The sequence below is a fragment of the uncultured Imperialibacter sp. genome, assembly GCF_963974565.1.
GTDB lineage: Bacteria > Bacteroidota > Bacteroidia > Cytophagales > Cyclobacteriaceae > Imperialibacter > Imperialibacter roseus.
The window spans coordinates 57672-100851 of sequence record NZ_CAXBCJ010000024.1; the positions used below are offsets into that span (position 1 = coordinate 57672).

General features: G+C 46.5%; 46 protein-coding genes and 1 rRNA gene (1 of these 47 running past the window's edge). 29 read left to right on the plus strand and 18 right to left on the minus strand.

All coding sequences use genetic code 11. From position 1 onward, the window contains the following. The 4 genes from AAC052_RS24375 to AAC052_RS24390 all read left to right on the plus strand — a co-directional run. On the plus strand, positions 1 to 50 hold the end of the coding sequence (locus AAC052_RS24375) for an FAD-dependent oxidoreductase (RefSeq protein ID WP_339815833.1). It extends 1279 nt beyond the left edge of the window; the window shows 50 of its 1329 coding nt (coding positions 1280-1329); its start codon lies off the left edge, out of view; it ends in the stop codon at positions 48 to 50. Between the two features lie 18 nt (positions 51 to 68). Further along, positions 69 to 1865 (plus strand): 4Fe-4S binding protein, encoded by a 1797-nt coding sequence (locus AAC052_RS24380; RefSeq protein ID WP_339815834.1) that lies wholly within the window; start codon positions 69 to 71, stop codon positions 1863 to 1865. A gap of 98 nt (positions 1866 to 1963) precedes the next feature. Continuing rightward, a complete protein-coding gene (locus AAC052_RS24385) occupies positions 1964 to 2554 on the plus strand; it encodes a hypothetical protein (RefSeq protein ID WP_317489675.1) in 591 nt (196 codons plus the stop codon). A 2-nt stretch (positions 2555 to 2556) separates the two neighbouring features. Beyond that, the gene (locus AAC052_RS24390) at positions 2557 to 4212 is read left to right on the plus strand and encodes an SPFH domain-containing protein (protein WP_317489674.1); all 1656 of its coding nucleotides are present in this window, start codon (positions 2557 to 2559) and stop codon (positions 4210 to 4212) included. Between the two features lie 54 nt (positions 4213 to 4266). Here the strand turns inward: AAC052_RS24390 and AAC052_RS24395 are convergent, their stop codons facing one another. The 6 genes from AAC052_RS24395 to AAC052_RS24420 form a co-directional block, all read right to left on the minus strand. Then, entirely contained in the window at positions 4267 to 5631 is a 1365-nt protein-coding gene (locus tag AAC052_RS24395) for a sodium-dependent transporter (protein WP_317489673.1), read from the minus strand. A 296-nt stretch (positions 5632 to 5927) separates the two neighbouring features. Further along, positions 5928 to 6953, minus strand: coding sequence for a hypothetical protein (locus AAC052_RS24400; protein ID WP_339815835.1), 1026 nt, complete (start codon positions 6951 to 6953; stop codon positions 5928 to 5930). A gap of 96 nt (positions 6954 to 7049) precedes the next feature. After that, positions 7050 to 7640, minus strand: coding sequence for a hypothetical protein (locus AAC052_RS24405; protein ID WP_317489671.1), 591 nt, complete (start codon positions 7638 to 7640; stop codon positions 7050 to 7052). A gap of 62 nt (positions 7641 to 7702) precedes the next feature. After that, positions 7703 to 8983: a hypothetical protein gene (locus AAC052_RS24410; protein WP_317489670.1), complete on the minus strand. Its 1281-nt coding sequence runs from the start codon at positions 8981 to 8983 to the stop codon at positions 7703 to 7705. 26 nt (positions 8984 to 9009) lie between these two features. After that, positions 9010 to 9558 (minus strand): YceI family protein, encoded by a 549-nt coding sequence (locus AAC052_RS24415; protein WP_339815837.1) that lies wholly within the window; start codon positions 9556 to 9558, stop codon positions 9010 to 9012. A 214-nt stretch (positions 9559 to 9772) separates the two neighbouring features. Beyond that, on the minus strand, positions 9773 to 11440 hold the full coding sequence (locus AAC052_RS24420) for an amidase (protein ID WP_339815838.1): 1668 nt from the start codon (positions 11438 to 11440) through the stop codon (positions 9773 to 9775). Between the two features lie 45 nt (positions 11441 to 11485). Between AAC052_RS24420 and AAC052_RS24425 the strand changes: the two genes are divergently transcribed. The 4 genes from AAC052_RS24425 to AAC052_RS24440 all read left to right on the plus strand — a co-directional run bounded on the left by AAC052_RS24425 (position 11486) and on the right by AAC052_RS24440 (position 15792). Further along, a complete protein-coding gene (locus tag AAC052_RS24425) occupies positions 11486 to 13048 on the plus strand; it encodes a sulfatase-like hydrolase/transferase (protein ID WP_339815839.1) in 1563 nt (520 codons plus the stop codon). Further along, positions 13045 to 14565, plus strand: a complete 1521-nt coding sequence (locus tag AAC052_RS24430; protein WP_339815840.1) for an arylsulfatase — start codon at positions 13045 to 13047, stop codon at positions 14563 to 14565. The genes AAC052_RS24425 and AAC052_RS24430 overlap by 4 nt, the downstream gene beginning before the upstream one ends. Before the next feature lie 187 nt (positions 14566 to 14752). Then, positions 14753 to 15301, plus strand: coding sequence for a dihydrofolate reductase family protein (locus AAC052_RS24435; RefSeq protein WP_339815841.1), 549 nt, complete (start codon positions 14753 to 14755; stop codon positions 15299 to 15301). 68 nt (positions 15302 to 15369) lie between these two features. After that, positions 15370 to 15792, plus strand: a complete 423-nt coding sequence (locus AAC052_RS24440; protein ID WP_317489664.1) for a DUF1801 domain-containing protein — start codon at positions 15370 to 15372, stop codon at positions 15790 to 15792. Between the two features lie 110 nt (positions 15793 to 15902). Here AAC052_RS24440 and AAC052_RS24445 read toward each other — a convergent pair whose 3' ends face one another. Then, the gene (locus AAC052_RS24445; RefSeq protein WP_339815842.1) at positions 15903 to 16055 is read right to left on the minus strand and encodes a hypothetical protein; all 153 of its coding nucleotides are present in this window, start codon (positions 16053 to 16055) and stop codon (positions 15903 to 15905) included. A gap of 63 nt (positions 16056 to 16118) precedes the next feature. Here AAC052_RS24445 and AAC052_RS24450 point away from each other — a divergent pair, with 63 nt between their 5' ends. The 9 genes from AAC052_RS24450 (at position 16119) to AAC052_RS24490 (ending at position 23008) form a co-directional block, all read left to right on the plus strand. Further along, on the plus strand, positions 16119 to 16442 hold the full coding sequence (locus AAC052_RS24450; RefSeq protein ID WP_339815843.1) for a nucleotidyltransferase domain-containing protein: 324 nt from the start codon (positions 16119 to 16121) through the stop codon (positions 16440 to 16442). Next, on the plus strand, positions 16411 to 16761 hold the full coding sequence (locus AAC052_RS24455; RefSeq protein WP_317489661.1) for a HepT-like ribonuclease domain-containing protein: 351 nt from the start codon (positions 16411 to 16413) through the stop codon (positions 16759 to 16761). The genes AAC052_RS24450 and AAC052_RS24455 overlap by 32 nt, the downstream gene beginning before the upstream one ends. A 73-nt stretch (positions 16762 to 16834) precedes the next feature. Then, on the plus strand, positions 16835 to 17530 hold the full coding sequence (locus AAC052_RS24460; RefSeq protein WP_339815844.1) for a glycosyltransferase family 2 protein: 696 nt from the start codon (positions 16835 to 16837) through the stop codon (positions 17528 to 17530). Continuing rightward, positions 17527 to 18999, plus strand: coding sequence for a glycosyltransferase (locus AAC052_RS24465; protein WP_339815846.1), 1473 nt, complete (start codon positions 17527 to 17529; stop codon positions 18997 to 18999). Before AAC052_RS24460 ends, AAC052_RS24465 begins: the two co-directional genes overlap by 4 nt. Beyond that, the gene (locus AAC052_RS24470) at positions 18974 to 20305 is read left to right on the plus strand and encodes a hypothetical protein (protein WP_339815847.1); all 1332 of its coding nucleotides are present in this window, start codon (positions 18974 to 18976) and stop codon (positions 20303 to 20305) included. The genes AAC052_RS24465 and AAC052_RS24470 overlap by 26 nt, the downstream gene beginning before the upstream one ends. Then, on the plus strand, positions 20302 to 20808 hold the full coding sequence (locus AAC052_RS24475; RefSeq protein WP_339815849.1) for a rhodanese-like domain-containing protein: 507 nt from the start codon (positions 20302 to 20304) through the stop codon (positions 20806 to 20808). Before AAC052_RS24470 ends, AAC052_RS24475 begins: the two co-directional genes overlap by 4 nt. After that, positions 20801 to 21403: a TIGR04282 family arsenosugar biosynthesis glycosyltransferase gene (locus AAC052_RS24480; protein WP_339815850.1), complete on the plus strand. Its 603-nt coding sequence runs from the start codon at positions 20801 to 20803 to the stop codon at positions 21401 to 21403. Before AAC052_RS24475 ends, AAC052_RS24480 begins: the two co-directional genes overlap by 8 nt. Continuing rightward, positions 21400 to 22275, plus strand: coding sequence for a hypothetical protein (locus AAC052_RS24485; protein WP_317489655.1), 876 nt, complete (start codon positions 21400 to 21402; stop codon positions 22273 to 22275). Before AAC052_RS24480 ends, AAC052_RS24485 begins: the two co-directional genes overlap by 4 nt. A gap of 25 nt (positions 22276 to 22300) precedes the next feature. Further along, positions 22301 to 23008, plus strand: coding sequence for a DUF3784 domain-containing protein (locus tag AAC052_RS24490; RefSeq protein ID WP_339815851.1), 708 nt, complete (start codon positions 22301 to 22303; stop codon positions 23006 to 23008). A gap of 31 nt (positions 23009 to 23039) precedes the next feature. On the opposite strand, the gene AAC052_RS24495 is transcribed toward AAC052_RS24490, so the two are convergent. Continuing rightward, a complete protein-coding gene (locus AAC052_RS24495; protein ID WP_317489653.1) occupies positions 23040 to 23720 on the minus strand; it encodes a Crp/Fnr family transcriptional regulator in 681 nt (226 codons plus the stop codon). Between the two features lie 80 nt (positions 23721 to 23800). Between AAC052_RS24495 and AAC052_RS24500 the strand changes: the two genes are divergently transcribed. The 4 genes from AAC052_RS24500 to AAC052_RS24515 all read left to right on the plus strand — a co-directional run bounded on the left by AAC052_RS24500 (position 23801) and on the right by AAC052_RS24515 (position 26419). Then, entirely contained in the window at positions 23801 to 24595 is a 795-nt protein-coding gene (locus tag AAC052_RS24500; protein WP_339815852.1) for an MOSC N-terminal beta barrel domain-containing protein, read from the plus strand. Positions 24596 to 24726: 131 nt separating this feature from the next. Continuing rightward, positions 24727 to 25278 carry a CopD family protein gene (locus AAC052_RS24505; RefSeq protein WP_317489651.1) on the plus strand — a complete coding sequence of 184 codons (552 nt, stop codon included), beginning with the start codon at positions 24727 to 24729 and terminating at the stop codon, positions 25276 to 25278. A gap of 2 nt (positions 25279 to 25280) precedes the next feature. Further along, a complete protein-coding gene (locus AAC052_RS24510) occupies positions 25281 to 25934 on the plus strand; it encodes an SCO family protein (protein ID WP_317489650.1) in 654 nt (217 codons plus the stop codon). Then, complete coding sequence (locus tag AAC052_RS24515) at positions 25931 to 26419, plus strand: cytochrome c (protein WP_339815853.1); 489 nt, start codon at positions 25931 to 25933, stop codon at positions 26417 to 26419. Before AAC052_RS24510 ends, AAC052_RS24515 begins: the two co-directional genes overlap by 4 nt. 113 nt (positions 26420 to 26532) lie before the next feature. Here the strand turns inward: AAC052_RS24515 and AAC052_RS24520 are convergent, their stop codons facing one another. From AAC052_RS24520 to AAC052_RS24535, 4 genes are read right to left on the minus strand one after another with little or no spacing between them, the layout of a single operon-like run. After that, positions 26533 to 26952 (minus strand): hypothetical protein, encoded by a 420-nt coding sequence (locus tag AAC052_RS24520; RefSeq protein WP_339815854.1) that lies wholly within the window; start codon positions 26950 to 26952, stop codon positions 26533 to 26535. A gap of 32 nt (positions 26953 to 26984) precedes the next feature. Beyond that, positions 26985 to 27446, minus strand: a complete 462-nt coding sequence (locus AAC052_RS24525; RefSeq protein WP_317489647.1) for a hypothetical protein — start codon at positions 27444 to 27446, stop codon at positions 26985 to 26987. A gap of 3 nt (positions 27447 to 27449) precedes the next feature. Further along, positions 27450 to 28700 (minus strand): FtsX-like permease family protein, encoded by a 1251-nt coding sequence (locus tag AAC052_RS24530; protein ID WP_339815855.1) that lies wholly within the window; start codon positions 28698 to 28700, stop codon positions 27450 to 27452. An 8-nt stretch (positions 28701 to 28708) separates the two neighbouring features. Beyond that, positions 28709 to 29335: an ATP-binding cassette domain-containing protein gene (locus AAC052_RS24535; RefSeq protein WP_317489645.1), complete on the minus strand. Its 627-nt coding sequence runs from the start codon at positions 29333 to 29335 to the stop codon at positions 28709 to 28711. A gap of 299 nt (positions 29336 to 29634) precedes the next feature. Between AAC052_RS24535 and AAC052_RS24540 the strand changes: the two genes are divergently transcribed. After that, positions 29635 to 29985 carry a hypothetical protein gene (locus AAC052_RS24540; protein WP_339815856.1) on the plus strand — a complete coding sequence of 117 codons (351 nt, stop codon included), beginning with the start codon at positions 29635 to 29637 and terminating at the stop codon, positions 29983 to 29985. An 82-nt stretch (positions 29986 to 30067) separates the two neighbouring features. Here AAC052_RS24540 and AAC052_RS24545 read toward each other — a convergent pair whose 3' ends face one another. After that, positions 30068 to 30595 (minus strand): DinB family protein, encoded by a 528-nt coding sequence (locus AAC052_RS24545; RefSeq protein ID WP_317489643.1) that lies wholly within the window; start codon positions 30593 to 30595, stop codon positions 30068 to 30070. 214 nt (positions 30596 to 30809) lie between these two features. Between AAC052_RS24545 and AAC052_RS24550 the strand changes: the two genes are divergently transcribed. After that, on the plus strand, positions 30810 to 32096 hold the full coding sequence (locus AAC052_RS24550; protein WP_317489642.1) for a sodium:proton antiporter: 1287 nt from the start codon (positions 30810 to 30812) through the stop codon (positions 32094 to 32096). Here AAC052_RS24550 and cdaA read toward each other — a convergent pair. Then, a complete protein-coding gene (cdaA, locus tag AAC052_RS24555) occupies positions 32093 to 32980 on the minus strand; it encodes a diadenylate cyclase CdaA (protein WP_151999629.1) in 888 nt (295 codons plus the stop codon). The genes AAC052_RS24550 and cdaA overlap by 4 nt on opposite strands. Continuing rightward, positions 32977 to 33834, minus strand: a complete 858-nt coding sequence (gene folP, locus AAC052_RS24560; RefSeq protein ID WP_339815857.1) for a dihydropteroate synthase — start codon at positions 33832 to 33834, stop codon at positions 32977 to 32979. The genes cdaA and folP overlap by 4 nt, the downstream gene beginning before the upstream one ends. Positions 33835 to 33880: 46 nt before the next feature. Between folP and AAC052_RS24565 the strand changes: the two genes are divergently transcribed. From AAC052_RS24565 to AAC052_RS24575, 3 genes are read left to right on the plus strand one after another with little or no spacing between them, the layout of a single operon-like run. Further along, complete coding sequence (locus AAC052_RS24565; RefSeq protein ID WP_317489640.1) at positions 33881 to 34429, plus strand: nucleotide modification associated domain-containing protein; 549 nt, start codon at positions 33881 to 33883, stop codon at positions 34427 to 34429. Beyond that, the gene (locus AAC052_RS24570; protein WP_339815858.1) at positions 34426 to 35520 is read left to right on the plus strand and encodes a BT_3928 family protein; all 1095 of its coding nucleotides are present in this window, start codon (positions 34426 to 34428) and stop codon (positions 35518 to 35520) included. The genes AAC052_RS24565 and AAC052_RS24570 overlap by 4 nt, the downstream gene beginning before the upstream one ends. Continuing rightward, positions 35521 to 36045, plus strand: a complete 525-nt coding sequence (locus AAC052_RS24575; protein WP_339815859.1) for a shikimate kinase — start codon at positions 35521 to 35523, stop codon at positions 36043 to 36045. Here the strand turns inward: AAC052_RS24575 and AAC052_RS24580 are convergent. Then, positions 36042 to 37568: a long-chain fatty acid transporter gene (locus AAC052_RS24580; protein ID WP_339815861.1), complete on the minus strand. Its 1527-nt coding sequence runs from the start codon at positions 37566 to 37568 to the stop codon at positions 36042 to 36044. The two genes, AAC052_RS24575 and AAC052_RS24580, sit on opposite strands and share 4 nt — an antisense overlap. Positions 37569 to 37594: 26 nt before the next feature. After that, positions 37595 to 39223: a hypothetical protein gene (locus tag AAC052_RS24585; protein ID WP_339815862.1), complete on the minus strand. Its 1629-nt coding sequence runs from the start codon at positions 39221 to 39223 to the stop codon at positions 37595 to 37597. A gap of 146 nt (positions 39224 to 39369) precedes the next feature. Here AAC052_RS24585 and proS point away from each other — a divergent pair, with 146 nt between their 5' ends. From proS to floA, 3 genes are read left to right on the plus strand one after another with little or no spacing between them, the layout of a single operon-like run. Further along, complete coding sequence (proS, locus tag AAC052_RS24590) at positions 39370 to 40848, plus strand: proline--tRNA ligase (protein ID WP_339815863.1); 1479 nt, start codon at positions 39370 to 39372, stop codon at positions 40846 to 40848. Between the two features lie 60 nt (positions 40849 to 40908). Beyond that, entirely contained in the window at positions 40909 to 41382 is a 474-nt protein-coding gene (locus AAC052_RS24595) for a hypothetical protein (protein ID WP_317489634.1), read from the plus strand. Positions 41383 to 41388: 6 nt separating this feature from the next. Beyond that, positions 41389 to 42411, plus strand: a complete 1023-nt coding sequence (gene floA, locus AAC052_RS24600) for a flotillin-like protein FloA (RefSeq protein ID WP_317489633.1) — start codon at positions 41389 to 41391, stop codon at positions 42409 to 42411. Between the two features lie 628 nt (positions 42412 to 43039). Here the strand turns inward: floA and rrf are convergent. Beyond that, a 5S ribosomal RNA gene (rrf, locus tag AAC052_RS24605) occupies positions 43040 to 43151 on the minus strand. Between the last annotated feature and the right edge of the window lie 29 nt (positions 43152 to 43180).

Consider the following 43180-nt stretch of genomic DNA (forward strand, 5'->3'; position numbering starts at 1 on the left):
ATTTCGAAATCGAAAAGAAAAGAAAGAAAAAGCTGTTTGGTATTTTCTAAAGCAAGAGGAAGAAAGAGATGAGAGCAATACAACTAACCGGGCTGGCACTTTTTATACTTGGCTTTGGCCTTTTTCTGGCCAGCTTCTTCATGGCCGACTACAAAATTGCAAGGAGTGGCTTTGACAAAATTGTTGGTCACGAAGGGAAAGTTGAAGGTATCCTCACTTTCACGCCCGAGATAGTCGACACAGAATACAGCACAAATTTTGGGTTTGTCGGCACCATCCAAAAAGGCATCAACACCTTCAACAGACAGCAAATGATGCTGTTTGCTCTCAAGGAATCGGAGATAAATCTATTAATTAGTGAGCTGGGCCCTCCTCCCTACACTTTCTCCCTTGAAATGCTGAACTACATCTACCCGAAGATCAACACCAGCACTATATTCAAGAGACGAAAAATGGAGGAGTACGGCAGCTGGCTGGCAGGGAGAAAATATGACTCCAGAGAAGCGCTGAAGAAAGATCTGATGTCAGTGGCCAACACGATCAACGATTATGGCATCATCAGCGAGGTAGGTATCGACCGTTACAAAGCCAGAGACATCCGATATGAAGCGACCAAACTGGCTTCCCACGGGCCAATCAAGTCAAGTCCGGGCCTCTTTCTTGCTCTATGCTACCTGCTTCCCATCATCGGAGCTATGATGTACTTGCTACCCAAAGCCAAACTTGACGGCCCGGCTGGCATTAAGAACAGTGGCATTTTCCATAGCGTTTTGAAAAACAAAGGCTGGCTTGGCATCATGCTTGGCAGCTTTCTTATTGTCTTCTATATCATTTTGTATTTCTTCCCCGAGTACATGACCGAATGGATCATCATGGTTGATCCTGTGAGTCAGCTACTGAAGAACAGTGATGCCAGCCGTTTTTTCCTTTATGGCTTCATTTACACGCTTTGCATCCTTGTAATGGGGGTGCGAATGTTCATTAAATACCGCCATAGCAAATATCAGATCATGAGGACGATTTCCGTGATGTTCTTTCAAACGGCTTTCGCTTTCCTCATTCCAGAAATACTCCTCAGGCTTAACCAACCCTATTTCGACTTTAAAAATATCTGGCCGCTCGACTACGACTTCTTCTTCGACAATGAGCTCAACCAGCTTATTTCTTCAGGCAGTCTGGGCATCTTTATGCTGGGCTGGGGCATTGCATTGATCATCATTGCTGTGCCGGTTTTTGTTTACTTCTTTGGCAAAAGATGGTACTGTTCCTGGGTGTGTGGCTGTGGAGGGTTGGCAGAAACGCTGGGCGACCCCTTCCGTCAGCTTTCCGATAAGTCGCTGAAGGCCTGGAAAATTGAGCGGTGGATGATCCATGCAGTGCTGGCCTTTTCTGTTATGATGACAGGCGGCGTGCTGTACACCTATTGGTCGGGCAACTCCTGGCTGGGTGTGATCGACAGCTATACACTCAGAGAAGTGTATGGTGTTTATATCGGCGCAGGCTTCGCTGGCGTGGTGGGCACTGGCTTTTATCCTTTGATGGGTAATAGGGTCTGGTGCCGGTTCGGCTGTCCGTTGGCAGCTTACCTGGGCATTGTGCAGCGCTTCAAAAGCCGCTTCCGCATTACTACCAACGGTGGTCAGTGCATTAGCTGTGGAAACTGTTCCACCTATTGCGAAATGGGCATCGATGTACGTTGGTATGCTCAGCGGGGACAGAACATTGTGCGCTCCTCGTGTGTTGGCTGCGGTGTTTGCTCCTCAGTTTGCCCCCGTGGCGTACTCAACCTTGAGAACAGGGACGAAGAAGGCAGGTTTGGTCAACCCATACTGATTGGCAACGACAGCATCAAAGTGGAAGCATAAATCTTGCTTCCAATGCTTTCTTTATTCTCTTTTCATAATAGGAAATTTCTCAACACTTCGTATTTTACTGAACCTTTCAACCTTAAGGTTCAAAAAGAATGATTGAGCAATACACCAATTGGTGGGAAACCCTTACCCTGCTTCAAAAAATATACTGGTCGCTGGCAGTTCCATTCACTCTTTTTTTCCTGTTGCAGATGCTGATGACCCTCATCGGAGGTGGTGACATGGGCGACGATCTGTCTACCGATGCAGAAATAGACGCCGACACTGGCATTCCTTTTCAGTTCCTTACGTTGAAAAACCTTGTGGCCTTCTTCTCCATTTTTTCCTGGACGGGTATAGCCTGCCTGGATAGCGGCATGTCGGATGGCTGGTCGTTGGTGGCCTCCTCGGTCGCCGGGCTGGCTATGATGTTAATTATGGCCAGCATCTTTTACTTTCTTTCGAAGGCTGACGAGAGCGGCAATCTAAAAATGAGCAATGCAAAAGGAAAATTGGGTGAGGTGTACCTTACTATTGCCTCAAAGCGAAACAGCATAGGCCAAATCCAGATAAAAGTACAGGGTTCGCTGAGAACGCTGGAGGCCATCACCGACGATGAGACCGATATTAAAACGGGCAAAGTGGTGAAGGTCAGTGATGTTATAGACAATAATCTACTCTTAGTTACCGCAAACTTTAGCTGAATATGAGCGTATTCGCATTACCCGTAGTGGCCATTGTGGCCCTCTTTATTTTTATCATCCTTATCACATTTTTTAGTCGCTACAAGCGCTGCCCCTCCGACAGGGTAATGGTTGTCTACGGAAAAGTGGGCGGCGGTACCGACGGCCATAGCTCCTCCAAGTGTATCCACGGTGGCGCTGCGTTTGTGTGGCCTGTGTTTCAGGACTACGCCTTTCTCGACCTCACCCCTAATTCGATAGAGGTGAACCTTACCAATGCTCTCAGCAAGCAGAACATCCGGGTTGACGTGCCTTCCCGCTTTACTGTGGGTATCTCTACAGAAACCGGCGTGATGGAAAATGCAGCTGAAAGGCTGCTCGGGTTAACCAAAGACCATATTCATGACCTTGCCAAAGACATCATTTTTGGTCAGCTGAGGCTTGTAGTGGCCATGATGGACATTGAAGAGATCAATAGCAACCGTGACAAGTTCCTGGCGAACGTGGCCAGCAATGTGGAAGCAGAACTAAAGAAAATTGGCCTTAAGCTTATCAACGTAAACGTAACCGATATCAAGGATGAGTCGGGCTACATAGAGGCGCTTGGAAAAGAAGCAGCTGCCAAGGCTATTAACGACGCCCGCAAGAGCGTGGCTGAAAAAACCAGAGACGGATCTATCGGTGAGGCAATGGCGCACCAGGACCAGCGGGTGCAGGTGGCCGATGCCAACGCCCTTGCAAAAATTGGTGAGGCCAATGCAGCACAGAAAGAACGGATCCAAATTGCCAATGCCGACTCCAGCGCTAAAGTGGGCGAGTCGGAAGCTTTGGCAAAAGCCAATATTGGCGAAGCCGAAGCGCAAAAGACCGAAAGAATCCAGACTTCGGAAGCCAATGCAAGGGCAGTTGAAGGAGAAAACAAGGCCAAAATCGACATAGCCAACTCTGAAGCCGATAGAAGAGAAAAAGAAGCTGAGGCGCTCAGAAAAGCCATGGCGGCTGAAAAGGTGAAGCAAGCCAAAGCGCTGGAGGAGTCGTATGCAGCCGAGCAAGCAGCGGAAAATGCCAGAGCCCAACGAGACAAAGCCAGCCAAACGGCCAATATTGTGGTGCCAGCAGAAATCGACAAGCTCAAAGTAGAGATTGCCGCCGAGGCTGAAGCCGAAATGATCAGACGACGTGCCAAAGGTGAGGCCGATTCGATCATAATGAAGAGAGAGGCAGAAGCCAGGGGTATTTATGAGGTGCTGACCAAGCAGGCCGAAGGTTTGAAGCAAATAGTGAATGCTGCCGGCAACAGCTCGAAAGATGCAGCGATGCTTATTATTGCTGAAAAGCTACCGGAGCTGGTAAGGCTGCAGTCGGAGGCCATCAAGAATATCCAAATCGAGAAAATCACCGTTTGGGATTCGGGCACTGGCAAAGACGGCAAAACGTCGACAGCCAACTTCCTTTCTGGCATGTACCAGTCTGTGCCTCCACTGAAAGAAATCTTTGAGATGGCCGGCCTTGAGCTGCCAGCCTATTTGGGCGAAACTGCCAAAAAAGTAGCCGCAACGGAAGTAAAGGAAACGACCTCAGAGAAGAAGGACGAAAAACCTGCTGAAACAAAGCCGTCGCAACCAGCAAAGGGGAAAGATGATCCGAAGAAAGGATTAGGCCCTGCGCCTAAGAAGTAGAAATCTAGCGCTCCGAGAAGGCTGTTGAGGCACGTCCCGGGTCGCTTTTTCGTATTAGAATATCCCCATCATATTAATCAGCACCAGTCCGATAACTGCCGGGCACACAAAGCGAATGAAGAATCGCCAAATGGCTGCCGGAGTGATGCCCACCACAAGCTCTTTCTTGAAAAATGGAGCTCCCTCAGCTATTTCATCTGATATTTTGGTGACATCCATGACCCAACCAGTGTAAAGACAGGTCATCAGCGCCACGATCACAATGAAGAACGTGCCGAAGAAGAAGTCCATGATGTCCATTACACCCCCATAGGTGTTGCCAAATACTGTGATAGAAACATTGGTAAATATGTCGGCCCCGCCGCTGGAGAGTGCAGATGGCAGTCCCACTACTGTGGCGGCAATCCCCACCACCCAGGCAGCCTTTTTTCGGCTCCAGTTTTTGTTGTCGATGAAAAAGGAAGCCGGCACTTCAATCATTGCTATGGAAGAAGTAAGAGCAGCCAGGCAAAGCAGAAGAAAGAAAAAAGCCCCTATGATATTGCCACCTGCAGGTAACGATTCGAAAATGACTGGTAATATCTTAAAAACCAAAGTAGGACCCTGGTCTGGCTGCATGCCAAAGGCAAACACGGCAGGGAAAATCATTAATCCACCCAGCAATGCCACACCGGTATCCATAATACCTACCCAAAGACCTGAGCTTACGATGTTACTGTCCTTTGGCAGGTAAGAGCCATAGGTGATCATCATTCCCCAGCCGATACTCATAGAGAAAAAGGCCTGACCGAGAGCGGCTAGAATAGTTCCTGCTCCGATTTTGCTAAAGTCCGGAACAAGGTAGTACTCAATGCCAGCCATGGCCCCAGGAAGGGTTACACTCCTGATAATTACAACAATCAACAAAATAAACAGCACAGGCATCATGATCTTGGCTGCCTTTTCGATGCCTCCACTTATGCCCCCCAAAACGATAAGTGTAGAAGCCGCCATGAAAATGCCGAAGAGTGGTAAAATTGCGACCGGATTAGCCCGGAAAACATCAAAATCCAGAGGTATGTCGAACAGGGCGGTATACATATATCCGATTGTCCAGCCCGCAATAACGCCGTAATAAGAGAGCACAAAGAAGCTCACACAAAGCGATAATATACCCCCGCCAAATACCCAAAACTTACTTCCTCCAGTATCCTTAAATGCGCCCACAGGGTTCTTCCTGGAAAAACGACCAAGCCCCATTTCATTAAAAAGCAAGGGAGCTCCTACCAGAAGGATGCAGATAAAGTAGACAAATACAAAAGCACCGCCACCGTTCTCTCCTGTCAGGTAAGGAAATCTCCAAATGTTACCTAAGCCCACAGCAGAGCCTGCAGCGGCCATTACAAAACCAAACTTACTTCCCCAGTTATCTCTAGCCATAGTTGTTTATTTGACCTTCGAAAATAAAGGGAAAATTACAGGCCTCCATATATGGCTTGTCATATTCCACTAGCGGCAGTGAAAAAATTGACAAAGGGTGTAACCTCCGGGCCATTAAATGAAGCCAAAACGATAACAAAGAAATTGTGTTAAATGTCTGTACAGCTAAAGTTTCAGCATCCTTTTCACAAAAACCACGTAATTAGCATTATGATTACTCTACTACTACTTTTTCTGTTTAGCATTATACTCGGCTGGCTCGGTACTTTTTTCAACGTTTTCTAAGATAAACCGCTTTACCGCCAAGGTGGTTTCTGGTAAAAGGTTACATACGTTCGGCCGTTAAGTACAATCATTGGATCACCATTTTTGGGATGGTTCCGTTTTTCAAACGTAAATGACTGGTTGCCGCCCGATCTGGAACTAGCCACCAACACACTTCCCTGTAAGCTCCATGTGCCTGCATCGGACGTCTGCGAACTTGTGCCGCCTGTGGCTATCTGCGTGCCATATTGATTGGTCACGGTTGCACTGCCCGAATTTTCACTGTAGTATTCGTAGGTGCCGTTTGCATTTAAAATGATGCACTCGTCGGTGCTCCAACCTCCCGAACCGGTGCTTGCTACATTGACGTAGCACCATTTCCCTGCGAGTTCGGCCGGAGCGGAACCCGAGTTTGACGAGACTCCAGTCGGCCCGGCCGGCGGCACACTCCCGTTAAATTTGTTGTAGACAAGGCTTCCTCCAGGGCCTGTCAATGTCAAAGTATTTCCTCCCAGTTGGTACTGAAACTGCACTGCACCTTGTGGAGTGGAAAGTATCACTGTGGTGCCCTGTGTTTGGTAGTCAAAGGAATTACCGTCGATCACTACCTTGCCGTTGGCCATAAAGTCGAGCACCTGCCCCTGGCTTTCCCACTTGCCAACGATTGAGCGGGTTGGAGAATCAGCAGTCTGGGTCGGCAGTGCATTAGCAGTGGCCTGCCTTTCGGCCCCACTTTTCCCGAATGTGATGGCAGAATCCAAATCGCCTCCGGAAAGCGTTAACTGATCGCCCGCCAGGTTATACTGGTAGGTCACTACTTCGGTGGCAAATTTGATCGCTAGACTGTTGTCACCTGCGGTATAGGTAATAGATTCACCATCAAACTCTCCCGAACCATTGCTAAGGAGTAGCAAAGTCATAGTGTAACCAAATTCGGTGTTGACCCAGGTGCCTGGCAGCCCCTGACTTGTCTGTTCTTTTACTTTCGAACCAATTTGTGCCAATGCGGCCTGGTGAAAAATCAAACCGACGATAAAAATTGCCCTTTTCGTTTTCATAGGACTCGCTTTTCCATGAAAATAGTCAAAAGCGGTTGAAAATCAATGCATGCAAGGCTGATAAATTACTGAAGATCAGGTCATAAGAAGTTATGGCTAGAGCGGCCTGATCACCAAATTAAAATCTATGGTAAGCTCGTCGGCTACTTTTACGAGCCCCATCATCTTTGACGGAGGCACCATCTCGAAGTCAGTAAAACGCAGAGTTTTTGACCCTACCAGATTATAGAGGCTGTAGCTTTTTTCCCAAAAATCGAAATGGATACTCACCTCTCTTTTTCTTCCTGAGAGTTCTATGAGCATTACGGCGTCGTAGCTTGTAACGCCCGGCACTGTAGATGAAACGGCGTTCAGCGACAAAAAGCTCACTCCGATTTCAGGATATATATCAGCCTGGAGGGTTTCCTGGAAGTCGCTGGTGATCATGTTGTGCGCACAATCAAAATCGACAACAGGGAGCGATAGTTTGTTAGGGGAAAATTTGATGTATGAGGCCGTACGTTCAGACAGCTCCAGCGTGTCGGCATACTGGTACGACGACATTCCACAAGTAAATTGATTAACATTGGAAGCTCCATTAATAATCAGGGTGCTGGAGGGTTCAATCACCCACGCCACCATCCTTTTTTCGTCTCCATTGCTGAAGAAGAGAGAGTAAAAGCCAATTACTATGAGAAGAAGCTTCATATCAAAAAGAGAAAGGAATGCCCACTAAGCGGGCATTCCATAACTAACTTACCAAAAACCAACTAGAAACTAATAGCTGCTTCGATCATGATGCCTTTGAACTCGGCGTCATTGTATTTGCCAGTCCAGCCTTCAGTATATTGCTGATTAACATACTCTAGCTTGGCAACCACATTGTCGGTCATAAACCATCCGCCACCAAGGTTGATTCGGCTGATCTTTTGGGTAGTGGCCGCATCTGTGGCTTTACCGTTCACTGAGTTATATCTACCTCCAAGGAACACCTTCTCAGCAGCGCCAATTCTGTAGATGGCTTCAACCGCAGTCTGGGTGTAAGAACCGCTGCCCTGGTCTTTGCTGTTGGACACTATTTCATAGATACCGAACAACTCAAGTCCCTGATACTTAAGGAAAGGATTGATCTGAATAGCGGTCATTTGTTTGAATCTTGGGTTAAAGCGAGCGTTGGCAAAAGCACTTGTGGCGTTCACTCCGCTAGCTGCTTCAGCAAGAGAAATCAAAGTGTTGTAGTACCTGTCACCTGCCCTGTCGCCACCGTAAAGATAGGATCCGGTAGACAACCCGCTGTTCATGTACCAGCTACCTGTAATTCTGAAGCGCAGGTCATCGTTAAACTGCTTGTCGTAACCCACTTTTCCGTAGAAGGAAATTTTATTGTCGGTGGTAGGTGTAACTACCACGCTCTGGTTCAGCTTACCATTAGATATACCCAACACTCCAATGAAACCGTTGGTTTGGGCATTTGCCTCAATAAAAGCCTCAGTGGTGAAAGAGTCCATGATATAGTTACCAACAAAAGGGTTAAATATTGCCCTGGCGTTGTCAGTTCTTCTAAAGTGTGCATCACCAAAGTTGATCTCGTCTAAACCCACTCTAAAAGTAACTACCTTCATTAGTTCGGCTGCAAAACCTGGCTTAATAAAGTCAAGCTTGTCGATTTGAATATAACCACCCTTTACCCAGGATTCGTTGTGGTGCCTGGCAGAAAGGTAAGTTCTCAAGTGCATTCTCATACCATCAGACAACTGAACATCGAGGTTCAGGTTGGCTGTGGGGAGGTTTAAGTTGGTACCCAAGTCCAAAAGGCTGTCGAGCGAGTTTGTTTGGTTAATTCCCTGAAATTCGATGGCAAAGTCACCACCCACTCTCACTTTTAAGCCGTCAAAAGGTATGGTATCTGCTTTTGTAGTCTCAAAAACATTGCGGCCTTTTACGTCATTTGTTCTGTAAAATTGAAGGTCAGGTTGCTGAGCCATCAATGTGCTGGTTGCGGAAAGTCCTAAGACAATCAGTATCCCAAGAAATTTATTTAGCGTTTTCATGATAAGGGACATTTATTGGTTTTTATTTATTTAGTCAGAATAATTTCGTAGGTAATCGTTACTTCCTTTCCTGTTGAAACAGTGCCGAACATAAAAGAAGGTGGTTCCACACTGTATACTTCCATGTCAAGTGTGTAAGAACCTGTGAGTTTGTATTTGCCATCAGCCAGCGGCTCCAGCTTTCCGTCAAGACTTATGTCTTTAGTCACACCTGCGATAGTTAATTTCCCAGCCCCCTGAACAAGCGATGATCCTTTGGCTTGCGAAGTTTTCAGGTTAAATGTGATCTGTGGATTTTTGTCTGATTTAAGCGCTTTGTAGGCATTGTCATCCATCCCACTTTTATGACTCTTGAGGGTGTTAACTGGCAAACTTAGTTTCAGCCCTTCAATCGTCGCCCCTCCGTCGGCTATGCTTGCGTCCACCTTAACATCTTCTGAAACCATGGTCCAGTCATGCATGGTAGAGGTGCCAGAAACAGTAATTTTTGATCCCTTTTCAGCCTTGAAGGGCTGTCCGGCTATAGCTGCTACAGTCAGAAATACAAGGGCGGTAATTGCGAATAATCTTTTCATCTTTCTGAATAGTTTTGTGAACCATTTGATGATGCTAAGGTATAGGAGGGAGCAAGCGGAGGGTATGACACTACAAAGCAGAAAAGGTGACTTTCGTCACCCTGGGAAGGATTGATTCCAGAAATTAAATGTAAGTATGTTGCGAAAAATTCAGCTAAACAGGTATGAGTCGTCTATTTTCACACCCTGGACAAAATAATATATTGAAGTATCGTCACTTAAGTTCTGGATGTTTCTTATGCCAGCCTGTAGCCTCCTGGTAGGCTTTTGCAACCGCCAGCAAAGTCCCTTCATCAAATAGCCGGCCGGTGAAGGTAATGCTGGTGGGAGTGCCGTCATCAGAAAAGCCATTGGGCAGCACTACGGATGGGTGGCCGCTCAGGTTGGTGACTCGTAGATTGCTGCCTCCTCTGGAAGGAGCCAGGTACACATCCACTTTTTCAAAAACATCGGTCATATCTCGAATAAGTTGAGTCCTAAGCCTGTTTGCCTGGATATATTCTACAGCCGGAATTAGCCGGGATTCCCTGAAGCTGTTAGGCCAGGCCCACTTTAGCTGGTTAACCAACTGATCGTCCCGGCCGCTTAATGTCAATTCCTCAAAAGCGGCTGCAGCCTCTGCCGAAAGTATAATGGTCATATTCCCTACCGGCTGGTTAGGCAATTCAATTGGTATAAGTTGTGCTCCGAGTTCCTTCAAGACCTGCAGCGCTACGCTGTCTTGACTATGAAAGGCGTATTCTTTGTCAAAGTCACTTTTTACATAACCGATCCTGAGTGCCTTCAGATCGACAGTAGGCTCATAGTAGAACGGAAAGTCCAAAACCATAGCGTCTTTTCCGTCAGGTCCGCCAATCGCAGCCAACACAATGGCGCAGTCTTCCACATTGCGACACAATGGGCCTAGCTTGTCCATGCTCCAGCTTAGGGCCATGGCTCCGTAGCGACTTACCCGGCCATAAGTAGGCCTCAGTCCGGTTACGCCACAAACGGTGGATGGTGACACAATCGATCCCAACGTCTCCGAACCAATAGCAAACGGCAGCAAACCCGCCGAAACGGTGGATGCCGAACCCGCCGATGAACCACTGCTTCCCTTCTCGGAATTCCAGGGGTTCCGTGTTTTGCCTCCAAACCAAATATCGCCCATGGCAAGAGCGCCAAGTGTGGTTTTTGCCATCAAAACTGCCCCAGCGTTTTCCAGCCGCTCGACAACAGTCGCATCCACGTCAAACTCCTGGTCTTTGTAAGGCATGGCCCCCCAGGTCGTCTTGAAGCCTTTCTTGGACAGCAAGTCTTTGGCTCCAAAAGGAATCCCATGCAAAAGACCTTTGTGGTTACCCTGTGAAATTTCCTTGTCAGCATTTGCAGCTTTTTCAAGTGCATAGTCTTCCATGAGGGTCACGATGGCGTGCAGCTGTGGATCAAGCTTCTTAATTCTGTCTATATAAAACTGCGTAAGCTCAAGTGAGGAAATTTGTTTGGTTCGGATGAGCTCCGCCAACTCTCCGATACTCATATAAGCCAGCTCCTCGTCAGCGGCAGGTCGCAAGGTTCCACTGTAATCGCCAAATTTCAACCCTTTATAATGGCTCTGGTGGCGAAAGCCCAACGGGAGCGGATTGAACTGCATGGCAGGCACCACGTCGTCAGTTAATGGGCTCCTGCGCATGGAAAGATAGCTCTCCCTTTGCGAGGCAATGCCATCAAGCATGGAGTCAGCCTCGGCACGGGTAAGTGGCACTCCAATCAGTTCACCTGCTTTGATAATATTGTCGCAGCTAATCGTTTCCTCCTGTGTTAGCGACACGTAATGGCCCAGACAAAAAAAGACAACTGCCACGAGAGTGAATAGAGCGACCTTACCAAATACTGCTTTCATACCTAAGGATTATAGCACAGTTTAATGAATAAAATAGAATTAGGCATGTCAAATATTAGCAAGAAGCCATTTATAAATGTGGATGGTTTTCTATTTTTAGCCATGAGGAAAGAATATTGCGCCATTTTTAATGTCGGTTCTCTGGCCGTCGTACTTTTTTGTCAAGTCCTGATGGGGTGCTCACAAAAGAAAGAGGAGCCTAAAAAACCCAACATTGTTTTCATTTTCACCGACGACCAGCGAGCTGATGCACTGGGGGCAGCTGGTAACCAAATTATTAAAACGCCTAATCTGGATGCGCTTGCGGCAAGCGGTGTGCGCTTCACTAACAACTACTGCATGGGCTCTATTCATGGGGCCGTTTGCGCCCCGAGCCGAGCCATGCTCATGAGTGGCAAAAGCCTTTACCATGTATACGACAAGCTGGACACGGTCACCACCATGCCGCAGGTATTGGCCGCCAATGGTTACACTACTTTTGGAACCGGCAAATGGCACAATGGTGGCAACAGTTTTCTGGCTTCGTTTCAGCAGGGAAAGAATGTGTTTCTGGGTGGAATGGATGATCATTTCAACACAACCGTTCGTGACAAAGTGAATGACTCCACTTTTACCGAACCTATCGAAAAAGGCTTCTCCACCGACCTTTTTGCTGATGCGATGATAGACTTCATTACCTCACAAAAAGGAGCCGACAAGCCCTTCTTTGCTTACATAGCCTTCACAGCCCCTCACGACCCTAGAAGTCCATTGCCACAATACCTGGAGCAATATACGGGAGACACCGTTCCGTTACCGGCCAACTTTAAGCCCTGGCATCCTTTCAATTTTGGGGAACTAAATGAAATGCAGGTAAGAGATGAGCACCTGGCACCGTGGCCGAGAGACCCTGGAATGATTCAGGATCAACTCAGGGAATATTACGCTATGATTACCCACGCCGACAAAAGAATAGGCGACATTATCGCTTCGATTGAAGCCAGCGGTTTTGCCGACAACACGATAATAGTCTACGCTGCCGACCATGGGCTTGCCCTGGGAAGCCATGGCCTTGTGGGGAAGCAAAGCCTGTATGAGCACAGCATGAAGGCACCACTGGTATTCGCAGGCCCCGGCTTGCCAGCCAATGAAACAAGAGATGCACTGGTTTACCTCTACGACATTTTCCCTACACTTTGCAACCTTACAGGCGTAGAACCACCTGAGGGTGTGGACGGGAAAGACCTCTCGAAGGTAATTATGGGCAAAGAAGGAGGTGTTCGTACCTCGCTATTCACCACCTACAGGGGCACGCACCGGGCAGTGCGGGACAAGAAATGGAAATTGATACGATACCCTATGATCGACCACACACAACTCTTCGACCTTGAAAACGACCCTGATGAACTAGTCAACCTGGCTGGTGAAAAGGAGCACGAGGTAAAAGTGAGGGAAATGATGGGCTTGTTAGGCAGCTGGCAAAGGAGAACCGACGATACGCTGCAGCTTACAGCCAAAACAATTGTGCCAATGGAGTACGACCCAACTACTTTCGAAAGGAAACCGGACGTGCACCAACCTCCTTTTGTACTTGAAAAGTACTTCAAAGAATACAAAGCGCAACCATGATAAATAGCTCCTCAATAAAGGCACTTTCGCTGGTCACATTGGCGGCAGCACTTGGCTGCAAAATGGAACCAGCTGAGGAAACTACGCCTAAACCCAACATCATCGTTATACTGGCCGACGACCTGGGCTATGGCGATGTGAGCGCTTATGGCTCCAACACCATAAGCACTCCCAATATTGACCAACTTGCTGCCGCTGGCCTCCGCTTTACGCAAGGCTATTGTACTTCAGCCACCTGCACACCCTCGAGGTATGGGTTGCTGACAGGTGTTTATCCATGGCGAAATAAGGATGCGAGAGTATTGCCTGGCGATGCACCTGCACTGATACGGCCTGGGATGGCAACACTCCCCTCCCTTTTAAAGAAAGCTGGCTACAAAACAGCGGTGGTTGGCAAATGGCACCTTGGTCTTGGCGACGGCAATGTCAACTGGAACGAGCGCATTAGCCCAGGCCCAAACGATATCGGCTTTGACTACAGCTACATGATGGCTGCCACTAACGACAGGGTGCCAACAGTTTTTGTAGAAAACCAAAGGGTGGTTGGCCTTGAAGCACACGACCCATTGATGATCAACTATAAGGAGAATTTTCCGGGAGAGCCCACCGGCAAAGACAACCCTGAGTTGCTAAAAATGCATCCCAGCCATGGTCATGACATGAGCATTCACAACGGCATCTCCAGAATAGGCTTTATGAAAGGCGGAAAAGCTGCCCTATGGCGGGATGAAGACATGGCTGATGTATTTGTCGATAAGGCCAGGGAATTTATGACGGAGCAAAAGGATGGCCCTTTCTTCCTGTACTTTGCACTGCACCAGCCCCATGTTCCCCGCACGCCTAACGAAAGATTTGTTGGTCAATCGGGCATGGGGCCACGAGGTGATGCCATTGTGGAAGCCGACTGGTGTGTGGGCGAAATCACAAAACACCTCGAAAGCCTGGGGTTGTCAAAAAATACTTTGATCGTCTTTTCGAGCGACAACGGGCCTGTGATAGACGACGGGTATCAGGATCAGGCTGTAGAACTTCTCGGCGATCACCAGCCATTGGGCCCGCTTAGAGGCGGGAAATACAGCCTGTTCGATGGTGGTACAAGGGTTCCTTTTATTGTCAGCTGGCCTGGAAAGGTTAAAGCGGGTGTTTCGGATGCTTTGGTTTGCCAGGTCGACCTGCCAGCCTCCCTTTCATCTTTGGTAGGTGTAACGGCGGATTCCGGCACCATCGCCGACAGCAAAAACGTGATAGATGCGTTGCTTGGGAAATCTGACATCGGCCGAAGCTCGCTGGTTCTGCATGCATCGGGCACGCAAGCAATTCGCAACCTGAAGTGGTACCTTATTCCTCCAAATGATGGCCCGGCAATTTACCAGTATACCAACACAGAGTCAGGGCGTGACACAGCTATGCAACTCTATCAGATATCAGACCCTGGCCAAAAGATAAATATAGCTGCCGAAAATCCTGAGGCGGTGGCCGAATTGGAGGCACTGCTGCTGGCGGAAAAGAAGAAATAAAAAAGCCCGGCGCTCTAAAAGACCGCCGGGCTACCAAACCTAATCAACCGTGCAACGTTAAACGTTGCTGCCCCCGAAAGGGCATTACCAAACTTGGCTTGCAAAGTAGTTAATAGCAAAAATGTGTCTGCTATACACATTGTAAAAAATTGTCATGGGATTATTTACACTACTTATTAATTGATAAATGGTGACTACTAACAGGGGAGTAAATCTCTACATCGCTATGAGTCTCGATGGCTATATCGCTAAAGAAGACGACAATATTGATTTTCTGTCACAAGTACAGGTGCCTGGCGAAGACTATGGCTATGCGGAATTCACCGCTGGCATCGACACGGTCATTTGGGGCAGGAAGACCTACGACAAAGTGTTGTCATTTGGAGGAGAGTTTCACCACAAAGACAAAAAAGTGTGGGTGCTCTCCAATAGCAGAACAGGCAGGGATGAAAACGTTGAGTACTTTAATGACTTGCCGGCTCTTATTAAGAAACTCAAAAAGGAAAAGGGCAAGAACATCTACTGCGATGGTGGTGGCGACCTGGTGTTTGAGCTTTTCAAATATTCTCTGATTGACAGAGTAATCGTTTCAGTCATTCCTCATTTGCTGGGTAGCGGCATTAGATTGTTTAAAGACGGCCGCCCAGAGCAAAACCTGACCTTCAAAAAAAGCCTGACTTTCCCCTCGGGGCTGGTGCAGCTATGGTACGATAAAAAGGAAAACAAAAAGGTGTAGTGCTTTGGGCTGTAGTCCCTTGCATTTAAAGTAGATTTTTCTTAATTCCTGAGTCAAAATACATCACTATGGCCTACGAACTAAAAACAAAAGTCAACGATGTAAGCGTGGAAGGCTTTCTCGACAAAGTGGAGGATGAGAAAAAACGAAATGACGCCTTTGAGGTGCTGAAGCTGATGAAGGAGGTGACTGGCGAAAAACCAAAGATGTGGGGCTCATCTATAGTTGGTTTTGGCACCTATCGCTACAAATATGCCAGCGGACAGGAAGGTGATTGGATGATAACCGGCTTTTCGCCAAGAAAAACGAGCCTTACGCTCTATATCATGCCAGGCTTCGGCCGGTACGAAGAGCTGATGCAGAAGCTCGGAAAGTACAAAACCGGGAAGTCTTGTCTCTATATTAACAAATTGACAGACGTGGATCTTGGTATTCTTAAAACACTGGTCAAAGAGTCGGTGGATTATATGAATAAGAAGTACAATAGCTAGCGTGGAGTCACTCCACCAAGCTCACTTCCTCAGCAGGCATTGCGCCTTCTTCTTTTGAGCCTCTTTACCAGCGCCGCCTCACCAGAAGAATCATACTAAACCGCAAATTGTCAGTGCTCTTCACTGACAATCGAATTGGTGTGAAATCTAACAACGTTGATGGATGTGCTGGCCCATCCGGGGCCAAGAGTGGTTTCAATGATGTGGGGCTGGCAAGCAACTATCAATAGAGTTATTTCTACGCCTGGAAATACGTGCTGCATATCGGGAGTCATTACTGGACTAAATTATGAGAGAAAAATATTTGTTATATTTACATACGACGGATGAAAATCATCAAGGATCATATTAACGAAATATCGACCCTATGCAAAAAGCATAAGGTAATTGAGCTGTTCGCCTTTGGTTCCATACTGTCAGACTCTTTTGATGCTGACAGTGATGTCGATTTTCTGGTGAAGTTTGGTGATGTGAATTTGGCCGACTATTTCGACAACTATATGAACCTGAAAGAATCTTTGGAATCTCTACTCAACAGAAAAGTGGATCTTTTAGAAGTCCAAACCCTTCGGAATCCTATTCTAATTAAATCTATCAATAGAACCAAGGCGCTGGTTTATGGACGAAAAGGTACTGAAGTGGCTATATGACATTGATGGCTCCATCAATGAAATTGAAAGCTATTTCGACGGGCAAGCACATGACTTTGTCAGCTACCAAAGAAATCTTCTTTTGAAGAGAGGCGTCGAGAGAAATCTGGAAATTATCGGCGAAGCCGTTCGAAGGATTCTTGACAAAGAACCAGAATTCCCGATCACAAATGCTATCAGAATCGTCGGGTTGAGAAATCAAATCATTCATTCCTACGATAATATTTCTGATGAAAACATTTGGGCTATTCTGACCAAACACCTCCCCTTGCTAAAGTCCGAAATCAACCGCCTGATAAAAGATGCGGATATGGGCTAATGCTAACCTTTTGTCCCACCCCCGACCTCCTAATCCAATGCATTCCCTATTTTTGCATGTAAATCAACCGTAAGTGCGCCAACCCAACATCAAAGTCATCATCCCTGCCTTCAATGAGCAGAACGCCGTAGGTATGGTGATTGACGAGATCCCCAAAGAACTGGTATCCGAAATCATCGTCATCGACAATGGTTCGACTGACAACACCTTTGCTCAGGCACAGTCGAGAGGAGCAACGGCGCTCAGAGAAGAAAAAAGAGGCTATGGCAACGCCTGCCTTTGCGGTATGCAGCACATCGCCGGCCAGGTCGACGACCTGCCAGATATCGTGGTGTTTCTCGATGGAGACCACTCCGATTATCCTGAAGAAATGTACGAGCTGGTACAACCGATTATAGACGGCAAAGCCGATCTCGTGATCGGCTCCAGGGCTCTTGGCAAAAAAGAAAAGGGCTCCATGACACCACAGCAAATATTTGGCAACTGGTTAGCCACCACCCTCCTCCGCTGGTTTTACGGAGTGCAGTTTACTGACCTTGGGCCTTTCAGGGCTGTGAAATATGAAAGCCTGCTGCGCATTAACATGCAGGACAAAACCTATGGCTGGACTGTAGAAATGCAGCTAAAAGCGGCTAAATTGGGAATGCAAACCACCGAAGTGCCGGTAAACTATCGGCAGCGCATTGGTGTTTCCAAAGTGTCGGGCACGGTGAAAGGCACCTTCGGCGCAGGCTACAAAATACTTTGGACAATCTTCAGGTACTTATGATCGACTGGCTGGTAATAATTGGGTACGGACTCTCCTTGTCGCTGATCTTTCTGTTCAGCCTGGGACAGCTGCACCTGGCTATTCGCTACCGAAAAAACAAGAAGTTAACGCCAGCGAAAATTGCTCCACTTACAGAGTTCCCGCTGGTGACCGTACAGCTGCCTATTTATAACGAGCTGTACGTGGTGGAAAGACTGATCAGACAAGTATGCCTGCTCGACTACCCAAAAGACAAACTGGAAATTCAGGTGCTTGACGACAGTGATGATGAGACTTGCGTTGTTGTAGACAACCTGGTTGAAGAATACAAAAAGATGGGCTTCGACATTAAAGCGCTGCGTCGGCAAGAAAGAACAGGTTTCAAAGCGGGAGCCTTGCAGAATGGGCTTGAACAGGCCCGTGCTGAGTTTATTGCTATTTTCGATGCCGACTTCCTGCCAGACCCTCAATTCCTGAAGGAAACATTACCCCACTTTACCACCCCAAAAGTGGGCATGGTGCAAACCCGCTGGGGTCACCTCAATCGCAACTACTCGTGGCTGACCAAACTACAAGCCTTCGGCCTCGACGCCCATTTTTCAGTAGAGCAAACAGGCCGTAGTGCATCGGGTAGCTTCATTAACTTCAACGGCACGGGCGGTGTCTGGCGAAAGAAGTGCATTGTAGACGGCGGCGGATGGACAGCAGACACCCTCACCGAAGACCTCGACCTTAGCTACAGAGCTCAGCTGAAAGGCTGGCATTTCACGTTCCTTGAAAATGTTGAGTCTCCCGCAGAGCTGCCCATCCTTATGCCGGCAGTAAAATCACAACAGTACCGCTGGAACAAAGGCGCCGCCGAAACAGCCAGAAAAAACCTGGGGGCTGTGCTCACATCGACCTTGCCGCTGAAAAACAAGCTTCACGCCGTCCAGCATTTGCTCAACAGCTCGCTTTTCTTTTTCCTTTTCACGGCCTCACTACTCAGCCTACCCCTGCTCTACACAATGAACCATTTGCCGACATACAGCGCACTGTTCAATGCGGCCAGTGTATTTGTATTAGGTTTTCTCTTTGTTAGCTATTTCTACTGGGTTGCCAGCGGCTCTTCATTTCCCAAAAAGCCGCTAAAATACTTTCTTATTCACTTCCCCATGTTCATCACCTTCTCGATGGGCATGTCACTACACAATGCCATTGCGGTGCTTGAAGGCTGGCTCGGCATTAAGACGCCATTTTTGCGCACACCCAAATTCAACGTTCTCAAAGACAAAATATCCTGGAAAACCAACAAGTACATCAAATGGAAGCTAACACCGGCGATTGTGCTCGAAGGCCTTCTTTCCGTTTACTTTGCCTTTGGCCTTTGGTCGGCCTTCTACCTGTCCGACTTTGGGCTGATATTTTTCCATCTCATGCTTACCATAGGCTTCGGAGGCATCTTCCTACTCTCAATTAAACCTTATGGGTTTCTCGCCTCCAAAGCTTAAATGGGCCGTTGCGGGAGCGCTCTCCTGCTTGATCTATTTTTTGCTTGCCTACAAGCTTCAAAGAACAGACGCCTGGATTCTTCAGGGCTCATTCGCTTTACTTTTTCTCGCCTTCCTGGCTTTACAAAAAGCTGAATTGAAATGGATTCTTGGCCTTGCCGTCCTGTTCCGCCTGATTTTCCTATTCGCCCTCCCGGCGCTTTCTGATGACTTCTACCGATTCATATGGGATGGCTTGCTGTGGCATCAGGGCATCCATCCATTCAGCCACCCGCCATCATTTTACATGGAAGCGGGTAATGCTATTCCCACACTGACGGCCGAGCTCTACGATGGGCTCAATTCAAAAGAATACTTCACAGTGTACCCGCCATTCCATCAACTGGTATTTTGGCTGAGCACACTCACTTATAATGGTTCTTTGCTCAGCGCTATCGTCCCGATGCGGCTTTTACTCATAGCAACAGAGATCGTGTTTCTGTTTTTTATCGCCCACTATCTAAAGAAAAGTGGCAAGCCCTCCTCTTTGTTGGCCGTTTACGCCCTTAATCCGCTGGTCATCATGGAAGTGTCTGGCAACCTTCACTTTGAAGGGATGATGGCGCTGTTTCTCATTCTATCTGTCGTGTTAATTGCCGATAAGAAATTGCTTGCAGGCCCATTTGCACTAGCGGCCGCTATTGCCACCAAACTAACTCCCGTCATCGCTGGCCCCGCACTGATGTTCGCAGGCGACAAGAAAAACTGGTGGAAGGTGGTGCTGGTCACTCTGCTAGGTTCTCTGCTCTTCTTTCTGCCACTGATCGACCTTGCCTGGCTAAGCGGGCAGGGAGAAAGCCTCGATCTGTATTTTCGGAAGTTCGAATTCAACGCATCTTTTTACTACCTGCTCAGGGAAATAGGTTTTTGGTGGAAAGGGTATAATATCATCGCCACCCTCGGGCCACAATTGGCTGTTTCCGGTGGCATACTCATACTAGTCGTCAGCTGGGTCAACTGGCCAAACGGCCGGAGCCCGTTCCAGGCGCTCAGCATTGTTTTTTTCATCTACTACATGGCGGCCACCACGGTTCATCCATGGTATGTGGTGCCATTGGTAGCCCTGTCCGTGTTCTCAGGCTATAAATTCCCCATTGTGTGGTCTTATGCCATTCTATGGACATATATTGGTTACACAGCGACTGGCTACGAAATTCCCTGGTGGGCCATCATCACAGAATATTTGTTGGTTATTGGAGTTTTTGTGTGGGAAGTGGTGTTACCCCAGAGAACAAAACAGGAGGCAATAAGCTTATTAAAGAGATGACAACACCAGGAAAATTACTCTTGCTCGTTTTCGCCATTGCCTTGCCGCAGTTTACGCAAGCGCAAAGTGCTTACGACGTGCTCCTTTCTACGCTTTACAGCAAGTCGGTGCCTACCATCTCGGCTGATTCGCTGGCAAGTATCCAACAGGCAAAAAAGCCAATCTTACTTGACACAAGAGCCAAAGCTGAGTTTGATATTAGCCATCTTTCTGGCGCCAAATGGGTAGACTACGAAACGTTCAAGCCTGAAATGGTCAAAGACATTGCCAAAGACCAGCCAATTGTGGTGTACTGCTCCGTCGGCTATCGAAGCGAAAAAATTGGAGAAAAGCTGAAAGCCCTGGGCTATACCGATGTAGAAAACCTGTACGGCGGTATTTTTGAATGGAAAAACGAAGGGTACACAGTGGTCAATTCGAAAAACCAGGCAACCGACAGTGTGCATTGCTACAACAAGCTTTGGTCAGTATGGCTGAAGGAAGGGATAAAAGTATATGACTAAAGAAGCTCTCATTATTTTTGTGAAAAATGCCGAGCTGGGCAAGGTAAAGACCCGCCTGGCCAAAGACATTGGTGATGAAAAAGCGCTTGAGGTTTATCTTGAGCTGTTACAGCACACTAAAGACATCACCGCTGATCTCGTGCAAGACAAATACGTTTTCTACTCCAGCTTCATTCCCGAAAACGATATTTTCTCTAACGCCGGATACATATTGAAACAGCAAAAGGGCGATGACCTTGGCGAGCGCATGTCCAATGCATTCGAAGAAGTGGTCGGGCTTGGCTATGAAAGGGCAGCCATCATTGGCAGCGATTGTCTGGAACTGGAAGCCCCCTATATCGAAAAGGGTTTTGAGTGTCTTGCTTTTCGTGATTTCATTATTGGCCCTGCCCGTGATGGAGGTTACTACTTGCTGGGAATGAAAACTTTTGACAGCGGTATCTTCAAGGGCATTGAGTGGAGCACCAGCTCGGTGTACAAAAAGACAACTGACTATATTGAAAGCCAGAACAAAGACTTCCACAAGCTCCCGCCTCTGAGCGATGTGGACACCATCGATGATTTGGGGAGGCTCAAAACACTAATAATAGAATGAAGACCTACAACCCATTCCTTTTTGCTTTAGTCGTTCTGCTATTGGCAACAGCCTGCGATCAAGTATTTGACTCACCTGACGATCGGGGGCTCAATGAGTATTTCGACACAAGTTGGGCAAAAAACGATCTTTGGGATGATGGGCAGGCTGAAGTGGCCATTTACAATGCCGCCCGGACCATCTACAACAAACCCCGCTATTTTGATTATGTCTATATCCTGGTAAAAGAGGACTTCAATATTGAGTTCGGCGTAAAAACAGATGACTACGAAAGAACCGACCTCTATGAAGTAATGAAGGTGAACCAGTTTGCTGACATCCCTACAGACAATTATCCCTACCACTTTCTTACAAGCATCTTCTTTCACAGAAACAACCCGGTGCAAATCCATAAATTCACCAACTCCAGCCAGGAATGGTGCGGCAACACCTTCAAGATGCTGAAGGAAAAAGGCAGTCAGCTGGAGTACACCTACCACAGCTACTGGGACGGGCAGGGAGACGACACCAAAATGCTGGATGCTACCCCGCTTTGGGAAGATCAGCTGCCTTACACCCTGCGAACCCTGAAATTCAAAGACAAGCTATGGTTCCGCATGCCGGTGTATGCCACACAAATCAACAGCCGGGCCGACATGCCCCGGGTGTACGATGCGGAGTTTAGTGTGGCGCCACTTGAAGCCATCGATTCACTACCCGGTGGATTGCCACAGCAAGATACCTGGCGAGTGACGGTACAGCTGGACGAAGAAAAAATTAACCAATACATCTTCACCCAAACCTATCCAAACATCCTCGTGGAAATGGTCGCCTGGGATGGCCGTAAGCTTCGGTTGAAGGATTATAAGAGGAGCAAATACTGGGAGAGGTAAGAAAAAAAATCGCTATTTTTAGTAGATGGGACAGCTGGTTCATTTGATCATTGGCACATTTCTTATCGGCACGGGATTTCTTGTTAAATCCTATCCTATGCTCATTGCAGGCTACAACACCATGCCGGAAGACAAGAGAAAAAATGTAGACGTTGACGGGCTCTCCTCGATGATACGTAATCATTTCATCACCATGGGACTAGTCCTTGTCGTTGGTGCTTACCTTTTTCTATGGCTGGGGTGGAAGAATGTAGCCGATTCATGGCCAATTGTCTCAATCATGTGCATACTACCATTTACACTCATTCAAGCACAACGATTCGACCACAACAAGACCTCCCCTACCAAGCTACTTTCTATCGCAGCATTTGTCGTCATCTTCACTTTTGGTACTTTTTTCTTTTTACATCTCTCCATCCAGCCCCCAGAGTTTGCTATTGATGGTAATCAGCTACAGATATCAGGTTTGTTTGGAACAACAGTCACCATTGAAAATGCAAACCTGAATGATGCAATTGGAAAGATCGAACTTAAAACCAACGGTTTTCATATGGGAGAAGTGTACAAGGGGCACTTTCAAGTGCAGGGAATGGGTGAGTGCCTCCTTTTTTTGCAATCAACAGAAGGGCCGTTTATTTTGATCCATGACGGTGGAAAAGAAACGATTGTTTTAAACCAAGCTTCCGGCGATGCCACGAGGAATCTGTTCGATAAGCTCAATAAAGGCATGTAGCAAGTTTCGCAGTTCTCCCGAATGAATTCTCTTACTTCAACTTCGCCATATCCCTGACCAGTATCCTCCTGCGATCAAAGTTAATGATGTTCTGCGCTTTAAGGTCGTTTAGGATGGTCGTCACCGTCTGCCGACTGGTGCCTGTGAGGCTGGCAATGTCCTTGTGGGTAAATTTTGTCTTGATCAGCATTTCGTAGCCAACCTTCTGCCCTCTTTCTTCTGCCATTTCTCTGATGAAATCAATCACCCTGCTGCGGGCGTCCTTAAATACCAACGATTCCAGTTTGCGCTCCACCCTCTTGAGGCGAAGGCCCATCAACTTAAAAATTCGCAAACTTAAGGCCTGGTTCTCCTTCATCAACTCCTGCATATCGTCGATGGTCATCGGGCAAACCGTCGTGTTAGGATCCAGCGCCTGCGCAAAGTCTGTCCGCCGCTCTTCGCCTGCAATCGATAGCTCGCCAAAAATTTCCCCGGCACCAAGAATGGCCTTCAGGATTTCTTTTCCGTCCTCGGTATAGGAACCTATTTTAACCCGCCCTTCGGCGATAAGGTAAATATGACTCGATGGTTCGTTGGGAAAATAAATGAACTGATCCTTCTGGAAATGATTGAACGTGTGTCGCTCTTTCATGTCCGGTACTTTGTGAGGGCAGAGCACGTTGTAAAGATCTACCTCCTCAAAATACCATAAACTGGTGCGTTCACTCATAATTGGCAGGAAATCAAGGTTGAAACAAAAGCAATTTCAGCAAAAGGAACCATATTTACCATCTAAAAAGTTCATTGCCCATGGCGTTGCAGATTAGCGAATTGAATATTTACCCTGTGAAGGGATTGAAGGGGATAAGCGTAAAAGAGGCGGAGGCGCTTGAAAAAGGCTTCAGGTATGACAGGCGCTGGATGCTGACCGACACAACAGGCAAATTCATTTCGCAAAGGGAAACGCCAATGCTGGCCCTTATTCATACGGCGATCATTGGAGAATCGCTGGTCATCACCTACGAGGATAGCTCCATTATGGTACCGCTCAATAGCGAACATTATTCCGGAAGCAAAGAGAAAGTAACTATTTGGGACGATGAAGTGGAAGCACGGATCGTGGGAAAAAACTTCAACGACTGGTTTTCCGACGTACTCGGCGAAAAAGTATGGTTCTGCTTTCAGCACGAAAGCAAGAAAAGAGAAGTGGAAAAAAAATACGGAGCCAATTCCATGGTGAGCTTTGCCGATGGCTATCCCTATCTTTTCATATCCGACGCCTCGTTGAAAGACCTGAACAACAAGCTTGATCAGCCAATTCCTATGAACAGGTTTCGTCCCAATATTGTAGTGGCAAATTCAAAATCGTTTGAAGAAGACACATGGAGGAAACTCTCCGCCGGAGATGCCATTTTCCATTGCCTGAAGCGCTGCGCCAGATGTCAGGTGCCCACTATCGATCAGGAAACCGGCAAAATGGGCAAAGAGCCCACAAAAACGCTGGCAACATTCAGAAAATACGAGCACAAGGTGCTTTTTGGCATGAATGCCGTCGTGGAAAAACAGGGACTGGTGAAAGTGGGGGACGTGGTAACACTTTTGTAAACACTTGCCACACCGGTACCTCAATTGGCCTTTTCTTTTGATTTCCCCGGAGTAAGAAATACACGCTTTTATTCCGACCAAAGCAAGGACATTCGCCTTTCAGCCACTATTTTTGAGGCAAAAGGACAAGCATGTCTTATCTGTATCTCAAGGCGCTTCATATCATCTTTATTGTCACCTGGTTTGCAGGCCTGTTTTATATGGTTCGCTTGTTTATCTATCAAACCGAAACCCAGGAAAAACCTCAGCCTGAGCGCAGCATTCTCACCAAAGAATACAAGCGCATTTCGAAGCTGCTTTGGTTTGGCATTACCTGGCCATCAGCCATTTTAACGCTGATATTCGGCCCGCTTGTGCTCAACTCCCTGGGGTGGGCGCTGGCCGCCCAGCCATGGATGATCGCCAAACTGGTGTTTGTGTTCTTTCTTTATGTTTATCAGTGGGTTTGTCATGTAAAATTCAGGAACCTGCAGAAGGATGTCTATAAAGACTCCGGCTACTACCTCCGCATTTTCAATGAAGTGGCCACCATTCTTCTCGTAGCCACTGTTTTCCTTGTGGTGCTCAAAAACATTGTAAGCCTGGCATGGGGCATGGCCGGTTTGATCGCTTTTACAGGGGCACTTATGCTGGCCATCAGGAGCTATAAAAAGTGGAGAGAGAAAACTAATTCAAAGGATTGAAAATGAAAAAACTGATATTCTCGGTGATAGCGGTAGCAAGCCTTAGTGCCTGCACCAATTTCGGAGGCGAAAAAAAACTACCTATCCTTGGCCGAAGAGAAGTAACGACGGTAGAAACTGATGGTGTCGCAAAAGCCGACACTATCTACCACACCATTGCCGATTTCAGGTTTCTTGATCAGGATAGCACCTGGGTAACCAACGAAACCTACAACGACAAAATCTATGTGGCCGACTTCTTTTTCACAAGCTGCCCTACCATTTGCCCGATCATGAAAACACAAATGATCCGCATTTATGAAACGTTTGAAAACAATCCTGAAGTTGGCCTGCTAAGCTACTCCATTGACCCGGAGCATGACACCGTGGCCGTATTGCATGATTTTGCTGAACGACTGGGTGTGAAAAGCGATAAGTGGCACTTCGTTACGGGCGACAAAGATGCTATTTATGACCTGGGAGAAACGAGCTACATGGTGGTGGCGGGTGAAGACCCTGGCGCACCTGGTGGATATATCCATAGTGGTGCTTTTCTTTTGGTCGACAAAAACCGTCGCATAAGAGGTGTATATGATGGCACGGTAGAAGAAGACGTCAACACACTGATGGAAGACATGAAAATTTTACTTAAAGAATACAACAAAGAAAAATCATGAGTAGAAAGAGAATTTTAGCATTGGCACTGGTTTCGTTCATGGCTGCCAGCATTTCAATGACAAGCTGTTCTTCAGGCGACAAAAAGCAAGAAGCAAAATCGGACGATATCTACGAGGGGCTCGATGAGAGAACGAGCATCAGACTACGTCAGTACATGAGCGAGGGGGCACAACTATATAAGCAAAACTGCTCTGCTTGCCATCAAACTGAAGGCCAGGGACTTGCTGCCCTCATCCCACCCCTGGCTGGCTCCGACTTTCTGATGGCCGATGCCAAAAAAGCCGCCTGCATCATTAAAAATGGCCAAAGCGGTAAAATTACGGTAAACGGCGTGGAGTACGACGGTGTCATGCCCATGCTCAGCCTGAAAGACCTGGAGATAGCGGAAATACTGACCTATGTGTCCAACTCCTGGGGCAACAAAAAAGGCCTGATTGACGTGAATGACGTAGCGGCGTTTTTAAAAGATTGCGAAACCAAATAAACAGAGGAGGCTGCCGGTGGCAGCCTCTATTTTTTCACCTGCTTGGTGGTTGATAGACGGGCTAATCAATTGCCTTCGTCACAAGTCTCACAGCGAAGACTGGCCACTCCAATCTACTGCAGCGCCTTCCCCTCCTCCAGCGACTTTAGCATTTTGTCTCTTACGGTGTCCACTTTTTCCTTTTGATCCTTCAGATAGACCAAGACCTCCGCAATCGGCGCCTCATTGTCAGGCATTTCAAACTGCCTCATCCACTCCATCATACCTTCATTGGCATCTTCTATTGATTTAGCAGTCTGTCTCAAAGTACTTATTTCGGTCGAAAAATCCTGCTCAGTCAAAGTACTCAACGAGTCTGCCTTTGCTTGTAAGTCCTTCGCCGTTTTTCTCAGCTCTCCCATCTTAGGCATTACCTCGTCGTGTGCCGCCATCACTTCAGCCATCAAGGCATCCTTCTGCTCCTTTTGTTCATTGGAGCACGCAGTGGCCGTTGACACCATGAAAAGAAGAAACACCACCTTTTTCATTTTCATAGCCATTGGTTATTTAACTCTCTTCGTTTGCATCAGTTCGCCGGCCCTACCATCACAGCATCCTTCAGAATATACATCAGCTGGTTGTAATCCGTTTCATTCAGCTCAAGTTTGCCTCTCACCTTTATTCCGTTGGCAGTGTACTTAATTGGCTCCTTAAGATAAATTTCAATCACCGATTCAGGGCCACCGCTGCCGCAGAAAAAGCACGCAGCAACAGGCAGCGACGACAAAATGATATGATCCGGCTTAAACATCCCATCGAAAGGGATGATATAACCTGGAAGCTCAATTTCCTTGCCGGCAAGTTTTTGAATCTCATCACCAAACACCGGAATGCTCAGCTCTCCATATTCGTCTTTACCTACCTTGTAAGTTACCTTAGCCAGGGTATTCCAGTTGGCTGTAGCCAGCGATTTATTGTTGTCCTGCGCATGCGACAAATACGACATGCCAACGATAAGAAAAGCCACTGCGATCAATACTCTCTTCATAATTTATGCTCCTTTTGCAAGTACTTCAGAAATGTCAGTCTTATAGGCATTGATAGCCGGAATAAGAGAAGCTATCACTCCCAGAAGTAAACTTATATATAATATGTAAAGTTCGGAAGGCAAAAATACAAGGCCGGTGATGCCTGTGGATGACCCTTTTAAAATGAACCTGGCCAGCAGTTCTACTACGCCATGGCCAAGCAAAAACCCAACCCCGGCTCCCAGCAACGTGATGATAACGCCCTCCATAACAATGTGGACGAAAAGCCTGAGCCTGGATGCCCCCAAAGACCGCATGATGGCCAGATCGTACTGTCTTTCCTTCAACGAGTTGTACAGTGCTATAAAAATGCTTAACCCAGCCATTGCTATGATCAGGTAGGCAAAGCCCTGCACCACATCGACCCCTATGCCAATCAATGAGAAAAGCCGGGCCGTTTCAAAGGCCGGTGAAGCAGCCTGCATGCTGCTTTGGGTATTCACCATGCGGGGAAGCTGAACCGCCGCCATCGGGCCCCGATACTGCACCAGCAATGAGGTTACCTCTTTTTCTTCGAGCTGCTCTGGTGTGACTGGTATGCCCAAAACTTCCATCGCCGCCGTATCCGGCAAGTTCTCGTGCCCGTCCTCTGCTTCATCATGGCCATGCATCAGCCATACACTTGGAATACTTGTTAAAATAAGGTTGTCCACCACCTTGCCCGTGGGTTGTAGTATTCCCACCACCTTATAGGCATGAGCGTCATGCGCCTCACCCCCATCAGCCATGCCGTGTTCTCCAAAAAAGGTGTCGCCAACGGCAAGGCTCAACGTTTGTGCGGCAGCTGCCCCGAGTGTTACTTCGCAGTCGTCCGCCCAGAGTACTCCATCATCAAGGGCCAAGCCGTACAGCTCAGCAAATCCCCTGGTCGAGCCCACAATTCTTAAAGATTTGTAGCTATCCCCCAGCGCTAGTGGAATCACGTTTTTTACCAACCTGTTCCTGGCCAGTTTGGCTGCTTCATTGAGAGGTATGTTCCCCGTTGGGTAGTCAATATGGTAGATGCTTCCGAGTATTATTTGAAGAGGGCTGCCTTTAGCCCCCACCACAAGATCAATTCCGCTGGCATTTTCCGAGAGCTTTTCCTGCACCTGCTGACTTACAAGAAGCAAAACGACAATAATGCCTATTCCGAACGACAGCAATAGCACATTGAGTGCTGTACTCAGCGGCTTGCCTTTTATGTACTTCCAGCTTAAAACAAAAAGGTTCATATCTCTATTTAAAGCTTGAGTTGGTGCGGGAATCGACTCTTCACCCTTTGATCATGCGTGGCGATAACGAGTGTAGCATTATACACATTTGCCTGCTCTTCAAGGATATTCAAAACCTTTTCGCTGTTGTCGTCATCCAAACTGGCAGTCGGTTCATCCGCCAGAATCACTTTTGGCTTATTAAGTACAGCCCTTGCTATCGCTATTCGCTGGGCCTCACCCTGACTTAGCTCATAAACCTTGGCATTTCTTCTATCAGACAGGTTAAGAACGTCAAGCACATCCCGTATCCTTTTTTTGTTCTGAGGGAGCTCGGCCATATACTGAGCAAGCAGCAAATTGTCTTCAACTGTTAATACGCTCAGCAAGTGAGGCTTTTGGAAAATAAGTCCAATATGCTTGCCTCTGAATACATCCATTCTATGGCCTCCGAGTTCAGAAAGCACCTGACCTGCTGTCTTCACAATACCGCCTGTTGGCGTTCGAAGCCCGGCCAGTAAGTGAAGCAAAGTCGTTTTACCACAACCCGACCCGCCCAAAATCAGGCTATGCTTCCCCTGCTCAACTTCCCAGTCAGGAAATGCAAGGTGCTTGTCTGGCCCATAGGTGTAAATAACGCTTTGTACGCTTATCATAAAACTAATTCGAGTCAAAAATAGAGGTTAATATGTTAGCCTGAAACGATGCTCTACGAAGTTCGCAGAGAATGTGCTGAGTGGTTGTTGAAGTAGCTTTTACCAGCAATTTGAAACTTTCTCTCACCTTTCCGGCAAAACTCTCACTCTTCGCTCTCAACAAAAAGCCGGTTTTTAAGGCTTTTATTAAAGAATTAATGGAATAACTAATTAGTCAAGATGTTATCAGCCGTGTAAGTAATGAAGAAATTATTCACAGTTCAATCACCCTTCTCATAATACCTTTGAACCTGAAAGTTATGGAAATGAACACAAACAATTTTAGTCAGGTACTGGAGCTTGGAAAAGATGATGAATCATTCATCAACACATTTATTGATCAAAGCACGCAAGAATTGGCAAACTATTTGTCTTGCATCAGAGAAGGAGTAGAAACAAAAAATATGTATTGGTTGAACTTCATCAAACACAAATCAAAAACTCTGCTTGAACTACTAAGCGATGAGGCAGCTTCAAAGAAAATATCGACAATCTCAGAGCTTGCCAGCCAGGGTCAGTGGGAGCTGGATCATCAACTTAGCTCTCTTGAAACGGAAATATTTCAGCTCATAAAAAGCATCAAAACACAACTTAAAACTCAGGAGGTATAAAATGACAATCTTATTCGCATTCATAGGAATGGTTTTACCAATGGTCGGTTTTTTTCTCAACGACTTTTTATCTGAAAGAAAATCAGCTCGTTAATCGCTTTATTTGACGTGCGTGGTGGTCAAAATGACTGATCATAAATTTGATCGTTTGCTGCATATCGAGTCGTCCAATAATGGGATGCTTGAAAAGCTGCCAGCCAAGCTGACGTTCGTCGAGACGATCAATAAGTTGAAGGAAGCCTTTATCGGATTGATCCCAGTCTGCATTGATTTCTTCCAGCGCCAACTTCTCAGGAAAAACATCTAGTCCTTTAGGGGCTTTGAACTTTAGGGGTGACCTCAAAGTAATTTCGAGCAGCAATAACTTTGCACCCGAGAGAAATGAGGAGCTTGCAAGCCCATCCGGCGAAAACGATAATTTTTTTTCAATGTAGCGCAGCGTTCCTGCCTCAGACGCCCTCACATGATAAAGAATTTGCAGTATGCTCCACTTTCCTTCCGCAGGTGATCGGTTCAACAAGCCCGCATCTGCCGACGCAACTATTTCAATTAGCTGCTTCCTTTTCTGTTGCAATACCTCAAATTGCTTCTTTAGCTTTTCCTTCTTCATAAAAAACGGGTGGTCATTCGCTGCTGAGTTCGGGATAGTCCCTTTTTGACGCAATTTAAATCCGGAACCCAAAAGACTGCATTCGTAGGAGTTTTGAGTAACCGTAAAAAAAAACGGGTCATTTACTCATAATACACTAAATTTGGGCAAATTTTATCTAAATCACCTGCATAGTTATTATAACAAAAAAATTACCCGGCATTGAAGGCCTTCTATGCATATACTTGATATAATCGCAATTTTTGTCTGCCTGGCAGGCATCTTTATATACGTAAACACATACTTCATCAAATTGCCCTCTTCCATTGGGCTGATGTTAATGGCGCTTTGCCTGTCCTTTTGCATTTTAGTGGCTGGCTGGCTGTTCCCCGATTTCATTATAGGCACCGAGCGTGTCATGGAAAATTACGACTATTCCGATGTGCTCTATCAGGTAGTGCTCATTTTCATGCTCTTTGCCGGAGCGCTCCAAATCGATTTCAAAAAGCTGGCTCAGGAAAAATGGCCAGTTCTAATTTTAGCCACGGCAAGCATTTTTATTTCAACAGTTATCGTCGGCATTGGCATTTTCTATATTCTTAAGTTCGCAGGCATCCATCTTGACCTGATCTATTGCCTGGTCTTTGGTGCCCTGATATCACCCACCGACCCTATTGCGCTCACATCAACTATAAAGAAGTATAACTTGTCCAACAGACTTGCGATACAAGTATCGGGCGAGTCACTTTTTAATGACGGAGTGGCCGTTGTATTGGCGCTAACGCTACTTGACCTGGCCCACACTGGCGAAGACCACAGAATCAGCTTCTGGGATGTCGGCTTTGTATTTTCGCTTGATGTTGGGGGTGGAATCATACTTGGGCTTATCCTTGGCTTTGTCGGCTACAGGCTACTTAAATACATCGACAACGACCAATCGGAACTGGAGATCCTGGTCACACTGGCGCTGGTGCTAACGGGAGCGCAAATTGCTACAATGCTCCACATCTCCGCCAAACAGGCTGCAGTGGTAGCCGGGCTAATTATAGGAAACGAGGGGCGTGGAAACTATATCACCAGCGTCACCAGCGACTACGTGTTTAAATTTTGGAGTTTGATGGAGGAGTCTCTAAATGCGATGCTTTTTGTGTTGATTGGGCTCGAAATGTTGGTCATCACCATCCGCCTCGACTATTTCGCAGCTGGCTTTTTTGCTTTTACATTGATATTGGTAGCACGGTTTATCAGCGTGGGAATCCCCATCAAGCTCATGTCAACTTTCGACCAACACCATTTCGAAAAACACTCCGTGACAATCATGACCTGGGGCGGGCTCCGGGGGGGCATACCTATTGCACTGTCGCTGTCTCTCCCTGAGTTTGAGGGAAAGGACATCATTGTCACAATGACTTATACGGTGGTTGTGTTGTCTATCCTGTTTCAGGGGCTCACAGTACGCAAACTGCTGGAGTATTCCTTTGGCGTGAAGCTGGAGAAGCCGGTGAATGCCGGGCATCACTAAGCGGAGGTCTTTTCCTTTTTCAACGGTTTTTCGGCCTCAGCAGCTGCCGCTTTATTTGCTTCAGAAAGCAGCTCCTCGTCTTCATTCTCTGACAGGTAGTCGTTGATTTTCTTCCGGATGTCTTGAGGTGCCAGGTTGTAAAACACTCGTCCGTTCCTCACCACCGAAAGCTGCCCTGTTTCTTCCGAAACCACCAGAATCAAAGTGTCCGTTTGCTCCGACATTCCAATTGCCGCCCGGTGCCTCAACCCAAATTGGGCCGGTAAATTATCTCTTTCGGTCACAGGCAAAATACACCTGGCAGCCACTATCTTCCCCTCGTAAACTATTACAGCGCCATCGTGCAGCGGACTATATTTGTTGAATATAGAGAGAAGCAGCCTTTTGGAGAGAATAGCGTCCATTCTGTCGCCAGATTCTGCGTAAAACTTGAGTTCGGTGTTCTTAGAAACCACCATAAGGGCTCCGGTGTTTGATCCGCCAAGGCTTTTCATTCCCTCTACTAAAGGAGTCACATCAAATTTATTACTGGCAGATGAACTACGCCAAAAGACACCAAACGATTTGAAAAAACTTTCCTTGTCAAATGCGGTGGTTCGCCCGATAATGAGTAGAAACTTTCTGATTTCCTGCTGAAACAAGATAATGACCGCCAGCACACCCACTCCCATGAACTGTCCGAGAATAATCGACAAAAGTTCCATCTCGGCGGCCCTCACCACCAGATAAACCAGGTAGAGAAACAGGAAGCCTAGAAACACCCGAATGGCCACGCTCCCCCTCATGAGCTTGTACACATGGTACAGGAGCACGCTCACAAAGCCTATGTCAATGACATCAACCCATCCAATTTCTAAAAACCCAATTTTGAAAGCTAGTATCAAGTATATACCCTCCTGTATAATTCTATGGCCTCAATAGCCTCTTTTGTATCGTGTACCCTCAGAATATTCGCCCCATTCTCTAACGCAATCATATGCAAAGCTGTTGTGCCATTCAGCGCTTCTTCCGCATTTATTTCAAGTGTTTTATAAATCATCGACTTCCTCGATAACCCCACCATAACCGGAGCACCCAATGCTTTAAGAAATGACATCTTTGCTAGTAACTCAAAACCTACCGTAGGCCCTTTTGCAAACCCAAAACCAGGGTCAATGATAATGTCCTTCACCCCATTCGAACGCAAATAGTTAAGCTTGCTACTAAAGTAGTCACAAACTTCCTGTAAAACATCCTCATAATCCGACATCTGCTTCATCGTCTGCGGCATACCCTTCATGTGCATGAGAATGTAAGGAACATTCCGCTCCGCTACTAATGAAAACATTTCAGCATCCAGTTCTCCTCCTGAAATATCATTAATCATTTGAGCACCGGCATCAAGAGCCGCTTTGGCAACTGCCGCCCTGAAGGTATCCACTGATAGAATAGCTTGAGGAAACTGTCGGATGACTGTGGCAACTACATGGCCAACCCGCCGCTGCTCCTCTTCTTCACTAATATGATCAGCGTCAGGGCGGGAGGAATAACCGCCTATATCAAGAAAAGTCGCTCCATTGGTTAAATGCCTTTCGGCAAGCGCCAGTATGTCACTGTCGCTCTTCAATCGCCCTCCATCATAAAACGAGTCGGGAGTGAAGTTAACAATGCCCATCACACATGGAGATTCCAGCGATATGATTTGTCCCCGAACTTCGATACTCCTTTTAGCATCAAAGGGTTTATGAATTGAAAGCAATTTCGTTATTTTTAGCGCCCTGTTGGAACAATTAAGATATACTCCTTTGGAAGAAAAAACTGTAGGCGAATATACTCAAGTAATAAAGGCTTGTAAAGAATTATTTGAAAAGAAGACCCGTGATTATGGCACCGCCTGGCGCATTTTGCGGCTTTCTTCCCTCACCGATCAAATATTCATCAAAGCGCAAAGAATCCGCTCTATTCAGGAAAAGGGAACGCAAAAAGTGGAAGATAATATCAGTGGAGAGTTTATTGGCATCATCAACTATTGCATCATCGCTATGATTCAAATGGAGCTGGCCGAAAACCCAGCGCTCGAACTACCGTATGAAGCGTTGGAACCTCACTATGATAAAATTGCCAGGGAGACAATGGAATTGCTCCTCAACAAAAATCATGACTATGGTGAGGCCTGGCGGGAAATGAGGGTAAGCTCAATGACTGACATTATTTTAATGAAGTTATTGAGAGTAAAACAAATAGAAGACAACAAAGGAAAAACACTGGTGTCAGAAGGTATAAAAGCCAACTATCAGGACATGATCAATTACGCAGTGTTTTGTTTGATAAAACTAAACTATCTCAGCAAATGAAGTGGCTATTACAAGTATCAAGATTTTTCGTCGGTGGTCTCTTTATTTTTTCTGGTGCCATCAAAATCAACGACCCTGTAGGCACTGCCATCAAGCTTGAGGAGTACTTCGAGGTTTTCGCTACCGACATTGCCTCATTCTTCGAAATATTCGTTCCGCTTGCATTACCATTGGCGGTGTTTCTTTGTGTGCTGGAAGTGGTACTGGGAATCGCCGTCCTTCTTAACTACCGGGTAAAAATCACCTACTGGCTGCTGCTTATCATCATTGTGTTCTTTACATTTCTCACCTTCTACTCAGCTTATTTTGACAAAGTGACTGACTGTGGCTGCTTTGGCGACGCCATCAAACTTACTCCGTGGGAGTCATTCATAAAAGATATCATACTCACCATTTTCATAGCTTTCTTATTCCTCAAAAGAGGCCTTGTAGCCAGCGAGTCTGAGGAAAGTCGCACCAAAGATATTATCATTGGAGGCGCAACAGCTCTATCGCTTTTCATTGGCATATACGCCATCCGTCACCTTCCTTTCATCGATTTCAGAGCATACAAAGTAGGTAACAACCTGCCCGAGCTTATGGAGCCGTCAGGCGAACTGAAGTATGAATACGTGATGGAAAAGGATGGCAAAGAGTACCGGATGGAGCAGTACCCCACCGATAAGTCGTACACCTTCAAGGAAATGGTCATCCTTAACCCCGAAGTGCAACCGAAAATCACAGACTATGCAGTGTGGAACGATGAAGGCGACTTTACGCAGGAAACATTCACTGGGAATAAGCTTTTTGTGATCACCTACAATGTGGAAAAGGTCAATAAAGAACACTTTTCCGAGATCAACACACTTATCAGTCAGCTCAGTGGACAAGTAGACACCTGGGCACTGACAGCGTCAGATCCCACAAGCTTCGAAGCCTTTAGGCACGAAGTGCAACTGGCAGTTCCTTACTACTATTCCGACGCCACAGTTCTGAAAACAATCATCAGGTCTAATCCAGGGCTTTTGCTCGTGAAAGGTGGCGTGGTGAAGGGCAAGTGGCATTTCAACGATGTGCCAACTGCATACGATGTCCAAAGTCTTCTTCGATAAATGTTGGCTGACGGAAAACCTATTTTCTTGATTGGTTTGCCTGGGTCAGGAAAAACCACTGTCGGGAAACTTTTGAGCACTCAACTCGGCATTCCATTCATCGACCTTGATGACATAATAGTTCAAAGGGAGGGCAGAGCCATCAGCGAAGTATTTGAAAAAGAAGGCGAAGACTATTTCAGAAAAGTGGAGGCTGCTTGCCTTGCCTCTCTTATTGAATCAAAGGATAGTAAGGTTGTAGCCACTGGTGGAGGCACTCCCTGTTTTTTCGATAATCTCGAAAAAATGAACAGAGATGGAGTCACGTGTTATCTGGAAACATTCTGGAAGGAACTCGCTGCCAGGGTAGCTCCCGGGGAAAGCATAAGGCCATTGTTCAAAGGATTGGCCGGGTCTGAAGTAATGACCCAGCTTCAGGAGCGCTTTTCATGGCGACTTCCGTTCTATCAAAAAGCCCAAATCATCATCTCAACCGAGAACAAATTAGCATCAGATGTAGCTACAGAGCTCCTTGCCCGGCTTTAGAATGTAAAACCAAAAGTAATCAGACCTGAGGTCGTTCTGTTTTTGATGCTAACCTCCGGGCTTACATTGTTAGCCAATATATATGGTGAGTAATTCTGATTCGAAAAAGTATTGATGATGCCAAGGTCAACATAGAAGTTGCTTAATCTGATACCGGCGCCAGCCGTAACTGACTGCTTGTTCCCGGTAGAAGAATCAGAACTGGCGTAAGGATTGCCATACAGCACATAACCGGCTCTCAATCTGAATATATCCAACCTTGCCTCAGCCCCAATACGGTAGTTCAGAGTCGACTTATAAAGATTCTCTATCGTTCTATTGTCAGCATTAGCCGAAAAATCACTCGACCTTAGCCTGGCTCCGGAGTAATTAACCAGCTCCACATCGGCAGAAACAAACCCATTCTTTCCAGCAAATACTGAAACACCAGCTGATAGCCGACCTGGCGTAGTCATTTGGTAGCTCGACTCCAACAGGTCTCCATCGGAGGTCAATACATTAAGAACCGTATCTTCCGGCTCATAATAGAAATTGTTGTAGTTGGTAGTGAGCGAATACGTGCTTATCTCGTTCAAATCATAGATCGTCGGGGTAGTATACGAAACCCCAAACCTGACCAGGTCCAGTGGCCGGTAGATGAAACCAAAAGTCGCATTCACACCAGTTCCTGTTATCTCAAGACTTTCGTCAGCCGAAATGCTGTTGATGGTCGGGTCATCCGCATCATTAGCGAAGTCGTAGAAACTATTCTCTGTATAACGTTTAGTATTCTTATACCTTAACCCCACAATCCCTAAACCAGCTCCAAAGTAAATTTTGTCGTCGTAGTTACCACCGTAAGAAAAGCTCCACTGGTTTTGGCCGCCTACGGTTTTAACGGTTTCGCTCTGACGAGGGTATCCTAACACAAACGAATCATAAGTTCCTTCCTGGCCTGCCACAGGATTGATCAGATAATTGTAGTAAGCAAGGCTTAGCAACCCTCTGTTGTCGATGCTGTTTAAAGGTATGCCGTTCGATTGCTCAAGAAAATAGTCAATTATCGAGCTATTATCGTTGTAGCCCTCATATGTGAATTCATTGTAAAAATCATTCACTCGCTGATAGTTAATAGCAAACGTTCCTCCCTTGAACTTGTCCTGAACAACGTCCCCTTTCGAGAAATTAAAGGCAACACCTAACGTGCTCAAATTGAACTTGTTGAGATATCCGCTATTTTTTTCGTCAGCAAACGTGGCGTCCGAAGTATTAAAATTTAATGAGGGTGTAACAGCAAACACAGACCTGTTAAAGTATCCAAGACCTGCGGGGTTGCTTGCAGCAGTCGTGATATCTCCTCCAAGAGAAGTATTGGCGCCCCCTAGCCCCTGCATCCTGGCCGAACCGGTTGTAGATGAAATACTGCTGAACCTTAACGCATCTGTGTAATAACCAAACGACCCACTTTCAACCTGCGCACTTAGTTTTCCAACAGAGCATACCATTAGCATGCCTACGACGGTAAGCTTAGTCAACTTCTTCATTTTAGTCTGGTATTTATGAATAAAACTTAATTACCACGGCCACTTCTCGTTCCCCCCGAGGAGGATCCTGATGACCTGCTTCCACCGGAGCTGCTCCCAGAAGATCGGCTAGGTGCCGAAAACCCACCGCTGCTACCAGAACTTCTGCTAGGAGCAGAAAAGGTGTTAGACCCACCACTACTTCTGCTGGGAGCCGGAGCAGACCAGCCAGAATTACTTCTGCTGCCACCGCTCGAGCCGCTGCTTCTGTTATAAGAAGGGCTTGAGTAAGAGTTATTGCTTCGCCCACTATTAGAGGGTGCGGAATATGATGGACTGGAATAGCCACTGCTATTGGATCTTGTTCTGTACGAATTGTTATTAGGAACTACCTGTCTGTTCATCTGCCCAGATGACGACCTGGAGTTGCTGGGCAGCACTCCCCTGAATTCGTTGGTCGAACTATTGTTCGTCCTTCCAGAAGATGTTGAGTTCAAACTTCTTGAGCTATTCGAATTAGTTGTCGCTCCTGTAGTAGAAGAACCTCTGCTAGTATTGGCATTCTCAGAAGTCCTGTCAGCTGCCGTATAAGAACTCCTTGATCTTACGCCCGACTCATAGGCGTTCCTGCCTGAATTCCTGTTGGTCACAGCAGAAGTGTTCCTGTCGCTAGTGCCTACTCCTGAGGTGTAGCCAGCCCTGGATCTTTGAAAATATTCGTTTTGAGTACCTGAGTAGTCTCTTGAGCTTGTCGAACTTGAAACAGTTCTTCCTCTCGATGCCGTGGAACCGCTTCTGTCAGTCGACCCAGTCACACTTTGCACATTGGCATTTCTGTATCTGCTAGACCCGGCCGTGTTTGCATAACTGCCACCACCAACGGCACTTCTATTCACTCTTCCACCCCTTACTACATTTTTCGCATATACACCTTTGCCACCGCCTGAATAGTAGCCATCGTAGAATCCGTGATAATAGCCGTTTCCATATCCGTAGTAGCTATAAGGTCTGTTCCAACCCCAGCCACCGTATCTACCCCAGCCACCGCCGTAGTATCCACCCCAGCTATAGCCCCATGGGTCATAAAATCCGTAAGGGTAGCCATAACCATAACCCATTCCGCCCCAACCCCAGCTATAACCTATTGAAAAGCCGATGTAGGGATTCCAGTAAGGGCTGTTCCACGAGCTAAAATAGTAATTATTGTATGGCATCCAGGAGTTCCAATTGTTGCCGTAACCACCAGTATATATATTAACTGTGCTGGCTCCGGATGTGGTGTAGCCATTGGAGTTATAACCATCCACATAGTAGTCTTCGCTGCTATAATTCTGATTCTCCTGATTATCGAGAGCAGCCTGCTCGTCAAGCTGAGCCTGCACGTTTTCCTGCGAAGCACTCTTATACTTAGCTATGTACTCAGGGTTGACTGTCTTTGCAGAATAAGTTGGGTTGTAAGTGTTGTTGCTATACGACTCATAAGTTGCCTGAGACTCGGTCACTGGTTGCCCTTCGTCGTTGGTGGCATACTTGATTTTTACCCTGTCATTTTTTGAAAAGTAGAGATCGTCCACTTCTTTAGTTGACTGAGATATAGCCGCAAAAGGCACCAATGCAATCAATGCCCCTAAGCTTAGAGCTGTCTTTAACGCTGCGAACTTCGTGTACCTTTTCATAGCTTTATATTTTTTTGACTCCCTATAATTTAATGACAACAAAACAACGTAAAGAGTTTCCCTTCCCGTTTCCTTTCATTCACGTATATTTGCCGTCAATGGTATTTACAATTTAAGCAATATCTGTACCAAAATTTAATTTTTCGATGAGTAAAGGATTACCTAAAAGGAGCGAGGACTATTCACTGTGGTATAACGAGCTGGTAAAGAAGGCCGATTTGGCCGAAAATTCGCCAGTTAGGGGATGTATGGTAATTAAACCCTACGGCTACGCTATCTGGGAAAAAATGCAACAGGAGCTTGATCGCATGTTTAAGGAAACGGGGCATTCCAACGCCTACTTCCCACTTTTCATACCAAAATCCTACTTAAGTAAAGAGGCAGCACACGTAGAAGGATTCGCAAAAGAGTGTGCCGTGGTCACTCATTACCGACTCAAGAATGATGAAAACGGAGGTGGTATTATTGTAGATCCAGAGGCTAAGTTAGAAGAAGAATTAATTGTGAGGCCAACATCCGAAACGGTTATTTGGAGCACTTACAAAAACTGGATACAATCCTATAGAGACCTTCCTTTACTCATCAATCAATGGGCCAATGTAGTCCGCTGGGAAATGCGCACGAGGTTATTTCTTCGCACAGCTGAGTTTCTCTGGCAAGAGGGTCACACTGCCCATGCCACCAAAACAGAAGCCGTAGAAGAAACAGTGCGTATGCTCAATGTATATGCAGAGTTTGCAGAAACTTTCATGGCGCTGCCAGTAATAAAGGGCGTAAAGACCGAAAACGAAAGATTTGCCGGAGCAGAAGACACCTATTGCATTGAAGCGCTCATGCAAGATGGAAAAGCGCTTCAGGCGGGTACTTCTCATTTTCTTGGGCAGAACTTTGCCAAAGCATTCGACGTCAAGTTTCAGTCGAAGGAAGGTGCCCTTGAGTATGTTTGGGGCACCAGTTGGGGCGTAAGCACCAGACTAATGGGCGCTCTCATCATGGCTCACTCCGACGACAACGGCTTGGTACTTCCGCCAAATCTTGCTCCGAACAAAGTCGTTATCGTTCCTATTTATCGCTCAGAAGAAGAGAAGGAAAAGATCAATGAGGTAACCAAGGAAATGATCAATAAACTTCGTAAAGCAGGTATTTCCGTAAAATACGACGATCGTGATACGCACAAACCAGGCTGGAAATTTGCTGAGTATGAGCTAAAAGGTGTGCCGGTTCGCATCGCTATCGGCCCTAAAGACCTTGAAAACGGAACTGTTGAGGTAGCAAGAAGGGATACCCTGGAGAAGTCAGTCATTCCATTGAATGAGGAATTTACAGCGACGATAAGTCAGCTGCTTGAAGACATGCAAGCTAATATCTATAAGAAGGCTTATGACTTCAGAGCAGGAATGATTACGAAAGTAGAATCCTATGAAGAGTTTAAAAGCGTTCTGGATGAAAAAGGGGGATTCGTATTAGCCCACTGGGATGGTACTTCAGAAACGGAAGAAAAAGTGAAGGACGAAACAAAAGCCACCATTAGATGTATTCCTCTTGATGGAGAAGAGGAGGTCGGAAAATGTATGGTAACAGGTAAGCCATCCAAGCAAAGAGTAATTTTCGCCAGGGCTTACTAAGCGAACATTTCTCAAGGTAAGCTCGAAGTTAATTTCTAAATTTCAGGAACTTAAACAATTATGGCAGAGTGGTTCATTGTTATCGGGCTTGTGGTTTTCGGGCTGGCACTCATCGTCATCGAAGTAGTGTTTATTCCTGGAACAACTATAGTTGGCATACTTGGATGTCTATTTGGTATTGCCGCTCTCTATCTCAGTTTCGAGTATTTCGGAAATACCATTGGCGCTATTACCTCGATCGTCTCATTGATTGCTGGGATATCAGTGGTAGTGATTAGCTTAAAGAGTGGAGTTTGGGAGAAATTTTCACTCAAATCGACCATGGAAGGGAAAGTAAACGGAGAAATCGTCGTAACGGCAAAAGTTGGCGATGTTGGCAAAGCCATCTCGACCCTAAAGCCAATTGGCAACGGCCTGTTTGATGAGAAAATATTGGAAGTTCGAAGCAACGGCGACTATATACCAGCCGATGCCAAAATACAGATTTCGAAAATTGTCGATAGTAAAATATTCGTTGAATCAATCTTAAATTAATCAATAATGGGTAATCTTTCTTTTCTATTTTTAGTTTTCGCCGCCATTATAGGATTCTTCATTTTCCTATACTTTGTGCCTGTGAACCTTTGGATCACAGCAATCTTTTCCGGCGTAAAGGTTGGGCTACTTGAACTTGTTTTTATGCGCATCAGAAAGGTGCCTCCAAGTGTTGTTGTAAACTCATTAATTACAGCCACAAAAGCAGGTATCGCTATTACCGATGAGCATACTGGGGAAAAACGCCAATTGAAAACCTCAGACCTTGAAACGCACTACCTGGCTGGTGGTAATGTACCTCAGGTAATCAGAGCACTTATTTCAGCTGACAAAGCCAATATCAACTTGTCATTTAAGCAGGCAACCGCTATTGACCTTGCTGGCAGAGATGTGTTCGAGGCAGTTCAAATATCAGTTAATCCGAAAGTAATCAATACCCCTTCTGTAGCTGCGGTAGCTGCAGACGGCATCCAATTGGTGGCAAAAGCCAGAGTGACCGTTCGTGCCAATATCCAGCAACTTGTAGGTGGGGCTGGCGAAGACACCATTCTTGCAAGGGTCGGGGAAGGCATTGTAACATCAATTGGTTCGGCCGCTACACACAAGGCTGTTCTCGAAAACCCGGACAAAATATCCAAACTGGTGTTGGCCCGTGGCCTTGACGCTGGAACAGCTTTCGAAATTCTCTCTATTGACATTGCCGACGTAGACGTAGGAGCAAACATTGGCGCAAAACTTCAAACTGACCAGGCATCAGCAGACTTGAAAGTGGCTGAAGCTAAGGCTGAAGAGAGAAGAGCCATGGCTGTAGCCCTAGAGCAAGAAATGAAAGCAAAAGCCCAGGAAGCCCGGGCCAAGGTTATTGAAGCGGAAGCGGAAGTACCGAAAGCGATGGCAGAAGCCTTCCGCTCAGGCAACATGGGTATCATGGACTACTACAAAATGCAAAATGTAAAGGCTGACACTGAAATGAGGGAGTCGATTTCAGGCTCAGGCTCATCTAAGTCAAAGTCCAAGAATAAGGAATAGGACTCCACGAAAAAAGGTAAGAAGCCTCAATACAAATAGTGTTGAGGTTTTTTTTACAGCCAACTGTAGGCTTGCTTCGACCTGCGCCCGCATATTAGCTTCCCTAAAAGTCTAGGCTCTGCCCTCCAGGGCACCGTGCCTGAACAGGATGAACATTCTGTCCAGAGACCTAGCCAAAATACATCAACCAACTAGCTTTCGCTGAACGTACAAGATGCATGGGAGAGAACTCTGGATTGAAATCTTCAACCCTTAGCCGAAAACATCTACATCTGGTACTCAAGACCTCTTTGAGCGGTCAAGCACAATAGTACCAATGTCGCAGCCCGATTTGCCGACACAAACCCTAATACCAATACAAAAGCCTTCAGAAGTCAGTTTAGGGGCGCCCGGCTAGGGGCGTGAGAAACGTCAGCGTCTCTCTATACAGACTTTCCAAAATCTATGCTTACTACAATCGTCCCCCAGCTTTTCCGCTTGATCCCTTCTTTCTATACAGGTCTCTAAAATCTATTCTTAGTACAATCCGGCCCCAGATTTTCCGCTTGACTCTAAATCATCCTAAACGCAAAAAAGCCTCTAAGATTACTCTTAGAGGCTTTGACAACCTTGCGGGTTGTTTGATAAAATCAGGCAACGACCTACTCTCCCACCTTGCACAGCAGTACCATCGGCGCAGACAGGCTTAACTTCTCTGTTCGGAATGGGAAGAGGTGGACCCCGTCGCTATAGTCACCTAAAGACCTTCGTGATCTTTTCAACTTGCTCC

Bases quoted from the DNA above. Each gene is read 5' to 3' on its own strand.
- AAC052_RS24430 (WP_339815840.1), top strand. From the start codon at position 13,045: ATGATAAATAGCTCCTCAATAAAGGCACTTTCGCTGGTCACATTGGCG.
- AAC052_RS24480 (WP_339815850.1), top strand. From the start codon at position 20,801: ATGACTAAAGAAGCTCTCATTATTTTTGTGAAAAATGCCGAGCTGGGC.
- AAC052_RS24420 (WP_339815838.1), bottom strand. From the start codon at position 11,440: ATGAAAGCAGTATTTGGTAAGGTCGCTCTATTCACTCTCGTGGCAGTT.
- AAC052_RS24405 (WP_317489671.1), bottom strand. From the start codon at position 7,640: ATGAAGCTTCTTCTCATAGTAATTGGCTTTTACTCTCTCTTCTTCAGC.
- AAC052_RS24510 (WP_317489650.1), top strand. From the start codon at position 25,281: ATGAAAAAACTGATATTCTCGGTGATAGCGGTAGCAAGCCTTAGTGCC.
- AAC052_RS24540 (WP_339815856.1), top strand. From the start codon at position 29,635: ATGGAAATGAACACAAACAATTTTAGTCAGGTACTGGAGCTTGGAAAA.
- AAC052_RS24535 (WP_317489645.1), bottom strand. From the start codon at position 29,335: ATGATAAGCGTACAAAGCGTTATTTACACCTATGGGCCAGACAAGCAC.
- AAC052_RS24595 (WP_317489634.1), top strand. From the start codon at position 40,909: ATGGCAGAGTGGTTCATTGTTATCGGGCTTGTGGTTTTCGGGCTGGCA.
- AAC052_RS24455 (WP_317489661.1), top strand. From the start codon at position 16,411: ATGGACGAAAAGGTACTGAAGTGGCTATATGACATTGATGGCTCCATC.
- AAC052_RS24525 (WP_317489647.1), bottom strand. From the start codon at position 27,446: ATGAAGAGAGTATTGATCGCAGTGGCTTTTCTTATCGTTGGCATGTCG.
- AAC052_RS24495 (WP_317489653.1), bottom strand. From the start codon at position 23,720: ATGAGTGAACGCACCAGTTTATGGTATTTTGAGGAGGTAGATCTTTAC.
- AAC052_RS24550 (WP_317489642.1), top strand. From the start codon at position 30,810: ATGCATATACTTGATATAATCGCAATTTTTGTCTGCCTGGCAGGCATC.
- AAC052_RS24530 (WP_339815855.1), bottom strand. From the start codon at position 28,700: ATGAACCTTTTTGTTTTAAGCTGGAAGTACATAAAAGGCAAGCCGCTG.
- AAC052_RS24490 (WP_339815851.1), top strand. From the start codon at position 22,301: ATGGGACAGCTGGTTCATTTGATCATTGGCACATTTCTTATCGGCACG.
- AAC052_RS24410 (WP_317489670.1), bottom strand. From the start codon at position 8,983: ATGAAAACGCTAAATAAATTTCTTGGGATACTGATTGTCTTAGGACTT.
- AAC052_RS24425 (WP_339815839.1), top strand. From the start codon at position 11,486: ATGTCAAATATTAGCAAGAAGCCATTTATAAATGTGGATGGTTTTCTA.
- AAC052_RS24580 (WP_339815861.1), bottom strand. From the start codon at position 37,568: ATGAAGAAGTTGACTAAGCTTACCGTCGTAGGCATGCTAATGGTATGC.
- AAC052_RS24515 (WP_339815853.1), top strand. From the start codon at position 25,931: ATGAGTAGAAAGAGAATTTTAGCATTGGCACTGGTTTCGTTCATGGCT.
- AAC052_RS24395 (WP_317489673.1), bottom strand. From the start codon at position 5,631: ATGGCTAGAGATAACTGGGGAAGTAAGTTTGGTTTTGTAATGGCCGCT.
- AAC052_RS24545 (WP_317489643.1), bottom strand. From the start codon at position 30,595: ATGAAGAAGGAAAAGCTAAAGAAGCAATTTGAGGTATTGCAACAGAAA.
- AAC052_RS24585 (WP_339815862.1), bottom strand. From the start codon at position 39,223: ATGAAAAGGTACACGAAGTTCGCAGCGTTAAAGACAGCTCTAAGCTTA.
- AAC052_RS24415 (WP_339815837.1), bottom strand. From the start codon at position 9,558: ATGAAAAGATTATTCGCAATTACCGCCCTTGTATTTCTGACTGTAGCA.
- AAC052_RS24385 (WP_317489675.1), top strand. From the start codon at position 1,964: ATGATTGAGCAATACACCAATTGGTGGGAAACCCTTACCCTGCTTCAA.
- AAC052_RS24575 (WP_339815859.1), top strand. From the start codon at position 35,521: ATGTTGGCTGACGGAAAACCTATTTTCTTGATTGGTTTGCCTGGGTCA.
- AAC052_RS24505 (WP_317489651.1), top strand. From the start codon at position 24,727: ATGTCTTATCTGTATCTCAAGGCGCTTCATATCATCTTTATTGTCACC.
- AAC052_RS24475 (WP_339815849.1), top strand. From the start codon at position 20,302: ATGACAACACCAGGAAAATTACTCTTGCTCGTTTTCGCCATTGCCTTG.
- AAC052_RS24440 (WP_317489664.1), top strand. From the start codon at position 15,370: ATGGCCTACGAACTAAAAACAAAAGTCAACGATGTAAGCGTGGAAGGC.
- AAC052_RS24485 (WP_317489655.1), top strand. From the start codon at position 21,400: ATGAAGACCTACAACCCATTCCTTTTTGCTTTAGTCGTTCTGCTATTG.
- AAC052_RS24470 (WP_339815847.1), top strand. From the start codon at position 18,974: ATGGGTTTCTCGCCTCCAAAGCTTAAATGGGCCGTTGCGGGAGCGCTC.
- AAC052_RS24435 (WP_339815841.1), top strand. From the start codon at position 14,753: ATGGTGACTACTAACAGGGGAGTAAATCTCTACATCGCTATGAGTCTC.
- proS (WP_339815863.1), top strand. From the start codon at position 39,370: ATGAGTAAAGGATTACCTAAAAGGAGCGAGGACTATTCACTGTGGTAT.
- AAC052_RS24520 (WP_339815854.1), bottom strand. From the start codon at position 26,952: ATGAAAATGAAAAAGGTGGTGTTTCTTCTTTTCATGGTGTCAACGGCC.
- AAC052_RS24380 (WP_339815834.1), top strand. From the start codon at position 69: ATGAGAGCAATACAACTAACCGGGCTGGCACTTTTTATACTTGGCTTT.
- AAC052_RS24570 (WP_339815858.1), top strand. From the start codon at position 34,426: ATGAAGTGGCTATTACAAGTATCAAGATTTTTCGTCGGTGGTCTCTTT.
- AAC052_RS24400 (WP_339815835.1), bottom strand. From the start codon at position 6,953: ATGAAAACGAAAAGGGCAATTTTTATCGTCGGTTTGATTTTTCACCAG.
- AAC052_RS24500 (WP_339815852.1), top strand. From the start codon at position 23,801: ATGGCGTTGCAGATTAGCGAATTGAATATTTACCCTGTGAAGGGATTG.
- AAC052_RS24390 (WP_317489674.1), top strand. From the start codon at position 2,557: ATGAGCGTATTCGCATTACCCGTAGTGGCCATTGTGGCCCTCTTTATT.
- AAC052_RS24450 (WP_339815843.1), top strand. From the start codon at position 16,119: ATGAAAATCATCAAGGATCATATTAACGAAATATCGACCCTATGCAAA.
- AAC052_RS24465 (WP_339815846.1), top strand. From the start codon at position 17,527: ATGATCGACTGGCTGGTAATAATTGGGTACGGACTCTCCTTGTCGCTG.
- AAC052_RS24445 (WP_339815842.1), bottom strand. From the start codon at position 16,055: ATGCAGCACGTATTTCCAGGCGTAGAAATAACTCTATTGATAGTTGCT.
- floA (WP_317489633.1), top strand. From the start codon at position 41,389: ATGGGTAATCTTTCTTTTCTATTTTTAGTTTTCGCCGCCATTATAGGA.